52 protein-coding genes and 1 pseudogene (2 of these 53 only partly in view) are annotated in these 55,423 nt (G+C 67.7%); 17 read left to right on the plus strand and 36 right to left on the minus strand.

Translation table 11 applies throughout. The annotated features are described in order from the left end of the window. The 7 genes from ACTIEY_RS15880 to ACTIEY_RS15910 form a co-directional block, all read right to left on the minus strand. Positions 1-137: the beginning of a K+/H+ antiporter subunit F gene (locus ACTIEY_RS15880; RefSeq protein WP_439520094.1), read on the minus strand. Its footprint begins 142 nt before the window's first position; only the first 137 of its 279 coding nucleotides appear in the window; the start codon lies at positions 135-137; the stop codon falls past the left edge of the window. Further along, positions 134-625, minus strand: coding sequence for a Na+/H+ antiporter subunit E (locus ACTIEY_RS15885; RefSeq protein ID WP_439520095.1), 492 nt, complete (start codon positions 623-625; stop codon positions 134-136). Before ACTIEY_RS15885 ends, ACTIEY_RS15880 begins: the two co-directional genes overlap by 4 nt. After that, the gene (locus ACTIEY_RS15890; RefSeq protein ID WP_439520096.1) at positions 622-2,322 is read right to left on the minus strand and encodes a monovalent cation/H+ antiporter subunit D; all 1,701 of its coding nucleotides are present in this window, start codon (positions 2,320-2,322) and stop codon (positions 622-624) included. The genes ACTIEY_RS15885 and ACTIEY_RS15890 overlap by 4 nt, the downstream gene beginning before the upstream one ends. Then, positions 2,319-2,675, minus strand: a complete 357-nt coding sequence (locus ACTIEY_RS15895; protein WP_439520097.1) for a Na+/H+ antiporter subunit C — start codon at positions 2,673-2,675, stop codon at positions 2,319-2,321. The genes ACTIEY_RS15890 and ACTIEY_RS15895 overlap by 4 nt, the downstream gene beginning before the upstream one ends. Next, positions 2,675-5,623 carry a monovalent cation/H+ antiporter subunit A gene (locus tag ACTIEY_RS15900; RefSeq protein ID WP_439520309.1) on the minus strand — a complete coding sequence of 983 codons (2,949 nt, stop codon included), beginning with the start codon at positions 5,621-5,623 and terminating at the stop codon, positions 2,675-2,677. Before ACTIEY_RS15900 ends, ACTIEY_RS15895 begins: the two co-directional genes overlap by 1 nt. A 73-nt stretch (positions 5,624-5,696) precedes the next feature. Continuing rightward, positions 5,697-6,107: a lactoylglutathione lyase gene (gene gloA / locus ACTIEY_RS15905; RefSeq protein ID WP_439520098.1), complete on the minus strand. Its 411-nt coding sequence runs from the start codon at positions 6,105-6,107 to the stop codon at positions 5,697-5,699. 5 nt (positions 6,108-6,112) lie between these two features. Then, positions 6,113-6,655: a PaaI family thioesterase gene (locus ACTIEY_RS15910; protein ID WP_439520099.1), complete on the minus strand. Its 543-nt coding sequence runs from the start codon at positions 6,653-6,655 to the stop codon at positions 6,113-6,115. Between the two features lie 51 nt (positions 6,656-6,706). Between ACTIEY_RS15910 and ACTIEY_RS15915 the strand changes: the two genes are divergently transcribed. Together ACTIEY_RS15915 and ACTIEY_RS15920 are read left to right on the plus strand one after the other, a co-directional pair. Further along, positions 6,707-7,171 carry a MarR family winged helix-turn-helix transcriptional regulator gene (locus ACTIEY_RS15915; protein ID WP_439520100.1) on the plus strand — a complete coding sequence of 155 codons (465 nt, stop codon included), beginning with the start codon at positions 6,707-6,709 and terminating at the stop codon, positions 7,169-7,171. After that, positions 7,161-8,394 (plus strand): annotated as a pseudogene (locus ACTIEY_RS15920) (MFS transporter). Before ACTIEY_RS15915 ends, ACTIEY_RS15920 begins: the two are co-directional and overlap by 11 nt. Before the next feature lie 7 nt (positions 8,395-8,401). Here the strand turns inward: ACTIEY_RS15920 and ACTIEY_RS15925 are convergent. Then, entirely contained in the window at positions 8,402-9,196 is a 795-nt protein-coding gene (locus ACTIEY_RS15925) for a hypothetical protein (protein ID WP_439520101.1), read from the minus strand. 1 nt (position 9,197) lies between these two features. Next, positions 9,198-9,698 carry an RNA polymerase sigma factor gene (locus tag ACTIEY_RS15930; protein ID WP_439520102.1) on the minus strand — a complete coding sequence of 167 codons (501 nt, stop codon included), beginning with the start codon at positions 9,696-9,698 and terminating at the stop codon, positions 9,198-9,200. Positions 9,699-9,814: 116 nt separating this feature from the next. Here ACTIEY_RS15930 and ACTIEY_RS15935 point away from each other — a divergent pair, with 116 nt between their 5' ends. Next, positions 9,815-11,170, plus strand: a complete 1,356-nt coding sequence (locus ACTIEY_RS15935) for a S8 family serine peptidase (RefSeq protein WP_439520103.1) — start codon at positions 9,815-9,817, stop codon at positions 11,168-11,170. A 5-nt stretch (positions 11,171-11,175) separates the two neighbouring features. Here the strand turns inward: ACTIEY_RS15935 and ACTIEY_RS15940 are convergent, their stop codons facing one another. Next, positions 11,176-11,913: a hypothetical protein gene (locus ACTIEY_RS15940; protein WP_439520104.1), complete on the minus strand. Its 738-nt coding sequence runs from the start codon at positions 11,911-11,913 to the stop codon at positions 11,176-11,178. 12 nt (positions 11,914-11,925) lie between these two features. Next, entirely contained in the window at positions 11,926-12,630 is a 705-nt protein-coding gene (locus ACTIEY_RS15945; protein WP_439520105.1) for a DUF6065 family protein, read from the minus strand. A 15-nt stretch (positions 12,631-12,645) separates the two neighbouring features. Here ACTIEY_RS15945 and ACTIEY_RS15950 point away from each other — a divergent pair, with 15 nt between their 5' ends. Then, positions 12,646-13,392: a hypothetical protein gene (locus ACTIEY_RS15950; RefSeq protein ID WP_439520106.1), complete on the plus strand. Its 747-nt coding sequence runs from the start codon at positions 12,646-12,648 to the stop codon at positions 13,390-13,392. Between the two features lie 20 nt (positions 13,393-13,412). Here ACTIEY_RS15950 and ACTIEY_RS15955 read toward each other — a convergent pair whose 3' ends face one another. The 5 genes from ACTIEY_RS15955 to ACTIEY_RS15975 all read right to left on the minus strand — a co-directional run bounded on the left by ACTIEY_RS15955 (position 13,413) and on the right by ACTIEY_RS15975 (position 17,450). Further along, entirely contained in the window at positions 13,413-14,198 is a 786-nt protein-coding gene (locus ACTIEY_RS15955) for an SDR family NAD(P)-dependent oxidoreductase (RefSeq protein ID WP_439520107.1), read from the minus strand. A gap of 21 nt (positions 14,199-14,219) precedes the next feature. Continuing rightward, positions 14,220-15,032, minus strand: coding sequence for a hypothetical protein (locus ACTIEY_RS15960; protein WP_439520108.1), 813 nt, complete (start codon positions 15,030-15,032; stop codon positions 14,220-14,222). Next, complete coding sequence (locus ACTIEY_RS15965) at positions 15,029-15,595, minus strand: RNA polymerase sigma factor (protein ID WP_439520109.1); 567 nt, start codon at positions 15,593-15,595, stop codon at positions 15,029-15,031. Before ACTIEY_RS15965 ends, ACTIEY_RS15960 begins: the two co-directional genes overlap by 4 nt. A 27-nt stretch (positions 15,596-15,622) precedes the next feature. Next, positions 15,623-16,414, minus strand: a complete 792-nt coding sequence (locus ACTIEY_RS15970; RefSeq protein ID WP_439520110.1) for a hypothetical protein — start codon at positions 16,412-16,414, stop codon at positions 15,623-15,625. Between the two features lie 103 nt (positions 16,415-16,517). Next, entirely contained in the window at positions 16,518-17,450 is a 933-nt protein-coding gene (locus tag ACTIEY_RS15975; protein ID WP_439520111.1) for a LysR family transcriptional regulator, read from the minus strand. Between the two features lie 202 nt (positions 17,451-17,652). On the opposite strand from ACTIEY_RS15975, the gene ACTIEY_RS15980 reads away from it, so the two are divergent. Beyond that, positions 17,653-18,084 carry a DUF4148 domain-containing protein gene (locus ACTIEY_RS15980; protein WP_439520112.1) on the plus strand — a complete coding sequence of 144 codons (432 nt, stop codon included), beginning with the start codon at positions 17,653-17,655 and terminating at the stop codon, positions 18,082-18,084. Here the strand turns inward: ACTIEY_RS15980 and ACTIEY_RS15985 are convergent. Both ACTIEY_RS15985 and ACTIEY_RS15990 read right to left on the minus strand, forming a co-directional pair. After that, positions 18,069-19,418: an ATP-binding protein gene (locus tag ACTIEY_RS15985; protein ID WP_439520113.1), complete on the minus strand. Its 1,350-nt coding sequence runs from the start codon at positions 19,416-19,418 to the stop codon at positions 18,069-18,071. The genes ACTIEY_RS15980 and ACTIEY_RS15985 overlap by 16 nt on opposite strands. Then, positions 19,415-20,077 carry a response regulator transcription factor gene (locus ACTIEY_RS15990; protein ID WP_439520114.1) on the minus strand — a complete coding sequence of 221 codons (663 nt, stop codon included), beginning with the start codon at positions 20,075-20,077 and terminating at the stop codon, positions 19,415-19,417. Before ACTIEY_RS15990 ends, ACTIEY_RS15985 begins: the two co-directional genes overlap by 4 nt. Before the next feature lie 66 nt (positions 20,078-20,143). Here ACTIEY_RS15990 and ACTIEY_RS15995 point away from each other — a divergent pair, with 66 nt between their 5' ends. Then, positions 20,144-20,527, plus strand: a complete 384-nt coding sequence (locus ACTIEY_RS15995) for a hypothetical protein (protein WP_439520115.1) — start codon at positions 20,144-20,146, stop codon at positions 20,525-20,527. Between the two features lie 6 nt (positions 20,528-20,533). On the opposite strand, the gene ACTIEY_RS16000 is transcribed toward ACTIEY_RS15995, so the two are convergent. Together ACTIEY_RS16000 and ACTIEY_RS16005 are read right to left on the minus strand one after the other, a co-directional pair. Beyond that, entirely contained in the window at positions 20,534-21,016 is a 483-nt protein-coding gene (locus tag ACTIEY_RS16000) for a cyanophycin metabolism-associated DUF1854 family protein (RefSeq protein ID WP_439520116.1), read from the minus strand. Then, positions 21,013-23,292: a cyanophycin metabolism-associated ABC transporter gene (locus ACTIEY_RS16005; protein WP_439520117.1), complete on the minus strand. Its 2,280-nt coding sequence runs from the start codon at positions 23,290-23,292 to the stop codon at positions 21,013-21,015. The genes ACTIEY_RS16000 and ACTIEY_RS16005 overlap by 4 nt, the downstream gene beginning before the upstream one ends. Positions 23,293-23,456: 164 nt before the next feature. On the opposite strand from ACTIEY_RS16005, the gene ACTIEY_RS16010 reads away from it, so the two are divergent. Continuing rightward, the gene (locus ACTIEY_RS16010; protein WP_439520118.1) at positions 23,457-25,682 is read left to right on the plus strand and encodes a cyanophycin synthetase; all 2,226 of its coding nucleotides are present in this window, start codon (positions 23,457-23,459) and stop codon (positions 25,680-25,682) included. Between the two features lie 33 nt (positions 25,683-25,715). Further along, entirely contained in the window at positions 25,716-28,316 is a 2,601-nt protein-coding gene (cphA, locus tag ACTIEY_RS16015; RefSeq protein WP_439520119.1) for a cyanophycin synthetase, read from the plus strand. A gap of 34 nt (positions 28,317-28,350) precedes the next feature. Here the strand turns inward: cphA and ACTIEY_RS16020 are convergent, their stop codons facing one another. After that, the gene (locus ACTIEY_RS16020; RefSeq protein ID WP_439520120.1) at positions 28,351-30,129 is read right to left on the minus strand and encodes a DEAD/DEAH box helicase; all 1,779 of its coding nucleotides are present in this window, start codon (positions 30,127-30,129) and stop codon (positions 28,351-28,353) included. 256 nt (positions 30,130-30,385) lie between these two features. Between ACTIEY_RS16020 and ettA the strand changes: the two genes are divergently transcribed. From ettA to ACTIEY_RS16035, 3 genes are all read left to right on the plus strand, one after another. Then, complete coding sequence (gene ettA, locus ACTIEY_RS16025) at positions 30,386-32,047, plus strand: energy-dependent translational throttle protein EttA (protein ID WP_439520121.1); 1,662 nt, start codon at positions 30,386-30,388, stop codon at positions 32,045-32,047. Next, entirely contained in the window at positions 32,047-32,586 is a 540-nt protein-coding gene (locus ACTIEY_RS16030) for a DUF1415 domain-containing protein (RefSeq protein ID WP_439520122.1), read from the plus strand. Before ettA ends, ACTIEY_RS16030 begins: the two co-directional genes overlap by 1 nt. 101 nt (positions 32,587-32,687) lie before the next feature. Continuing rightward, the gene (locus tag ACTIEY_RS16035; RefSeq protein ID WP_439520123.1) at positions 32,688-34,817 is read left to right on the plus strand and encodes a DUF1631 family protein; all 2,130 of its coding nucleotides are present in this window, start codon (positions 32,688-32,690) and stop codon (positions 34,815-34,817) included. 102 nt (positions 34,818-34,919) lie between these two features. On the opposite strand, the gene ACTIEY_RS16040 is transcribed toward ACTIEY_RS16035, so the two are convergent. The 12 genes from ACTIEY_RS16040 to ACTIEY_RS16095 form a co-directional block, all read right to left on the minus strand. Further along, complete coding sequence (locus tag ACTIEY_RS16040) at positions 34,920-36,245, minus strand: TAXI family TRAP transporter solute-binding subunit (RefSeq protein WP_439520124.1); 1,326 nt, start codon at positions 36,243-36,245, stop codon at positions 34,920-34,922. An 86-nt stretch (positions 36,246-36,331) separates the two neighbouring features. Then, entirely contained in the window at positions 36,332-37,060 is a 729-nt protein-coding gene (locus ACTIEY_RS16045) for a copper-binding protein (RefSeq protein WP_439520125.1), read from the minus strand. A gap of 19 nt (positions 37,061-37,079) precedes the next feature. Then, positions 37,080-37,595 (minus strand): cupredoxin domain-containing protein, encoded by a 516-nt coding sequence (locus ACTIEY_RS16050; protein ID WP_439520126.1) that lies wholly within the window; start codon positions 37,593-37,595, stop codon positions 37,080-37,082. Positions 37,596-37,608: 13 nt separating this feature from the next. Beyond that, a complete protein-coding gene (locus ACTIEY_RS16055) occupies positions 37,609-38,991 on the minus strand; it encodes a multicopper oxidase family protein (protein WP_439520310.1) in 1,383 nt (460 codons plus the stop codon). A gap of 13 nt (positions 38,992-39,004) precedes the next feature. Further along, positions 39,005-40,372: a TolC family protein gene (locus tag ACTIEY_RS16060; protein ID WP_439520127.1), complete on the minus strand. Its 1,368-nt coding sequence runs from the start codon at positions 40,370-40,372 to the stop codon at positions 39,005-39,007. Between the two features lie 80 nt (positions 40,373-40,452). Beyond that, a complete protein-coding gene (locus tag ACTIEY_RS16065) occupies positions 40,453-40,791 on the minus strand; it encodes a hypothetical protein (RefSeq protein WP_439520128.1) in 339 nt (112 codons plus the stop codon). Positions 40,792-40,840: 49 nt separating this feature from the next. Further along, on the minus strand, positions 40,841-41,584 hold the full coding sequence (locus tag ACTIEY_RS16070; RefSeq protein WP_439520129.1) for a DUF1223 domain-containing protein: 744 nt from the start codon (positions 41,582-41,584) through the stop codon (positions 40,841-40,843). A 96-nt stretch (positions 41,585-41,680) separates the two neighbouring features. Then, positions 41,681-42,769: a glycerophosphodiester phosphodiesterase gene (locus tag ACTIEY_RS16075; protein WP_439520130.1), complete on the minus strand. Its 1,089-nt coding sequence runs from the start codon at positions 42,767-42,769 to the stop codon at positions 41,681-41,683. Between the two features lie 42 nt (positions 42,770-42,811). After that, positions 42,812-43,555 carry an amino acid ABC transporter ATP-binding protein gene (locus ACTIEY_RS16080; protein WP_439520131.1) on the minus strand — a complete coding sequence of 248 codons (744 nt, stop codon included), beginning with the start codon at positions 43,553-43,555 and terminating at the stop codon, positions 42,812-42,814. Between the two features lie 11 nt (positions 43,556-43,566). Further along, positions 43,567-44,670 carry an amino acid ABC transporter permease gene (locus ACTIEY_RS16085; RefSeq protein WP_439520132.1) on the minus strand — a complete coding sequence of 368 codons (1,104 nt, stop codon included), beginning with the start codon at positions 44,668-44,670 and terminating at the stop codon, positions 43,567-43,569. Positions 44,671-44,672: 2 nt separating this feature from the next. Beyond that, positions 44,673-45,845: an amino acid ABC transporter permease gene (locus ACTIEY_RS16090; protein ID WP_439520133.1), complete on the minus strand. Its 1,173-nt coding sequence runs from the start codon at positions 45,843-45,845 to the stop codon at positions 44,673-44,675. Positions 45,846-45,978: 133 nt separating this feature from the next. Beyond that, complete coding sequence (locus ACTIEY_RS16095; RefSeq protein WP_439520134.1) at positions 45,979-47,016, minus strand: amino acid ABC transporter substrate-binding protein; 1,038 nt, start codon at positions 47,014-47,016, stop codon at positions 45,979-45,981. A 304-nt stretch (positions 47,017-47,320) separates the two neighbouring features. Between ACTIEY_RS16095 and ACTIEY_RS16100 the strand changes: the two genes are divergently transcribed. From ACTIEY_RS16100 to acuI, 3 genes are read left to right on the plus strand one after another with little or no spacing between them, the layout of a single operon-like run. Continuing rightward, positions 47,321-49,063: a long-chain fatty acid--CoA ligase gene (locus ACTIEY_RS16100; protein WP_439520135.1), complete on the plus strand. Its 1,743-nt coding sequence runs from the start codon at positions 47,321-47,323 to the stop codon at positions 49,061-49,063. Between the two features lie 4 nt (positions 49,064-49,067). Next, a complete protein-coding gene (locus ACTIEY_RS16105) occupies positions 49,068-49,301 on the plus strand; it encodes a hypothetical protein (RefSeq protein ID WP_439520136.1) in 234 nt (77 codons plus the stop codon). 10 nt (positions 49,302-49,311) lie between these two features. Continuing rightward, positions 49,312-50,310, plus strand: coding sequence for an acrylyl-CoA reductase (NADPH) (acuI, locus tag ACTIEY_RS16110; RefSeq protein ID WP_439520137.1), 999 nt, complete (start codon positions 49,312-49,314; stop codon positions 50,308-50,310). Positions 50,311-50,314: 4 nt separating this feature from the next. On the opposite strand, the gene ACTIEY_RS16115 is transcribed toward acuI, so the two are convergent. Beyond that, complete coding sequence (locus tag ACTIEY_RS16115; RefSeq protein ID WP_439520138.1) at positions 50,315-51,049, minus strand: DUF2189 domain-containing protein; 735 nt, start codon at positions 51,047-51,049, stop codon at positions 50,315-50,317. Continuing rightward, positions 51,046-51,471 carry a bacteriohemerythrin gene (locus tag ACTIEY_RS16120; protein ID WP_439520139.1) on the minus strand — a complete coding sequence of 142 codons (426 nt, stop codon included), beginning with the start codon at positions 51,469-51,471 and terminating at the stop codon, positions 51,046-51,048. The genes ACTIEY_RS16115 and ACTIEY_RS16120 overlap by 4 nt, the downstream gene beginning before the upstream one ends. A gap of 113 nt (positions 51,472-51,584) precedes the next feature. Here ACTIEY_RS16120 and ACTIEY_RS16125 point away from each other — a divergent pair, with 113 nt between their 5' ends. Then, the gene (locus ACTIEY_RS16125; protein ID WP_439520140.1) at positions 51,585-52,325 is read left to right on the plus strand and encodes a 2OG-Fe dioxygenase family protein; all 741 of its coding nucleotides are present in this window, start codon (positions 51,585-51,587) and stop codon (positions 52,323-52,325) included. Here the strand turns inward: ACTIEY_RS16125 and ACTIEY_RS16130 are convergent. Beyond that, positions 52,313-53,290 (minus strand): LysR family transcriptional regulator, encoded by a 978-nt coding sequence (locus ACTIEY_RS16130; protein ID WP_439520141.1) that lies wholly within the window; start codon positions 53,288-53,290, stop codon positions 52,313-52,315. The two genes, ACTIEY_RS16125 and ACTIEY_RS16130, sit on opposite strands and share 13 nt — an antisense overlap. 108 nt (positions 53,291-53,398) lie before the next feature. On the opposite strand from ACTIEY_RS16130, the gene ACTIEY_RS16135 reads away from it, so the two are divergent. Both ACTIEY_RS16135 and ACTIEY_RS16140 read left to right on the plus strand, forming a co-directional pair. After that, positions 53,399-54,610 (plus strand): CaiB/BaiF CoA transferase family protein, encoded by a 1,212-nt coding sequence (locus ACTIEY_RS16135; RefSeq protein ID WP_439520142.1) that lies wholly within the window; start codon positions 53,399-53,401, stop codon positions 54,608-54,610. A 2-nt stretch (positions 54,611-54,612) separates the two neighbouring features. Next, a protein-coding gene (locus ACTIEY_RS16140; protein ID WP_439520143.1) for a DUF1254 domain-containing protein crosses the window boundary here: on the plus strand, positions 54,613-55,423 show its 5' portion. The gene runs 440 nt beyond the window's last position; 811 of the gene's 1,251 nt are visible here — the first part of the coding sequence; the start codon lies at positions 54,613-54,615; the stop codon falls past the right edge of the window.

Here is a 55,423-nt window from a genome sequence, read left to right on the forward strand (position 1 = left end):
ATGGTGCAGATGAGGTCCATGGCCAGCACGCGGTCTTGCGCCGACGGACCGCGAAACAGTCGCACCAGCGTGAGCCCCATGGCCAGCGAGTAACACGTCAGCGTGAAGACGATGGCGGAGAACAGCACCGTGCTCATTCGAAGATCTCCATCAAGGGTCGCTCGTAGCGCTGCTTGATCAACTCGATCTCTGCCTCGCCGTTCTGCAGGTCGAACAGGTGAACCATCAGCGCGCTGCGGTCCAGCGCCAGTTCGGACCAGATGGTTCCTGGGATTACGCACATGATGGCCGCTAGCACGGCCAGGCCATTGGGATCGCGCATGTCCAGCGGGATCACGATGAATCCGCCCTCAGGCACCCGGCTGGTGGGGGCCAGGGTGCCGCGCAGCACGCGCAGGTTCGAGGCAATCACGTCCGAGCCCACGTGCATCAGCAGGCGCAGCGCGGTCATGGGGTGGCTGAAGCGCACGGGTGTGGGGCGCAGCGAATGCGTGAGGTAGGGCACCAGCCAGGCCAGCAGGATGCCCATGAGCCACTGGCCTGGCCCGAAGCTGCCGTTGAGCAACATCCACATCGCCAGCAGCGCGAGCGAGAGGATGGGTGAAGGAAAGATGCGTCGGATCATCGGCTGATTCCCGGTGGCGGCACGCCCAGGCGCTCGGCGTTCGTGGGCGTGACCAGGGGGCGCGCGGCGAACACGGCGTCAATGTAGCCGCGCGGGTGGTAGAGCGCAGCGGCGGTGGCGCTGGTGTAGCGCATCACGGCTTCGGCGCGCACGGTGAAGATCACGCACAGCGCCACGAGCAGGGCGATCGGCAGGAATTCGACCACGCGCAGCACGGGTGCGGGCCGGTCTACCGGCGTCCAGAAGAACCGGATGCCGGCGCGCGAGAGCGCCACCAGCGCGAGCAGGCCCGAGAGGATCAGCAGCCCCATGAAGATCCAGCTCGCGGTGGTCACCGTGCTCGCCGGAGACGCCAGCAGCGTGGAGAGCATGGCGAACTTGCCGACGAAGCCCGAGAGCGGCGGCAGGCCGGCGAGCAGCAGGGTGCACACCACGAACGCCATGCCGAGCAGGGCGGTGGACGCCGGAATGGCTCGGCCCACCAGAGGTTCCTCGTCCTCGTCCAGGTTGGCGCCGTGCAGTTCGAGTTCGGCCATCGAAAACGGCAGGTTGTCTTCCTCGTCCTCGGGCGCGCGTTCCCGCTCGGGATCACTCTGGCGCGAGCGGTCCAGCAGTTCGATCAGCAGGAAGAACGCGGCCACGGCAAACGTGGACACCGGCAGGTAGTAGAGCGCGGTGGCGGTGACCTCCGGCCGGGCGAGTCCCAGCACGGCCATGATCGTGCCGGACGACACGATGACAGCGAAGCCGCCGAGGCGGGCCGGGCGCTGGGTGGCCATCATGCCGATGGCACCGAAGGCGAGCGTGGCCATGCCGCCCCAGAGCAGCCATTCGCTGCCGAAGCCGGCTGAGTCACCGGCGTCTTCCGAGAAGAGCAGGGTGGAGAGCCGCAGCAGCACATAGATGCCCACCTTGGTCAGCAGGGCGAACACGGCCGCCGATGGCGCGCTCGCGCTGGCGTAGGCGGGCACCAGCCAGAAGTTGAGCGGCCACATGGCCGCCTTGGCGAGGAAGGCCACGGCCAGGATGGCGCAGCCGGCGTGCAGCAGCACGCGGTCGCTCGCGGCCACTTCCGGAATGCGGGTGGCGAGGTCGGCCATGTTGAGCGTGCCGGTGACGCCGTAGAGGAGGGCAGCGCCCACGAGAAACAGCGAGGACGCGGCGAGGTTGATCGTGATGTAGTGGAGCCCGGCCTTGACGCGAGCCGGCCCCGAACCGTGCAGCAGCAGGCCGTAGGACGCGGCCAGCATGACCTCGAAGAACACGAACAGGTTGAACAGGTCGCCGGTCAGGAAGGCGCCGTTCAGGCCCATGATCTGGATCTGGAACAGCGGATGAAACTGCGCACCGGCCTTGTGCCAGCGTGCCAGCGCAAACAGGAACGCCATCAGCACCACCAGGGCGGCCACGAAGATCATCAGCGCCGAAAGGCGGTCGAGCACCAGCACGATGCCGAAGGGCACATCCCAGTTGCCGGGCAGGTAGACCCCATAGTCGCTGGTCTGCACATCGTCCTTGGCCCAGAACAGCAGGAGCACCGCCACCACCAGGTTGGCGATGGTCGCGAGCAGCCCGAACGTGGCCTTGATGCGGTGCCGTCGTTCGCTCAGCAGCATGAGCACGCAGGCGGCCACCAGCGGCAGCAGGATGGGCACCGCGATCAGGTGCGGCATGAGGGCGTCGGCCAGATCGATCATGGGCGGCCGTCCTCATCGTCGTCACGACCGTCCACATGGTCGTTGCCCGAGAAGCCCCGCTGCGCCAGCATCACCACCAGGAACAGCGCGGTCATGGCAAAGCCGATGACGATGGCGGTGAGCACCAGCGCCTGCGGCATGGGGTCGGCGTAGTTCAGCAGATTGGGGGCGATGCCCGGCAGCAGCACGGGTTCGCTGTCCACGGCCAGGCGGCCCATGCTGAAGATGAACAGGTTGACCCCGTACCCCAGCAGGCACAGGCCGATGATCACCTGGTAGGTGCGGGGCCGCAGCATGAGCCACACGCCGCAGGTGGTGAGCACGCCGATGGCGAGCGCCAGAACGATTTCCATCAGCGCTCTCCTGGAATCTGACCGCCGGCGCCGCGCACGTCGGAACTGACGCGGCGGTGTCCGCGCACCGACTGGTGCCCGAGCGCCGTGAGGATGAGCAGGGTGGCGCCCACCACCAGGGTGAAGACGCCGATGTCGTAGAAAAGGGCGCTGGCCACGTGGATTTCTCCCAGCACGGGCAGGTGCAGGTGGGCGGTGTGCGTCGTGAGGAAGGGATAGCCGAGCCCGATGGCTCCCAGGCCGGTGGCGGTGGCGATCAGCAGGCCGGCGGAGATCCAGCGCACCGGCAGCAGGCGCATGTTGGCTTCGACCCACTGCGTGCCCGAGACGATGTACTGCAGGATGAACGCGGTGGACACCACCAGGCCGGCCACGAAACCGCCGCCGGGTTCGTTGTGGCCGCGCATGAACAGGTAGACGCCGATCACGCCGGCAATCGGCAGGATCAGGCGGACCAGCACGGCGGGCACCAGCAGGTAGCCACGCGCCGTGTCGGCCACGGTCTGTGCGTTCACCAGGTCGGTGGCCAGGTCGGCCGGCAGGGCGCGCTGCTGGGCCGGCAAGTCCATGCTTTCAGGCGCTGGGCGGAATCGCCGCAGCAAGGCATAGACCGTGAGCGCGACGATGCCCAGCACCGCGATCTCGCCCAAGGTGTCGAAGCCCCGGAAGTCCACCAGCATGACGTTGACGACGTTGGTGCCGCCGCCCTCGGGAACGGCCCGATCGAGGAAGAACGGCGAGATGCTTTGCGGGAAGCTGCGCGTCATGACCGCATACGAGAGGGCCGCCATGCCGCAGCCCGCGGTGAGCGCGAGCAGCAGGTCGCGGCTGCGCCGCAGGCGGGTGCGCACGCGCGTGCGCAGCGGCAACAGGCGGTCCACCGCTTCCGAGCGCTTGGGCAGCCAGCGCAGGCCCAGCAGGATCAGCACCGTGGTCACGGCTTCCACCGACAGTTGCGTGAGCGCGAGATCGGGCGCAGAGAACCAGGCGAACGTGACCACGGTGACAAGGCCCGCCACGCTCATGAGCGCCAGTGCGGTGAGCCGGTGGTACTTGGCCTGCCACGAGGCGCCCACCGCCGCGCCGATGCCGACCATCCACAACAGCGCGAACATGGGTGAGAACGGCAGCGAGGGCCGGTCGCCGACCGCCAGCCATTCGGTGACATGCACCACCCGCACGCTGACGAACGCTGCGATCACCGTGACGCCCATCAGCAGCAGCACCTGCATCTGCAGGCGGCGCGTGCCCAGAAGGCGCAGGGCCTTGCGGCTGGTGGCGGTGAGGAGGGCCAGCAGGCCTTCGAAGACGCGCTGGCCACTGACCAGGCTGAGCAGCGGCGTGCGGGTGATGCGCCCGTCGGCCAGGCGCGCGCGCAACAGCAGGTAGAGCGCGATGCCGCCCGCCATGGCCAGCAGGCTCATCCACAGCGGAAGGTTGAAGCCGTGCCAGACCGCCAGATCGAACTCCGGCAGCATGCCGCCCACCACGGGTGTGGCCGCGGTCGTGAGGATGGACTGGATGGACCACTGCGGCAGCACGCCCACCACCAGGCACACCAGCACCAGCAGTTCGATGGGCACGCGCATCCAGTGCGGCGGTTCGTGCGGCATGCGCGGCAGTTGCGCGCAGGTGTCGGGGCCGAAGAACACGTCGACGATGAAGCGCAGCGAGTAAGCCACGCTGAGCGCGCCCGCGATCACAGCGGCCACGGGCATGAGTTGCTGGAACCACGGCGCGGCGTTCACGAACACGGCTTCGGTGAAGAACATTTCCTTGGAGATGAAGCCATTGAGCAGCGGCACGCCCGCCATGGCCGCGCCGGCCACCATGGTGAGCGTGGCGGTGATGGGCATGTACCGCCGCAGGCCGCTGAGGCGGCGGATGTCGCGGGTGCCGGTCTCGTGGTCGATGATGCCCACCGCCATGAACAGCGAGGCCTTGAAGGTGGCGTGGTTGATGATGTGGAACACGGCGGCCACGGCGGCCAGCGGGCTGTTGAGCCCGAGCAGCGTGGTGATGAGTCCCAGGTGGGAGATCGTGGAATACGCGAGCAGGCTCTTGAGGTCACGCTGGAACGTGGCCGCGAAGCCGCCGATGAGCAGCGTGATGAGCCCCGAGCACGTGACGATCCAGAACCATTCGTCCGTGCCCGCGAGCGCAGGCCACAGGCGGGCGAGCAGGAACACACCCGCCTTGACCATGGTGGCCGAATGCAGGTAGGCCGACACGGGGGTGGGCGCGGCCATGGCGTTGGGCAGCCAGAAGTGAAACGGGAACTGCGCGCTCTTGGTGAGCGCGCCCAGCAGCACCAGCACCAGCGCCGTGCTGTAGAGCGGGTGGTCGCGAATCACTGCACCCGCACCGAGCACGACGTCCAGGTCGTAGCTGCCCACGATGTGCCCGAGCACCAGCACCCCGGCTAGCAGGCACAGCCCGCCGGTGCCGGTCACCGTGAGTGCCATGCGCGCGCCGCGCCGCGCGTCCTTGCGGTGGTGCCAGTAGCCGATGAGCAGGAAAGAGAACACGCTGGTAAGTTCCCAGAACACCACCAGCTGGATGAGGTTGCCCGAGAGCACCACGCCGCTCATGGCGCCCATGAAGGCCAGCAGCAGCGAGAAGAAACGCGGCACCGGATCGGCCGGCGACATGTAGTAGCGCGCGTACAGCACCACCAGCGCGCCGATGCCCAGCACCAGCATGGAGAACATCCACGCGAAGCCGTCCATGCGCAGCACGAGGTTGAGTCCCAGCGAGGGCAGCCAGGTGATCTCCTGCCGGATCACCACACCCGTGGACACCTCGGGAAACAGCATGGCGGCCTGCACCGCGCAGAACAGCGCAATGGCGCCGGCCAGCGTGGACTCGGTGTTGCGCGCGTTTGAAGGCAGCAGGGCAGCGATCAGGCTGCCCAGGAATGGGAGAAGAACGAGGGTGAACAGGGGCAGGGTCATCGCCGCCCGAGTTTACGGTGTGGAGGATGCAACTCCGCAGCGCGTGGCGCTGCCGGTTTCTCCTGCATCAACGCAGGCCTGCGCCGCCGGCGTTCTCCGTGCGCTGGATCAACTCGATCTTGTAGCCATCGGGATCGGTCACGAAGGCGATCACGGTGCTGCCGCCCTTTACAGGGCCGGCCTCTCGCGTCACGTTGCCACCGGCGGCCTTGATCTTCTCGCAGGCCGCGTAGGCATCGGGCACACCCAGTGCAATGTGGCCATACGCCGTGCCCATGTCGTAGCTTTCGGTGCCCCAGTTGAAGGTGAGTTCGATCTCGGCCTGCGCCGGGTTGCCTTCGTAGCCCACGAACGCCAGCGAGTATTTGTACTCGGGATTCTCGGACGTGCGCAGCAATTGCATGCCCAGCACCTGGGTGTAGAAGTCGATGGAGCGCTGGAGGTTGCCCACGCGCAGCATGGTGTGGAGGATTCGCATGCGCGCTATTGTGCGGGCATCTCGAAAACCAGGCATGTCGTCGTGGCATGCGCGTAGAGCTTGCCGTCCGCCCCGACAATGCGGCCCTCTGCAGTGGCCAGCTGCCGTCCGGCGTGCACCACGGTGCCGATGGCCCGCAGCGGTCCACTCTTCAACGAGGCCGCGCGCACGATGTTCACGCTCAGCTCGGCCGTGGTGTAGCCGCGACCCGCCGGCATCACCGTGTGCACCGCGCAGCCCACGGCGGAGTCCAGCAGCGTGGCGTACCAGCCGCCGTGCACCGAGCCCAGCGGGTTGTAGTGCTTGAGCTGGGGTGTGCCCTGGAACACCGCGCGACCCTCGCCAATCTCCACCAGCGAGAAGTCCATGGTGTCGGCGATGTGCGGATAGGGCGCCTTGCCCTCGAGCATCGCCTGCATCTGTTGCATCCCGGTCAGGCCGGCAAAGGCCTCCCGGCTCGCCAGGCCGGGGCCGGCCCCAGCCTTCATGCGCTGCACGGTGGCGTCGTACTCGCGGTTCCAGAGCGCCAGGGTTTCTTCGGTCGTCATGGTGCTTGTCCTTCTGTTTGCAGGTGCAATCATTGTAGATACAATCATGAAATGACATCCGACACCCAGGCGACAACCACCAAGCCCTCGGGCTGTACCAATTTCAAGTTGCGCCAGCTCACGCGGCGCGTGACACAGCACTACGACCAGCACCTCTCGGCAGCAGGCCTGAAGATCACGCAGTACTCGCTGCTCACCCATGTGGACCGGCTCGGTCCGCTGGCGCCTGGCGAGCTGGCCCGGCGCATGGACATGGGTGCCTCCACGCTCACCCGCAACCTGCAACCGATGGTGGCCGCCGGGTGGCTGGAAATGGGCGCGGGCCATGACGCGCGCAGCCGCCTCGTGCACATCACCGAAGCCGGGCTCGAGATGCGCCGGCAGGCGCAGCGCCGCTGGAAGGCCGCGCAACTCTCGCTCAACGACAAGCTGGGCCCGGCCACGGTGGCCGCCCTTCACGATCTGCTGGACCAGGGCCTGGCGGCTTTCCACGAAGAGGACACGCATGAAGACTGACACCCACTCCCCGGTCCGGCCCATGGTCTGGTGGCTCGTGCTGCTGGCGGCTGCGGGTGCCTTTGCGCTCACCATGGGCACGCGCCAGACCATGGGCTTCTTCCTCTCGCCGCTGAACACGTCCACAGGCCTGGGCGTGGGCAGCATCAGCCTGGCGTTCGCGTTCGGGGCAGCTCTGGTGGGGGCTCACGCAACCGTTCGCAGGTGCCGTGGCCGATCGCGTGGGCGCCGGACGCGTGCTGCTGGTGGGCATCGCGCTGGTGGCGCTGGGCACGTTCATCACCCCGTTCATGACGACCACCTGGGGCTTGATTCTGGCCATCGGCGTGCTCGCAGCGGGCGGCGCCGGCATGGCCGGGCCCTCGGTGCTGATGGCGGCCACCGCGCGGCTGATACCAGCCGAGCGCCGGGGCATGGCCACCGGCATCGTCAACGCGGGAGGTTCGTTCGGGCAGTTCGTCATGGCCCCCGTGGCTGCTGCACTGACGCTCGGTCTGGGCTGGGCCAGCGCCCTGCAGGTGCTCGGGCTCATCGTGCTGCTGGCGCTGCCGGCGGCCTGGGTGCTGCGCGGGCCAGGCCCGGCCGCCAGAGCCGGCGCTGCCCCTGCGCCCGTGGCCCTGCCCGCGCGCCAGGCCATCGCCATGGCCCTGAAGAACCCCAGCTACCTGTTGCTGTCGGCCGGGTTCTTCGTCTGCGGCTTTCACGTCGCGTTTCTGGCCACGCACCTGCCCGGCGTGGTCGCGGCCTGCGGGCTGCCCGCGCCCGTGGGTGCGTGGGCGCTGGGCATCATCGGCCTTTTCAACATCATCGGCAGCCTGGCCATGGGCTGGGCCGTGGGGCGCTGGCGCATGAAGTCGTTGCTCTCGCTGGTGTACGCCACGCGCGCCATTGCTGTGCTGGTGTTCCTGCTCGCCCCCAAGACCGAGGCGGTCATGCTGATCTTTGCCGCCGTGATGGGCCTGACGTTCCTGTCCACCGTGCCACCCACCGTCGGCCTCGTGGCCAAGTTCTTCGGCACCGGCAACATGGCCATGCTGTTCGGCATCGTGATGCTGTCGCATCAGGTGGGCGGTTTCCTGGGTGCCTGGCTGGGTGGCCAGGTGTTCGAGGCCACCGGCAGCTACGACTGGGTCTGGTACATCGACATCGTGCTCGCCGTGGGCGCGGCGCTCATCCACCTGCCCATCCGGGAGGCGCGCGTGGTGCGGGCGCAACCGGCGTGATCGCGGCTCATGGCTGCCAGCCGCGCGCGATCAACGCATTTTCTTCACCGTCGTCCAGCGCCGGGCCGCTCACGCGCTTGCGCAAGAAGGCATCGGCGGCTTCGTGCTGCCGCTCGCTGGCGGTCTGGTAGGTCGAGGGCCCTCCATCGGCCTGGCGATCTTCGGCGAGCAGGAATTCCAGCTGCCAGTCGCCCCCTGGAGTGCGGCAGGCGATGCCCAGTTCATCGCGCGTGCCGCGCGGCGTGCTGCGGTTGAACTCGCGACAGTGGCCGCCCCCACTCCGCTCGAAGCTGGCCAGCACCTCCACCGCGCCACTGGCCGTGCGCAACACGCGCCCGCTGGGCGAAACCTCGAGCGCCAGGGCGAGCGAGGGGTCTTCCACCCGCTGGCCCTCGCGCAGGCTCCAGCGCACCTCTTCCGAAGGTTGAAGCAGCTGCCAGCCGAGCACACCGCCGACCAACAGCAGCATCACCGAGGCCAGCGCGGTCCAGCTGCGCCGCCCGGGTGCCATGCCAAAGAATCGCCACAGCCACGGCGTGCCGGGGTGCCCCGCGCCGCCCGTGGGGGGCCGCTGCACCCGCGGGTCGGGCGCGCGCCAGATCGAAGCGATCAGCGACGGCGGCACCGGCTCCAGCAGCACCGCATCGAAGCTGCGTCGCGCCAGTTCACCGCTGTCCACCAGCGCCTGCAGGCGCTCACGCAGCGCTTCGCTGTCGGCCAGCGCCTGCTCCACCTTGGCGTAGTCCGACTCGGGGAGTTGTCCGTCGAGGTAGGCCATCAGGATGTCGTCATCGATGTGCATGTCAGTCTCCTTTCCCGGAGAGTGCGTCGGCCAGCTTGATGCGCGCACGGGCCAGCCGGCTCATGACCGTGCCCGCCGGGATGCCGAGCGCCTGCGCGGCTTCCTGGTAGGTGAGGCCGTCCACGGTGACCAGCATGAGCACCTCGCGCTGGTCCTGCGGCAGGCGAAGCAGCGCACCGCGCACGGCGCGCAGTTCGCTGCGCCGTTCCACCACCTGCCGGCCGTCCTCGCCCATCTGCTCCGGGATCGCGTCGCTGTCGGCATCGGTCTTGTGCCGCTGGCGCGCGCGGTAGTCGTCCAGCCAGTTCGTCTGCACGATCCGGAACATCCAGCTCGCCAGACTGGTGTCGGCCTGGTACTGGTGCCAGCGCTCCAGCGCCTTCAGGCAGGCCGACTGCACCAGGTCGTCGGCCTGCTGGCCGTCGCGCGTGAGCCCGTGGGCAAAGCGGCGCAGGCGTGGCAGCAGGCTGATGATCTGGGCGCGTGGATCTTCTTCAGGCATGGTGTTTCGGCAGACAACGTTTCGCGCACGGGTTTATTCCGCGGGCTGCGGAATACCCGACACCCAGGCCGCGTTGTACGCTATGCCGATGTTGCCCTAAAGGTCCGATCACTCGCATGCCTTCTCCCTCTGCCTGGCGCCGCGCGCTGATCCTGCTGGTGTTCCTGCACGCGTTCGCGCTGGGGACCTTGCCGTGGACGGACCATGGCTCGGGGGTGGCCTGGGCGCAATCGGATGGCGGTGACGATGGGGATGACGGCGACGACGGCGACGACGGGGATGACGGAGGCGGCTCCAGTGGGGGTGCCAGCGCCGACGGCGGCGGCGTAGACGCCGGCGGCCAGGAACTCGACCCCGGACCGCGCGCGCCAGCGCTGCCGGTGATGGCCGGTCAGTTTGTGGTGGACGAACTGATCGCGCTCAACCCGAGCGCGGCCGCGCTGCAGCGTGTGCGGCAGTGGGGCGCCCGCGTGGTGCAGAGCAGCGAGCAGAGCAGCCTGGGCCTGCGGGTGGTGCGCCTGAAGTTGCCACCGGGCATCGACGCACGCACCGCGCGCGACATCGCCAGCGAACGCGACCCCGGGGTGTTCGACCTGCACCACCAGTACCGGCTCGCGCAGTCTGCCCAGGATGCCGGGAAGGCTTGCGAAGGACCCAGCTGCGCCGCCATGGCCGGTCTGGACTGGCCACCGGATGCGGCGCGATGCGGCCGCGAACAGGTCATCGGCATGGTCGACGCCGAGGTGGCGATCGACTTGCCCGCCTTGCGCGGCGCCGACCTGCGCACGCGCCACTTCGTCGAACCCGGGCGGGCGGCTGCAGACGCGGCCCATGGCACGGCGGTGGCCACGCTGCTGGTGGGTCAGCCCGGTGGGGGCCTGCCTGGGCTCGTGCCGCGCGCACGCCTGCTGGCGGCCGTGCCGTTCTTCCGGCGGCCATCGGGTGATGTCGCTGCCGATGCGCTGGGCCTGGTGCGCAGTCTCGACTGGCTGGTGGCGGAGCGCGCGCAAGTGATCGGCATGAGCCTGACAGGCCCGCCCAACCTCGTGCTGGCCGGCGCGATCGCGCGGGCCCAGGCGCGCGGCGTGGTGGTGGTGGCGGCCGTGGGCAACGGAGGGCGCAACGCGGAACCTGCCCACCCCGCTGCGTTGTCGGGGGTGCTGGGCGCCACGGCGGTGTCCGCCGACCGCCGCATCTACTGGCGCGCCCAGCAAGGCGACACCGTGGACTTCGCGCTGCCGGGGGTTGACCTGCCCACGGCCGACGCCGAGGGTGGCGTGCGCCCCCGCAGCGGCACTTCCTTCGCCGTGCCTTTCCTGGTGGCCAAGTTGTCGCAGTCCATGCACGAAGGCCGGCTCTCGCGCGCGGACTGGTTGTCAGGCGGCGCGGTGCCGGTGGCGGACCTGGGCACGCCCGGTCGCGACGCGGTGTTTGGCTGGGGCCTTCCGCTGGTGCCGCTGCGCTGCGGCTGAGGGATTCAGGGCGTGGCCGACGCCGCCAGCCGCTGCAGCGTGGCGGCGATGCGCGGCGGCGTGGCCAACGATGCGGGCAGCGCGGCGGCCAGGGTGGCTTCCCGCGCGCGCCCCCCTTCGAACCAGGTGCGGCGCACGTAGTGCCCGAGCGAAGGCGCGTAGTCCCAGGTCACGGTCTGCAGCGGCAGGAAGAAGCCCGGCCGGTAGGCCTTGCAGACCACATGAAAGGTGTCGAAATCGCCTGCTGGCACCGAACTCAGGCGGGCGTCCTGCACTTCGCAGTCCCAGCGCAAGCGGGTGGTGATCTCGCGGTCCACGGTGGCCAGCCACGTCACGCGCGTTTCCTCGAAGCTCACCTTCCTGCCCACACTCAGGGGCCAGAGCGCGCCTGGCTGGCCGCTGAGCGTGCTGCGGTGGCGCTGCTGGGGGCGTGCCTGTTCGAGCAGCGGCGCGAAGAACTCGCGACTGGAGCGGTAGCGTTCACCATCGGTGGTGGTCCAGGTCAACGCGGTGGGCGTGATCGCCGCCACGCGGCGCACCGATGAAGCACCGAACACGTAGGTGTCGCCCGTTCGCGCCGCAGGACGCGGCGCGGGTGGCAGATCGATGGGGACCGTCTGCGCGCGCGGCGTGGGCGTGATCGCATCCAGCGCGTCCTGCAGGCCGCCAGCCGGCAGTTGCGCGCATCCGCTCATGACCAGGGCCAGTGAAGCCAGCAGCAAGCGCAGGGAAGGCAGACACATGTCGTTCAGGCCTCAGCGCTTCTCGCGCGCCTGCTGCCGGTACCAGCCGTCACCGGCACCCGTGGCGCGCTGGATGCGGATGCGTTCCAGGGCCTCCGCCTCGGTTTCGGCACGCACCTCGCCGGAAAGCTGAAGGTCGGCGCGGCGAAACGGAATCACCTGCACCAACGGCGTTCCCTTCTCCAGTGAATACAGGCCATCGGCCGCGATGGCGAAGAACGGAAAGTGGATGAGCGAGGTGTACTCGTCGGTGTCGACCACGCCGGCGGCGATCTCCACCACGCCGTTGGGCTGGTTCATCGGCGGAATGAACAGGCAGCTCCAGCCTTTGGGCGTGCGGATGGTCCAGTGGTTGTGGAACTTGCAGGGCGGACGAGGCTGCATGGGGTGACCAGCCACCTGGTAGGGGTGGTGGTTGCTCACCATGGGGCGATCGAAATCCCAACCGGTGTTCACGGTCTGGCCGTTGTCGGTGATCTCGATGCGCACCGTGGCCGCGAGCGGCAGGATCCAGCCGGTCATCAGCGCATCGAGGAACGGCATGCAACGCTTGACGGTGAGTGCGTTGTCGGTGGTGGACAGGTGCTGCTTGTCCACCGGCGCCAGCCGCTTGAACCAATCGGGCAGCGCCTCGCGCGCCGGCACCGGGGCAGCGATCACGCCCAGGTCTTCCGGGGCGCAGAGGAATTCGATCTTCGGCTCGGGTTCGCCAGTCATGCGGTGCGGAACTGAATGCAGATGGCGCAGGATAGCGCGCCTCAGCGGCTGCTGTTGTTGCTGCTGTTCGAACTGGAGTTGGACGAACTGTTGCTGCTGCTGTTGGAGGCACGGCGCGCTGGCTGGCTGGGCGCGATGCCGATGGCGCGCGCTGCGCTGTTCACGCCGTTTTCCCAGCCTCGAAAGAAGCCATGCACGGCGGAGTCGGCGCGTGCGCCGTTGCGGCTGCTGTTCGAGCTGCTGTTGTTCGACGAGTTGGAGCTGCTGTTGCTCGACGAATTGTTGGACGAGATGCTGGATGAATTCGAGGAGGAATTGGAAGAGGAGTTGGAGGACGAATTGCTGGAGGAATTTGAGGACGAGTTCGACGAGGAATTGCTCGACGAATTCGAACTGCGCCCCATGCTGCCGCTGCCGCGCGAGCCGGCGGACGAAGCGCCGTTGCCGCGCGATCCCCCCGAGCTGCCGTTGGAGCTGCTGTTCGAACTGCTGTTGCCGGCCGTGACCTGCAGCGGGTTCACACTTTCGAGCACCTCCTGTGCCAGAGCCGCGAAATCTTTGGCCGAGCCCAGGCCTTGCGCCTGCGCAGCGCCACTGCCGACGAGGCCGGCCACGGCCGTCACGATCACACCCAGTTGTTGTTTCATGGGAATCCTCTTTGCAGGTTGGTTAGGAACATTCCGGCGCACGCCGTTGGGGCGGGCACCAGAGCCTGACCCGACAACGCGGCAGACGTGCCGCGCATTCCCGTGGGCAAGGTAAGCAGGTGTAAAGCCGCCGCTTCAGACCGGCACGGTGTAGTTCAGCGTCATGCGCCCGCCGTCCACCGTGACGATCTCGCCGGTCACGTAACTGGCGGCGTCGCTGGCGAGCCAGGCCACCACGTCGGCGATCTCGGCCGGTTCACCCAGGCGCTTCATGGGCGTGCGGCTGAGGATGCGGTGCTTCGCCTCATCGCTGGTGAGCACCGCCCTGGCGGCCAGTTCGGTGGCGATGGTGCCCGGGGCCACCGCGTTGACCCGGATGCCCTGGTCGGCCAGCGCCAGCGCCATCACGCGAGTGAGCTGGTTGATGCCGCCCTTGCTCACGTTGTAGCTGGCGATGCTGGGGATAGCGAGCACGCCGTTGACCGAACTCATGTTCACGATGCTGCCGCCCCCGGTGGCCACCATCGCGCGCGCCACCGCCTGGCCCATGAGGAAGGCGCCCTTGAGGTTCACGCGCAGCACCGCATCGAAGTCCGCCTCGGTGATGTCGAGGAAATCCGCCGCCTTGAAGATGCCGGCGTTGTTGACCAGCACGTCGATGCGGCCATGGGTCTGGAGCGCCATGGCCACGGCAGCGTCCACGTCCGACTTGTGCCCCACGTCGCCATGCACGTAGAGCGCCTGCAGTTCGGCCGCCAGCGCCTGTCCGGGCCGGTCCGCCAGGTCCACCAGCACCACCTTCGCGCCTTCACGCGCAAAGCGGCGCGCACAGGCTTCCCCGATGCCTTGCGCGCCACCGGTGACAAGAACCACCCGGCCGTGGTGGCCGAAGTGCACGGGGGAAACGGGAGAGGCGTTCATGTGCCGCATGGTAGCGGTGGTTCATCTCGGCGGCGCGCTGGCTGCTTCCAGGATGGCCTGCACCTCGGCATGACCGGCCTCGCGCGCCAGCTCGGCGGCGTTGCGACCCGCCGCGTCGCGGCGCGCGGGGTCGGCACCCGCTTCCAGCAGGCGGCGCACCCGGGCAGCGTCGCCCCGCAGGGCGGCGCGCATGAGCGCCGTGCGCCCTTGGGCGTCGATCGCGTTGACATCGACCTCGCGCGCCAACGTGCCTTGGGCTTCGGATCGGGCCTGCGCCCTGGGGAGCGGCGCGCGTTCCGCCATGGCGTCGGCGTTGTGGTCCTGAACCGCTGCCGGGGCAGGGGCACCGGGCGCGCGCAGGGCGGGTGAGGCTGGAGCTGGAGGGGGTGAGGGCTTCACCGGTTCGGCAGACCGGGTGCGTGCCTCTGGGGCCGCTGGTGTGACAGCCTTGGCGGCGGGTGGCGCAGGCCGGGTTGGCTGGATGGGCTGGATGGGCCGAGTGGAGGACGCCGGTGGAGCGACGGGTGCAGGCGTGCTGGATGGTGCGCTGGCGCGGGGTGGAGCCGGTGACATCACCGCGTCGCGTTCCTCGGGTGTGCCGCGATCGAACTGTAGAACCACCAGTGTGGCCAGGCCGATCACCGCCAGGCCGCCGAACGCGCGCCAGCGCCAGAAGGCATCGTTGGCCGCCACAGGGCGGGGCTCGGTGGGGGGCGCTTTCGCTGCGGCACGGGCGCGCGCCAGGACGTTTTCCCGCACGTCGATCGAGGGCCGCGCCGGGTCCAGCGCGCTGGCTTCGCGGTAGCGTTCAAGAAGGGGATCTTCGCGTGTCATGCCAGGTTCTCCAGCGTTTGGCGCAGGCGCTCGCGCGCATAACGCAGGCGGCTCTTGGCCGTCTCGTGGGCCACACCGGTGGCCTGGGCAATCTCGGCGACGCTCAGACCGCCTTCCGCCTGCAACAGGAAGGCCTCGCGCTGTGCGGCAGGCAACGCGCCCAGTGCATCGAGCAGGGCCTGCGCCTGCTCGCGCGATTGCAGTTGGCGCACCGGCCCGAAGCCCGAATCCGCAGCCAGCGTGTCCACCAGGGCCGCCCCTTCCACGGTGTCGGCGTCCAGGCTGCTGTGGCGCTTGTGCGTGCGCCAGTGGTCCACCACTCGGTGGTGCGCCAGCGTGAAGAGCCAGGTTCTGAACTTCGCGCGCGGCTCGTACTGCGGTGCGTGGCGCAGCAATGAAAACCACACGTCCTGCACCAGATCGTCCGCCAGCGCGCTGTCGCGCACGCTGCGCTGTACGAAGCGCCACACCGGCAGGGCGTGGCGGTCGTAAAGCGCTTCGAACGCGAGCGCGTCGCCGCTGGCATAGGCCAGCATCAGCGCTTCGTCGGCGGGCTCGGTCATGCCCAAGATTATGGTTGCCGGGTCCTTTCAGTTCGGGTCCGGCGTGTAGCCAGGCGACACGCTTCCCGGGAATGGATTCGGCCTCGACGGCATGGCTTGCGTTGGAATCACACCCATCGCCACCAGGTTCTCCCGGCTGTCGTAGCGGATGCGAATGAGTTCGTCGGGTCGCTGGCTGCGGCGCTCGAAGGTGGTGTGGCCGACCAGCGAGGTCTCGCGCTCACCGTGGCCCGTGCCCAGTCTGGGCCGGGCGGCCGCGTCGGCGGCACTGGCCGGTGCGGACGAGCGACTCTCCTGCGCCGCCCCCTGTTCGCGCAACATCGGCGAAGGCGCCATGGCTGGCGGGGGCGGTGGCACCGGCTTTTCACGGAACACAGCCACGCCGATCACACCCACGTGCGCCGGCCGGCCTGTGCGCTCGGCGTAGGACTCGCTGGAGGCGGTGAAGTGAAACGCCGCCACCTCGGTGTCGCTCTTGCGCCAGCCATTGATGGCGTGCTGCTGCCAGGCCGATAGCACGTAGCCGGTCTGCCGCCAGTTCGCGGTCTCGCCCGAGACCACGTTCACCCCATCGACCGACACCACGCTCAGCACACGGCCGGGCGTGGCGTTGCGCACCGAGACCGCATAGCGCGCACCCGGGCGCCCGGCAACCCAGTGCTCGCCCTGGTGACGGTAGACGCTCAGTGTCTCGCCGCTGTCGCGGTCGATCAGCTGCACATCGGTGAGGCCGCCCACGGCGTGGGCGGGCAGGGCGCTCATGAAGACGAGCGCGACCACCAGTGAGAAGGTGGCGCTAACGGCGGGACGGGATGGCATGCGGGCTCCGTGTGAAGTGGATGGAGCCTGTTGAAACGAACCAGGGCGCGCCGCGGGGTTGACCGCGCGGGGCCAGGTTGTAACGACCTGTGCCTGGCCGCGTTCAGCAGCTCTCGCAGGTGGCCAGCGCGCTGCCGACCCGCATGCGGGTCTGCTCGGTGAGGTAGTCCAGGAACACCTGGGTGCGCCGTGGCATGAACTTGCGGCTGGGCAGGGCGGCGTACATCGTGAGCCGGCCCGTGATCCAGGGATTGAGCACGCGCACGAGGTCGCCGTTCTGCAGCAGCGGGGCCGCCAGTTCGACCGTCGAGGAGGTGATGCCTGCGCCATCCAGCGCTGCGTGCATCAGGGTGTCGTTGTGGTTCGCCCAGAGCACGGGCTGCACATCGATGTCGATGTGCCGGTCCACGTCCAGGGCGTGCAGCAGGCGCCAGCTGCGGCTGCGGCCGGTGGCGGGCTTGAGGCGCAGGCAGTCGTGCTGGCCCAGTTCCTCGGGTGAGTGCGGCACGCCCCTGCGCTTGAGGTAGTCGGGTGAGGCCAGCAGGATGGCCTCGGTGGAGATCACCTTGCGCGCAATCACGTTGGCGTCGAAGCTGTCGCTCGCTCCCATGAGGGTGATGTCGTAGTCCTCGATGGGAGGCTCGCGGTGGGACTCGACATCGATGTCGAGCAGGATCTTGGGGTAGGCCTGCCGGAAGCCGCTGACCAGCGGCGCGAGCACGTGCGTGGCGAGCACCGGCGGCGCCAGCAGGTGAAGCACACCAGCCAGTTCGCTGGTGTGGGAACTCACGAGCGCGTGGGCCTCGTCCAGTTCCAGCAGGATCAGGCGCACGCGGTCCAGGTACGCGTCGCCCGCTTCGGTGAGCGAGACGCGCCGCGTGGTGCGATGGAGCAGGCGCGTGCCCAGGTGCTCCTCCAGATCGGCCACCAGGCGCGTGACCACCGCCGGTGACATGTCCAGCGCCCGGGCTGCGGCCGCAAAGCCGCCCTCGTCGATCACTTTCTGAAAGGCGCGCATTGAGGCAAGGCGGTCCATGGAGGCTTTCTGGTAGGGGGCAACGCGCCATTGTTGCTGAAACAGAAACGTAGTAATAGCAATAGGGTTGTTTTTCTCCGGAATCAGAAACTTTAAAGTCCATCCATCGATGCAAAGCCAACCCGGTTCAGTGGCATCGAAGCCAGGCGGTTCACCAGAAGTGAGCGCCTCGCAGGTTCCAACCAACTCAAGGAAAAATGTCATGAAAAGCACCCGTCTCTCCGTTGTGGCCCTCGCTCTTTCCACCCTGGTTGCAGGCCATGCCCTGGCTGCCGATCCCGCCGCAGGCAAGACCCGCGAGCAGGTGCGCGCCGAACTGGCCCAGGCCCAGCGCGCTGGCGACCTGATCGCCAACGGCGAATCCGGCCTGCGCTTCAACCAGCTCTACCCGCAGCAATACGCATCGCCGGTGGTGGTTTCCAAGAGCCGCTCGCAAGTGCAGGGCGAGCTGGACGAGGCCCGCGACAACGGCACCCTGATTGCCGATGGCCAGACCGGCGCGACGGCACGTGAACTCGCGCCCCAGCGCTATGTGGCGCAGCGCAAGACGCGCGAGGAAGTGCGTGCCGAAGTGCGCGAAGCCCTGCGCAATGGCAGCCTGCACCCGATCGGCAACGACTACCCGGTGAACTGACCGTCCCCGGCGCTCGCACCGCGGTGCGCCGGCAGGTGCACCGACACCGACAGCCCGCCGCACGGGCTGTCGGCCAGTTCAATGCCGCCGCCGTTGCGTTCGGCGATGCGCCTGGCGATCGCCAGTCCCAGCCCGCTGCCGGAGGTGTCCTGCGGGTTGAGTCGCACAAAGCGCTGGAGCACGCGTTCTCTCTCGGCCTGGGCGATGCCCGGGCCGTTGTCGTTGACGGTGACCGTGACGCGTTCGCCGGCCAGGCGCACCCGGATGTCGACGCGGCTGCCCACGGGCGTGTGCCGCAGTGCGTTGTCCACCAGGTTGTCGAGCAGCACGCGAAAGTCCTCCGCGTCCATCCACACGGTGGCCGCATCGCTCGATTCCAGTCCCAGATCGATCTGGCGCGCATCGGCCCGTGCGGAAAACGCGCCCACCACATCGGCCGCCATCTGGTCGCAGCGCAGCGGCCGGGGGTGTCGCTGTTGCACATCGGGTTCCAGCCGGGCCATCTGCAGCAGTTGCGCCACCAGGTGGGTGCTGCGTTCAATCCCCTTGTCGAGGTCGTCCAGCGCGGCGTCGCGTTGGCCATCTTCGGACCGTCGCGCCAGCTGGGCCTGCAGCTTGACGGCGGCCAGCGGGGTGTTGAGTTCGTGCGCGGCGTCGGCCAGCACCTGCCGCTGGCGCGTGAGCAGCTCACCGACGCGCCCCAGCAACTGGTTGAGCGCCATCGCCAGGGGCGCCAGTTCCCGTGGCAGGCGTTGTACGGGCAGCGGATGCAGGTCGTTGCCGTCGCGCCGCTGGATGTCCCGCCCGAGCGAGTCCAGCGGCCTGAGGGCACGGCTCACAGCGGCGTGGATCAGGGTGCTGAGGACCAGCACCAGCAGCACGCTGGGCACCAGCACCCAGGGCGCGAGCCGGGCAAAGCTGCTGGCGCGGTCGCTGGAGGTCTTGGCCACCTGCACGATCTGCTGTGGATCCACGAGGGTGTACACATGCCAGGACTCGCCCGACCACGCCACTTCATGAAAGCCGGCCTGCTGCAAGGGAGGTCCGGTGCCATTGACCGAGCTGTACAGGATCTCGCCGTCGGGGGACCAGATCTGGCTGATGAAGCGGCCGAGGTCGTCGGCCGTGGCCGGTGCCGCCGGTGGATTCGAGGCCCACGAACCGGGTCGCACGCCATGGCGCACCACCGAGTGCGCGATCTGCTCCATGGCGAAATCCCGCTCGCGGTTGAACGCCTGCCAGGCCAGCTGGTAGGTGAGGGCGCTGACGAGGACGCAGGTGATGACCAGCGCGGTGATCTGCCAGAACAGCAGGCGCTGGCGGATCGAGTTCATCCCGCCTCGACCAGCTTGTAGCCCACCCCGCGCACGTTCCGGATCCAGGCGCTGCCCAGTTTGCGGCGCAGGTGGTGCACATGCACTTCGATGGCATTGCTCGAGAGTTCCTCGTGCTCGCCATAGAGCCGGTTCTCCAGCTGTTCACGCGAGAACACATGGCCCGGGCGCTCCATCAGCGCGTGCAGCAGGTCGAATTCGCGCGTGGCAAGGGCGACGGGCTGGTTGTCGAGCAGGGTCTCGCGGCGCATGGGGCGGATGACCAGCCGCCCGAGTTGCAGTTCCGATGGCGCGCGGCCGGCCACACGCCGCGCCAGCGCGTGCATGCGCGCCACCAGTTCGTCGAGGTCGAACGGCTTGGTGAGGTAGTCGTCGGCGCCCAGGTTCAGGCCGGCCACCCGATCGCCCACCGCGTCGCGCGCCGACACCACCAGCACGGGGAGCGACAGGTGCTCGGCGCGCAGCCAGTGCAGGAGCTGCAGACCATCCTGGCCCGGCAGCCCGATGTCGAGCAGCAGCAGGTCGTAGGTCTGCGCTTGCAGCGCCGCCTGCGCCCGAAGGCCGTCCTTCACCCACGCCACGGAAAACCCGGCCATGCGCAGGCCCCGTTCCATGCTGGCGCCCAGCATGGTGTCGTCCTCGGCAAGCAAAACGTTCATGGGGCGTAGTGTGAGCGAAAACCCGCGATGCTCTGGTACAACGGCGGACCGATTCCGGAGATTTCCTTGAACACATTCACCCAGGTGATTCTCTACACCGACACCGATGGGCTGGCGCGTTTTCGCGAGGCGCCGATCCCGCTCTCTGAGGGCTCGGCTGCGGCGCGGCTCTCGAGCGTGTTGCCCGCGACCGGCTGCCAGCTGCGCCAGAGTCCGGTGGGCTTTCGCAGCGATTTCCATTGCACCGAAGCGCAGCAATGGCTGTTCGTGCTGCAGGGCTGCATGGAAATCGGCCTGCAGGACGGCAGCTGGCGCGCCTTCGGCCCCGGCCAGCATTTCTATTCCGCCGACACCCTGCCTGAAGGCGCCACCTTCGACCCCACCGTGCACGGCCACCGCAGCCGCCAGGCGGGGAGCGAGCCGCTGGTCACCGTCTTTGTGCGCGGCTGATCCGGGTCAGAGAAACCGGTCGAGAAGCCGCCGGGAGTGCGCATCCAGCGCAAGCCGGTCGCGCACCGCGAAGCTCACGCCGTGGCTCGCCTGGATCAGCAGGGCCTGGCCGTCCAGTCGCCGGATGTCGTCTTCACTGCGCAGCACGAAGCTCGTGGCGCCCCGATCGGTCTTCACCTGCCAGGTGCTGGGCGTGGAGAACGTCGACACCGACTCCAGCCGCTGGATCACGGGTGTGAACTCGCGCTGCGCCAGTTCTTCCTGGATCAGTTCACGCGCTGGCGGTGGCATCGCAGAGAAGTGGTCCACCCAGAGCAATTCATGGCCATCGCTGCCCAGAAGGGACAGGCCTTCGTCTGGAGCGCCGATGGGAAAGGCACGCACGGGCACCACGCCGGTGTGCGTCTCACCGCTGCCGAGCGTGAGCACCAGCCGCCCGAAGGCGTTGCGGTGCAGTTGCCAGGCCGCGGGGGGGGTGTTCTCGTTCATGGGTTGTCCTCGGCCGTTTCCCCGTCCAGCAGCGCGGCGGCCTCCTGCTCCTTGCGAGCCTGTGCTTCGTAGAGCCGCCAGTAGTGCCCCCGCAAGGCCATGAGCTCGTCGTGTGGCCCGATCTCCACCACCTGGCCGCGGTCCATCACCACCAGGCGGTCGGCCTTGCGCAGCGTGGAGAGGCGGTGCGCGATGGCAATCGTGGTGCGCCCCTGCACCAGGTTGTCCAGCGCTTTCTGGATTTCCTTCTCGGTCTCGGTGTCGACCGATGAGGTGGCCTCGTCCAGGATCAGGATGCGCGGGTCGATCAGCAAGGCCCGCGCAATGCTGATGCGCTGGCGCTCGCCACCCGAGAGGCCCTGGCCGCGCTCGCCCACCAGCGAGTCGTACCCCTGCGGCAGGCGCAGGATGAACTCGTGCGCGTGCGCAGCGCGTGCCGCGGCCACGATCTCGGCGCGCGTGGCGCCCGGTTTGCCGTAGGCGATGTTCTCGGCGATGGTGCCGAAGAACAGGAAAGGCTCCTGCAGCACCAGGCCGATGTGGCGACGGAAATCGGCCACCGCGACACGGCGGATGTCCACGCCGTCGATGCGGATGGCGCCCTCGCTGACGTCGTAGAAGCGGCAAAGCAGGTTCACCAGCGTGCTCTTGCCCGAGCCGCTGTGACCGACCAGCCCGATCATTTCGCCGGGGTGGATCTCCAGGCTCAGGTTGCGGATCACGGTGCGGCTGCCGTAGCGAAAGCTCACGTCCTGCATTTCCAGCCCGCCCTTGACCTGCGCCAGCGGCACTGGCTGGACAGGGTCGGGCACATTGGAGACGTGATCGAGGATGTCGAAGATGCGCTTGGCACCCGAGGCCGCCTTCTGCGTGACGGAGACGATGCGGCTCATGGAATCGAGCCTGCCGTAGAAGCGCCCGATGTAGGCGATGAAGGCGGTGAGGACACCGACCGTGATCTCGCTCTGGCTGACCAGCCAGATGCCGAATGCCCACACCACGAGCAGGCCGATTTCGGTGAGCAGCGTGACGGTGGGCGTGAACAGCGACCAGGTCTTGTTGATGCGGTCGTTGACGGCCAGGTTGTGCTCGTTCGCGCGCTTGAAGCGGCGTGCTTCGCGGGCTTCCTGCGCGAAAGCCTTGACCACGCGGATGCCGGGAATGGTGTCGGCCAGCACGTTGGTCACCTCGCCCCACACACGGTCGATCTTCTCGAAGCCGGTGCGCAGGCGGTCGCGAACCAGATGGATCATCCAGCCGATGAAGGGCAGCGGCAGCAGGGTGACCAGCGCCAGCCAGGGGTTGATGGAGAACAGGATCACGGCGGTCATGCTGATCATCAGCACGTCGGTGACGAAGTCGAGCGCGTGCAGCGAGAGGAACACGCTGATGCGGTCGGTCTCGCTGCCGATGCGGGCCATGAGATCGCCGGTGCGCTTGCTGCCGAAGTAGTCCAGCGAGAGTTCGAGCAGGTGGTCGAACGTGGTGGTGCGCAGGTCGGAGCTGATGCGCTCGGACACCACGGCCAGCAACCACGTGCGCGCCCAGCCCAGGCCCCAGGCCAGCAACGCCGAGCCAAGCAGGCCCGACAGCAGCAGCAGCACCAGGGCGGTGTCGATGTCCTGTCCGTTCTGGAACGGAATCAACACCCGGTCCATCAAGGGGATGGTGAGATAGGGTGGCACCAGCGTGGCTGCGGTGGACGCCAGCGTCAGTGCGAAACCGGAGAACAGGGTCCAGCGGTAGGGGCGGGCGAAGCGCCACAGGCGCAGCAATACCCATGTCGACGGCGGGGCCTGCGGCGCCTCCTGAGCGCAGTCGGGGCATTCGTCGCTGTCCGTTGGCAGGCTGGCCTGGCACTGCGGGCAGGTTCGCACGTCGTGGTCGAGCGCCGTGTCTGCGGTCTGGTCGAGCTGGGCGATCACGCGCTGGAACTGATCGACCAGCCGCGCCGCCCTGGGTTGTGCGGCCAGCGTGAAACGCCACACGGCCAGGCGGCCCTCGGCGCCCATGAGCTCCAGCACGCCGACGCCTGCGTGGTCACCCAGACGCAATTCCATGTCCGGCGTCAGCACCCACGACTCGTCTTCCAGCACGAGGCGTTGGCGGCTTAACAACAGGGTGCGTGTGCGGAAATGTAAATGCTCGTCCAGGTCCAGCGCCAAAGAGGCGACGGCGCTATCATCGCCCCCCAGCCGGGTCATCGCGGGCCGCTGGGCATTTCGCACAGATTCGGCGCCTCGAGCTGAGGATTCAGCTGGATTTTGTGAAAGCATGGTGAAGATGGCTGCGTGGCGTCGACCGCGAGAACGGGCATGCTCCCACTTGGGAACATGGCATTTTCACCGATGTCGGCACCACCAGCCTTGAAGCACCGAACTTCCCTGTCCTCAGGCCGGTGCCCCAACCGGTTGCCGAAAACAAGAGTCCCGCTGGAGACATGAGCTCTCGACACGACATCACGCTGCTGCGCATCAACTACCTGCGCGGCCCCAACATCTGGACGTACCGATCGGTGCTCGAGGTCTGGCTGGACCTCGGCGATCTGGAGGACCTGCCGTCCAACAAGCTGCCGGGTCTTACCGATCGCCTGCTCGCATGGCTGCCGGCGCTGGAGGAGCACCACTGTGGCGTGGGCGAGCGCGGTGGTTTCATTGAACGTCTGCGCGAAGGCACCTGGGCAGGCCACATCCTTGAACACGTGGTCATTGAGCTGCTCAACCTGGCGGGCATGCCCACGGGGTTCGGCCAGACCCGCGAGACAACCCAACGCGGCGTGTACCGCATGGTGTTCCGGGCGCGGGACGAAGCGGTGGCGCGCACGGCGCTGGCCGAGGCCCATGCCCTGCTGCTGGCCGCCATCCACCCGCAAGACGGCGCGACCGCTTTCGACGTACCGGGCGCCGTGGCGCGCATCGTCGAGCAGATCGACCGCAGCTACCTCGGGCCCAGCACCGCTGCCATCGTCGCCGCTGCCACCGACCGCGGCATCCCGCACCTGCGCCTGAACGACGGCAACCTGGTGCAACTCGGCCACGGCAAACGCCAGCGCCGCATCTGGACCGCCGAGACCGACCGCACGAGCGCGATTGCCGGGAACATCGCCCATGACAAGGACCTCACCAAGAGCTTGCTGGCGTCGTGCGGCGTGCCGGTGCCCGAGGGCCAGGTGGTGGACAGCCCGGCCGCCGCCTGGGAAGCTGCACAGGACATTGGCCTGCCAGTGGTCGTCAAACCTTCGGACGCCAACCATGGCCGCGGCGTGAGCCTGGACCTCTCCGAACGCGCCGACGTGGAGAAGGCTTTTTCCGTCGCCGACGCCGAAGGCAGCGAGGTGATGGTGGAGCGTTATGTGCGCGGCGACGAACACCGTCTGCTGGTGGTGGGCGGGCGCGTCGTTGCGGCTGCGCGTGGCGAGAGCCTGTCGGTGGTGGGCGATGGTCGTTCCACCGTGGCGCAGCTCATCGACAGCCAGCTCAACAACGATCCGCGCCGCGGCGAGGCCGAGGAATTCCCGCTCGAGACCATTCGCCTGGAGCGCGAGCCCGTGATGCGCCTGCTGCTGGAGCGCCAGGGCCTGGCGGGCGAAGCGGTCCCGGTGGCCGGGCGCCGGGTGCTGGTGCAGCGCAACGGCAATGTGGCGATCGACTGCACCGACGACGTGCACCCGGAGGTGGCGCACGCCGTGTCGCTGGCCGCGCGCGTGGTGGGGCTGGACGTCGCGGGTGTCGACGTGGTGGCGCAGGACATCGGGCGTCCCCTGCAGGCGCAAGGCGGCGCGGTGGTGGAAGTGAACGCCGGCCCCGGTTTGCTGATGCACCTCAAGCCCGCCACCGGCATGTCGCGCCCCGTGGGTCGTGCCATCGTGGATCACCTGTTCGACGAGGGCGGCAACGGCCGGGTGCCGATTGTGGGTGTGGCCGGCTCCCGGCACGGCGGTGCCATCGCCCGCCTGGTGGCCTGGCTGCTGCACCTGAGCGGGCACCAGGTGGGCCTGGCCTGCCGCGACGGCCTCTTCCTCGGCACGCGCAAGGTCGATCCCCGGCCCAGCGCCCACTGGGACGCAGGCCAGCGCCTGCTCATGAACCGGGATGTGGACGCCGTGGTGCTGGAGAACGATGCCGCCGCCATCCTGGAGGATGGCCTCGCTTACGACCGCTGCGCGGTGGGCGTGGTTACCGATCTCGACGACGTGCAGGGGCTGGAGCGCTACGACGTCCGCGATGTCGACCAGCTCTACCGCGTGCTTCGCACGCAGGTCGATGTGGTCCTGCCCGATGGCGTGGCCGTGCTCAATGCCGACGACGCCCGTGTGGCGCAGATGGCCAGCCTGTGCGATGGCGACGTGATGTTCTACGGCCTCGACGGGGACTCCTCGCTGCTGGAGAAGCACCGGGCCCTGGGCCTGCGCACGGTGTCGGTGTCCGACGGCACGCTGGTGCTGTCCGAAGGTACGCGCAGGACTCATCGGGTGAAGCTGGACGCGCCCGTCGTCCAGCGCCTGGCCGAAGAACTCGGGCTGCACACGCTGCTGGCCGTGGCCGCTGCCGCCTGGGCGCTGGCGGTGTCGCCCGAATTGATCGCCGCCGGCATGGAGACCTGTGGCTATGGCGCGGCGGCGGCCCCTGAACCTGCCGATGCCGCGGTGCCCGTCCTGGTGTCCTGAACCGACCCTGTTTCAACCCACCCATCAGCCTTCATGGACGTTTCCCGCATCCGGACCCTGCGCGGCCCCAACCTCTGGAGCCGCCACACCTGCATCGAGGCCATCGTGGCCTGCGAAGCGCGCGAACTCGATCTGAACGGCCTGCCCGGTTTCGAACGGCGCCTGCGCGAGCTGTTCCCCGCCGTGGGCGCGCTGCAGCCCAGCAATCCGCAGGAGCACCTCTCGCTGGCGCATGTGCTGGCCGATGTGGCGCTGGCGTTGCAGGCCCAGGCGGGCTGCCCGGTGACCTTTCGCCGCGTGGCGAGCACGATCGAACCCGGGGTCTTCCAGGTGGTGGCGCAGTACAGCGAGGAAGTGGTGGGGCGGCTGGCCTTCGACCTGGCGCAGGAACTGCTCGCGGCCGTGGGCGCTGGTGAGCCGCACGGCTTCGATGTGGACGCCGCCATCATCCGCTTGCGCGTGCTCGACGAAGACGTGCGCCTGGGCCCGAGCACGGGCTGCATCGTGGACGCGGCCGTGGCCCGCAACATTCCCTACCGGCGCCTCACGTCGGGCAGCCTGGTGCAACTGGGCTGGGGCTCGCGCCAGCGGCGCATCTGGGCGGCCGAGGTCGACAGCACCAGCGCGGTGTCGGAATCGATCGCGCAGGACAAGGACCTGACCAAGAAACTGCTGGCCGCCGCCGGCGTGCCCGTGCCCGAAGGTCGACCGGTGAACGACGTGAACGACGCGTGGGCGGCGGCGCAGGAGATCGGCCTGCCGGTGGTCGTCAAGCCGCAGGACGGCAACCAGGGCAAGGGTGTCACGGTCAACATCGTCTCGCGCGATCACCTGGAAGTGGCCTTCCGCGCCGCCGCCGAGTTCGGCGAAGTGATGGTGGAGAAGTACCTGCCCGGCAGCGATTTCCGCATGCTGGTGGTGGGCGACCGTGTCGTCGCTGCTTCCCGCCGCGATCCGCCGCATGTCATTGGCGACGGCGAACACACGGTGAGCGAGCTCGTTGACATCGTCAACGCCGACCCCCGGCGCGGCGAAGGCCATGCCACGTCGCTGACGAAGATCCGGTTCGATGACATTGCGCGAGCGCGCCTGGGCGTGCAGGGCCTCACGCCCGACTCGGTGCCTGCCATGGGGCGGCGCGTCGTGCTGCGCAACAACGCCAACCTCAGCACCGGCGGCACCGCCACCGACGTCACCGACGATCTGCACCCGGATGTGGCCGCGCGATCGGTGGCGGCTGCGCAGACGGTCGGGCTCGACATCTGTGGTGTCGATGTGGTGTGCGAGAGCGTGCACGTGCCGCTGGAGAAGCAGAGCGGCGGCGTGGTCGAGGTGAATGCAGCGCCGGGTCTTCGCATGCACCTCTCACCGTCCTATGGCAAGGGTCGGCCCGTGGGAGAGGCCGTGGTGTCGCACATGTTCGAACCGGGCGACGACGGCCGCATTCCGGTGATTGCGGTCACCGGCACCAACGGCAAGACCACCACCACGCGACTGATCGCGCACCTGATGGCCACCAGCGGCAAGCGTGTGGGCATGACCAACACCGATGGCGTGTACGTCGATGGCCGCCAGATCGACAGCGGAGACTGCTCCGGCCCCAAGAGCGCACGCAACGTGCTGCTGCACCCTGACGTGGACGCCGCGGTGCTGGAGACCGCGCGCGGCGGCATGCTGCGAGAAGGTCTGGGCTTCGACCAGTGCAGCGTGGCGGTGGTGACCAACGTGGGCGCGGGCGACCACCTTGGCCTGAACTACATCACCACCGTGGAAGACCTGGCGGTGCTCAAGCGCGTCATCGTCATGAACGTGGCGCCCACGGGCTATGCGGTGCTCAACGCGGCCGACCCCATCGTCGCCGCCATGGCCGCCAAGTGCACCGGCGGCGTGGTGTTCTTCGCGCAGGACCACGACCACCCTGTCCTGGCCGCGCACCGCGTGCAGGGCCGCCGCACGATCTGCATTGAAGGCGACCGGATCGTGGTGAGCGAAGGCAGCTGGCGCGTGCAGATTCCGCTGCAGGGCGTGCCGATCACGCGCGGCGGCTCCATCGGTTTCCAGAAAGACAACGTCATGGCCGCCATCGGCGCGGCCTGGTGCACGGGGCTCGACTGGGACACCATCGCCCGGGGGCTGGCGACCTTCTCCAACGACGCCGACAACGCGCCCGGCCGTTTCAACGTCATGGACTACAAGGGCGCCACCGTGATCGCCGACTACGGCCACAACCCCGACGCCATGCGGGCGCTGGTGGATGCCGTCAAGGCCATGCCGGCGCGCCGGCGCAGTGTGGTCATCAGCGGTGCCGGCGACCGCCGCGACGAGGACATTCGCGAGCAGACCGCGATCCTGGGCACCGCCTTCGATGACGTGCTGCTGTTCCAGGATGCCTGCCAGCGCGGGCGCGAAGACGGCGAGGTGCTCACCCTGCTGCGGCAGGGCCTGCAGGGAGCGAGTCGAACCAGCGAGGTGCTGGAGATCCGCGGCGAGTTCGTTGCCATCGACACGGCGCTGGAGCGCCTGGGCCCGGGCGACCTGTGCCTGATCCTCGTCGATCAGGTGGAGGAAGCGCTGGCCCACCTGGCTTCGCGCATCCGAGAAGGCGAGGCGCAGCCGGTCGCCTCAGAGCACTGAGTTCACCGCGCCGGTCCCCCGCAGCGCCGCAGGGTCAGCGAATCCTGCCGTAGTTCGTGCGCAGCGGATCGGCCGGGCCACCGGCATTGCCGCGTTGTCCGCCGCCACCGCCGCCTTTGCCCTTGCCGCCGCGGTTGCCGGTGCGCATGGCATCGATGCTGGTGCGCAGCGGATCGGGCTGACCGCCCGGGTTGGCGGCGCGTGGGCGCGGCTCCTTGATGCGCAGGCTGCCCAGGTGGGCGTTGGGACCGGGCTGGCGCTCGGCACCGGGCTCGCGGTCCTCGCGTGGGCCGCGGTCTTCACGCGGTCCGCGGTCTTCGCGGGGGGGACGGTCGGCATGCTGGCGCGGCGGGCGCTGGCCCTGCGCGCCGTTGCGGTTGCCGCCATGGCGTGGCTGCCCATTGCCATTGCCGCCGCCGTTGCCACGCCGGCCTTCACCGCGCGGGCCATCGGCCTGGGGGCCGTCACCTGCCGGGCGCTGCCGTTGCTGCCCACCGCCGTTGCCACGGCCCTGGCCGGGCTCGCCGGCCTTCTTCTCGCGAACGCGTTGCAGCATTTCGGTGCGCGCAGCCTTGGCGGCAGCGGCCATCACCTCGCGGCTCGGCGGCTTGCCGGCGCCGCCCCAGATGGTCTGGCGGCCCATGGCGATGGGCTCGGCCTTCTCGCCGGGTTCGGGCATGAATTCAGGGAACATCTGCACCGGAATCTGCTGCTTGGTGAAGCGCTCGATGTCCATCATGAAACCTTCCTCGTCCAGGCTCACGAGGTTGACGGCTTCGCCGCTGTTGCCGGCGCGGCCGGTGCGACCGATGCGGTGCACGTAGTCTTCGCAGACGTTGGGAATCTCGTAGTTCACCACGTGCGGCAGTTCGTCGATGTCGATGCCGCGCGCGGCGATGTCGGTGGCCACCAGCGCACGGATCTCGCCGCTCTTGAAGCCGGCCAGGGCCTGGGTGCGGGCACCCTGGCTCTTGTTCCCGTGCAGCGCCATGGCGTGGATGCCGTTCTTGGTGAGGTACTCGGCGACGTTGTTGGCGCCGAACTTGGTTCGCGTGAACACCAGCACCTGGCTCCAGTTGTGCTGGTTGATGATGTGGGCGAGCAGGGCCTTCTTCTTGCCGCGACCCACGGGGTGGATCACCTGGGTGATGCGCTGCACCGTCGTGTTGCGTGGGGTCACCTGGATGTGCAGCGGGTCCTTGAGCAGGGCGCTGGCGAGGTCACGGATCTCGTCGCTGAAGGTGGCCGAGAACAGCAGGCTCTGCTTGTCACGCGGCACCAGCGCCAGGATCTTCTTCACGTCGTGGATGAAGCCCATGTCGAGCATGCGGTCGGCTTCGTCAAGCACCAGCATCTGCACGGTGGACAGGTCCAGGAAACCTTGCTGCTGCAGGTCGAGCAATCGGCCCGGCGTGGCCACCAGGATGTCGATGCCACGCTTCATGGCATTGATCTGCGGGTTCATGCCGACCCCCCCGAAGACCACGGTGGAAGTCAGCGAGAGGTGCTTGCCATAGACGCGCACCGACTCTTCCACCTGGGCAGCGAGTTCGCGAGTCGGGGTGAGCACCAGGGCGCGGATGCCGACGCCGCCAAAGCGGCTCTTGGCGCGCTCGGTGCTGGAGAGGCGCTGCAGCATGGGCAGCGTGAAGGCGGCGGTCTTGCCGGTGCCGGTCTGGGCGCCGCCGAGGAGGTCGCGTCCGGCCAGGACCGCCGGAATGGCTTCGACCTGGATGGGGGTGGGGGTTTCGTAACCGTGTTCGCGCACTGCTTGCACGATGGCCGGGGCCAGGTTCAGATCGTCAAAGGTCATGTTGTGATGAGGCGCCCGTCCAGGGCGCTGGGGGCATCGGCCACTCCGGTTGCCGTCGCCGGTCTGGCAACAGCGCCCGGTCAGTCTGGGGCAGATGGATTCAGGAAGTTGGTGGCCGCAAGCGTTTTGCGCACACCCCAGCCAAGCGCTGGTGCCGGACCAACTGAAGTGCCCGACAGGCCGTATTGTCGCATGCGCCGATAATCGGTCGTTTGGCGCCGCCTTCAGGCGCGAATTTCCGCAGGTAAAGCATCACATGGCTCAATACGTCTTTTCCATGAACCGGGTTGGCAAGATCGTGCCGCCCAAGCGCCAGATCCTCAAGGACATCTCGCTTTCCTTTTTCCCAGGCGCCAAGATCGGCGTGCTCGGCACCAACGGTTCGGGCAAGTCCACGCTGCTCAAGATCATGGCCGGCATCGACAAGGAGATCGAGGGCGAAGCGATCCCCATGCCGGGCATCCGCATCGGCTACCTGCCGCAGGAACCTCAGCTCGACGCGGAGCAGACCGTTCGTGAAGCGGTCGAAAACAGCATGAGCGGCGTGCGCGCCGCGCAAAAGCGTCTCGAAGAGGTCTACGCGGCCTATGCCGAGGAAGACGCCGACTTCGATGCGCTGGCGGCCGAGCAGGCGCAACTGGAGGCCGTGATTTCGACTTCGGGCACCGACGGTGAACACCAGCTGGAGATCGCTGCCGACGCGCTGCGTCTACCGCCGTGGGACGCCAAGGTCGGGGTGCTCTCCGGTGGCGAGAAGCGCCGTGTGGCGCTCTGCTGCATGTTGCTGTCCAAACCCGACATGCTGTTGCTCGACGAACCCACCAACCACCTGGATGCCGAATCCGTGGACTGGCTGGAGCAGTTCCTCAAACGATTCCCGGGCACCGTGGTGGCCATTACCCACGACCGCTACTTCCTGGACAACGCTGCCGAGTGGATCCTCGAACTGGACCGCGGCCACGGCATCCCGTACAAGGGCAATTACTCCACTTGGCTGGAACAGAAGGAAGCCCGGCTGGAGCAGGAGCAGCGCACGGAAGACGCGCGCACCAAGGCCATGAAGAAGGAACTGGAGTGGGTGCGCCAGAACCCCAAGGGCCGCCAGGCCAAGAGCAAGGCGCGTCTGGCGAGGTTCGAAGAGCTGAGCGACGTCGACTACCAGAAGCGCAACGAGACCAACGAAATCTTCATTCCCGTGGCCGAGCGCCTGGGCAACGAGGTGTTCGAATTCAAGAACGTCAGCAAAAGTTTCGGCGACCGTCTCCTGATCGACAACCTGAGCTTCCAGATTCCGGCGGGGGCCATCGTCGGCATCATCGGCCCCAACGGTGCCGGCAAATCGACGTTGTTCAAGCTGATCTCCGGCAAGGAGCAGCCCGACAGTGGCGAAGTGAAGATCGGGCAGACGGTGCGCATGGCTGTGGTGGACCAGAGCCGCGACGATCTGCAGAACGAAAAGACCGTGTGGGAAGACATCTCCGGCGGGCTGGACATGATCACCGTGGGCAAGTTCCAGATGCCCAGCCGCGCGTATTGCGGCCGCTTCAATTTCTCGGGTGGCGACCAGCAAAAGCGCGTGGGCAGCCTCTCCGGCGGTGAGCGAGGCCGTCTGCACCTGGCCAAGACGCTGGCCGAGGGCGGCAACGTGCTGCTGCTGGACGAACCGTCGAACGATCTGGACGTGGAGACCCTGCGTGCACTGGAAGACGCGCTGCTCGAGTTCGCCGGTTGCGCGCTCGTCATCAGCCACGACCGATGGTTCCTTGATCGGATCGCCACCCACATCCTCGCGGCCGAGGGCGATAGCCAGTGGGTGTTCTTCAACGGCAACTACCAGGAGTACGAGGCCGACAAGAAGAAGCGCCTGGGTGAGGAAGGTGCCAAACCCAAGCGCATGCGCTTCAAAGCCTTGAAGTGATGACGGACGTCGAGACCGCCACGCGAGCGTGGATCGAAAAGGCCGTGATCGGCCTGAACCTGTGTCCTTTCGCGCGGGCGGTCTACGTGAAGAACCAGGTGCGCGTCGTGGTCAGTCAGGCGCGGCACCTCGATGCCTTCCTGGACGACCTGGATCGGGAGCTCGACCTGCTGGTCCGCACGCCGGCCGAGGAGGTGGACACCACGCTGCTGGTCCACCCCACGCTATTTCCCGATTTCGAGGTGTTCAACGACTTCCTCAACGTCGTCGACGATGTGGTGGCCGAGCACGAACTGGAAGGGGTGATGCAGGTCGCGCCGTTCCATCCCCGGTTCCAGTTCGAGGGCACCGAGCCCGACGATGTGACCAACTGCACCAACCGATCGCCTTATCCCACCTTGCATCTGTTGCGCGAAGCGAGTGTGGAGCGTGCCGTGGCCACAGAGGGCGGCGATGCCGAGGCCATCGTGGAGCGCAACCTGGTCACCTTGCGTCAGCTCGGTCTGGCCGGCTGGCAGGCGTTGTGGGCAAAAGCCTGAACTGTCAGGGTTTACCGGTTTCTTTTCCGGGTTTGCCGTTGTACCCTGTTGGGCACAATGACGTGCAAGACCCGTTCCCTTGACTGAAAGACACCGTCTGCATGGACGCCCGCGACACACAGGCCTTTGACAGTTGCCTGAAAGAAGCCCTGACACTCACCCGTGAGTGGATGCCGCGTTGGCTCACGCAATTGCAGACCGCGCTCAAGGACAAGGAGTCCACGACCACCCAGATGGGCGAGAAGCAGGGTCTCATCCAGGCGCGAAATGCGCTGGAGGTCCACCGCGACGCCATTGCCACCGGCTTTCTGGCCTCGATGGCCGAATCGGTCGAGCAGGCCCTGCCGCGATCGGGCAGCGGTCCGCGCCGCCCGCGCTCGGTGAGTTTCGATGAACTTGAACTCATGGGCGATGACCAGGTCCAGGAGACGGTGGAACTGGCTCGGGTCCAGCAGGTCGTGCAGATGTCGGTGGACGAGGAACAGCTGGCGCTCACCGCCCTGCTGTCCACCGCGCAGGGCCACGAGGTGGTCAACGCCGACGCCAATCCGTTGCGCGCCGAGGTGATCGTCTCCGCCCTCATGAAAACGCTCAAGGGTCTTCCGGTGGAGCCCACGGTGCGCGCCCGCTGGCTGCAGGTGGGAGCCCTGTCGCTGGGCAGCGAACTGAGGGACATGTACCTCCAGCTCGGCATGATGCTCAGCCAGTCGGGCTTCGAACCGGCCGCCTACGCGGTGATCCAGGCGCCCGAGAGCCGGCCCATGCCGAATGCCGGGGCGGGAGCGGCCGCCAGCACCAGCGTGGCACCCGGGCGCGGCGAAGGCCAGCCCGCCCAGGAGGTGCTCGGCAGCGACGCACTGCTCACGCTCGATCACCTTCACCAGTTGCTGGTGGGCAACCTCGACCAGAGTGGTGATGCGCCCAGCGACCAGGGGGCTTCGGGCTCAGGCAACGCCATGGTGCGCACGCTGGCCAGCGAGGTGGTTTCGCTCATGCTCAAGCGCATTGCCGCCGATGAACGCCTGTTGCCACCGGTTCGCGAGATGCTTCAGGAGATGAAGCCCGCACTGTTGCAACTGGCGCGCACCGAACCCCGGTTCTTTGCCGACCGTCACAACCCTGCGCGTCGAATGCTGGACGCGATCACCGAGCGCAGCCTCGCTTTCACCAGCGAGCAGGATCGGGGCTACGGCCCGTTCTCCGGCCAGGTGCGCAACATCCTCAAGGCGTTGAAGACGCCCGGGCCGGACATCTCCGAGCGCCTCGAGCAGTTGCTGGAAGACCTGAACCGGTCCCAGGCGGAAGCGGTGCCGCCCGCTCAGGTGCAGGCGCGCGGTCTTGCGGTGCAGACGCTGGTGCGCGTGGAGCAGCGCAACCTGCTGGCCGAGCGGGTGGCCGCCGAGATCCGCAGCCGCAACGATTTCGAGAAATCGCCTGGCGTGGTGCGCCGCTTCCTCACCAGCGCATGGTCCCAGGTGATAGCGCAGGCGCGGCTTGAGGTGTCGGAGACACCCTCGATCAAGCCCGCGGATTCGCCCGCCTTTCGCTACACCGAGCTGTTGGGCGATCTGCTGTGGTCGAGCCAGTTGGCTCTGGCCAGCCTGAACCGGCCGCGCCTGGTGAAGATCATCCCCAAGGTGTTGCGCACGCTTCGCGAGGGACTGGATTCCATCGAGTACCCACGCGAGCAGACCGAGTCGTTCTTTCAGGCCCTCATGGGGTTGCACGAGGCAGCCTACAAGACGCAGCGCAACGAGCCGCCTGTGTTGGACGATCCGCCCAGCGTGCCACCCGAGATGGACGATGAACCCTGGATGCAGCGCACCGAGGCAAAGAACTCCTGTCTGATGGACGATGTCTTCCTGGATTCACCGCTGACGTCCACCCAGCCCGCGTTTCTCGACACGCGACCCTTGCAACGCGACTGGGCCGACCTCAAGGCCGAGCTGGCGGGTCAACACGCCGCCAATCTGCCGGTCGGTACGTGGGTCGACATTTCGCAGGACGGCCAGGCGGTGCGTTGGCAGATCACCTGGGCCAGCCCGCACGGCACGCTGTTCCTGTTCACCGGCGCCAACGGTCGTTCGCTGTCGATGACCAAGCGAGGTCTGGACCGGCTGCAGGAGCAGAACCGGCTTCGCGTGGTGGCCGACCATGGGGTGGTCGACGAGGCACTGGACGAAGTCGCTCGCCAGGCCTGGCTGAACTCCGCCAAGGCCGACGGACTCTAGGCCTTCCGTAGCCCCCGCGCTCCGCCGCTGCGCGGGTCGCTGCCCCCCAGGGGGGTTGTTTTGCCTTGGGGCGGCCCGGCGGCAAAACGTCTACCGCCTGGTTCAGGCCTTCCGCAAAAGTTTCTTGCGCACCAGGTGGATGTTGTTGCGCAGCGCATAGAGCTCATCGGTGTACGACAGCGGCACCACGATCTTTTCCACCTTGGCCTCCATGGCGTCGAGTTGCTCGAGCAACTCGGCCGGGCTCGCGCCGGCGGTTTCTGCTCGCTGCTCCACGTCCCGCAACTCGGCGTACCAGCGGAACACGCGCGAACGGATGCGAAAGGCGTAGAGCGGAGGCACGATGCGCGAAAGGGGCAGGGCCAGCACGATGATCAGGCCCATCGCCAGCCACACGCGCTCGATCAGGTTGGCCAGCCAGAAGGGCAGGTAGCGTTGCAGGAATGGCGGGCCGTTGCGGATGGCGCGTTGCGCCTCTGACGAGATCGGCACTTCGCTGTGTTCCAGGCTGGGGTACTCCCGCGCGCGGCTGAACCAGCTGGCGCCGCCGTGCAGCTGCGTGGCCGTCTGCGCGAAGAGCTGCAGGATGGCCGGGTGCGTGTTGCTGTGCGCGAGCAGGCTGGTGGTGGACGCCACCAGACGCACGTTGCGCGCCGGGATGTTCTTGGCAAGGTCCACCACGCCCTGCGGCATCAGCACCGGCGTGAGGTAGCCGAAACGGCGTGAATAGGCTTCGCTCTGGGCAAAGTCCAGCAGCTTGATGCCGGGCGTCTGCAGCAGCATCTGCACCATCAGCGATTCGGGCGCCGAGGCGAACACCACCGCGTCCAGCTCACCGTCGAGGAATGCCACGGTGGCGGGAGTCTGCTCCAGCCGGCTCAACTGCATCTGGCCCGGCTCGATGCGGTTGACATCGAGCAAGGTGTTGAACAGGCGCGGCACGCCGCTGCCGGGAGTGCCCACGTTCACGCGCCAGCCCTTGAGTTCCGACAGGCTGCGCACCACCGGTTCCTTGCGCAGGCGACGCGCTGCGTCCTCGCGGTAGAACAGCCAGAGCGGTTCCACGAACAGGCTGCCCAGCGACGTGAGCGTGTCTTCCTCGTCGTAGCCGATGTCGGCCGTGCCGCCCTGCACGAAGCCCAGGTCGGCCTGTCCGGTGCGCAGTTTCTCCAGGTTGTCCGAGGAACCTTCGGTCGACAGCAGCTGCACTTCGATGCCGTAGCGCGCGAGCGATTCCTTGTAACGTTTGCCGAACTCCTCGTACGCGCTTTGCGCCGGGCCGGTGGCCAGAATCACGCGTTTGGGCGGGTTGGGATCCAGCCACCAGTAGGTGAGCGCCAGCAGGGCGATGGTGAGCAGCGCGAAAGGCCCGGCGGACAACAGCATTTCGCGCAGGGACAGCAGGGTGTAGCGCAGTGTCTTGGGCATGGCGCGACATTAGCATGCCGTCCTGCGCCAACCGGCCGCCACGGCGGCCGCTGGCAGTGGCCGGTTGTTTCAGACTGTGTCGCTTTTCAGGGTGCCGGTGCGATGCTCATCACGGTGTAGGCGCCCTTGATCTTGTCGGCGGTGAAGCGCACCTTGTCGCCTGCTTTCACCTGACCCAGCAGCGCCGGATCACTGACCTGGAACACCATGGTCATCGGCGGCATGTCCAGGTTCGGGATCTCGCCATGCTTGAGGGTGATCTTGCCGGCACGTGCATCCACCTTGCGGACTTCGGCCTCGGCGCTGGGCAGTGCACCCGGCGTCTCGCTCGAGGTGGGTTTGAGTCGGCCGGCCGAGCCTCCGGCATGGTGCTGAAAAACGCGCGACCCGCCATTGCGTTGGACGAGCAGCACATCGTAGGCGTCGCGGCGATCGCCGTAGACAGGACCGTCCATGCCCGGGCTGCCCACTGGCATGCCGGGCACTGCAAGGCCTATGGCGTCCGGCTTCTCGGCCAGGAGCCGCCGTATTTCGCTGGCCGCCACGTGGCCTTCCACCACGTATCCGCCCACGAGCGCGGTGTGGCAGGAGCCGAAACGGGCCGGCATGCCCAGGCGCTGGCGCACGGCGGTGTTGCCGGTGTCGAAGACCTGCACCCGGAAACCGTCCGCCCGCAACAGCTCGACCCAGTCGTTGCAGCAACCGCAGTTGGGGTCTTTCCAGACCTGAAGGGGAGGCAGCGCAGGTTCTGCGAACGCGGCAGGCGCCCACAGGGAGAGGCCGAGAGCCGCCTGAAGAAGATGTCGTCTTTGCATGATGGTGCTCCTGAGGGGATCAGACCTTGGGTTTGACGCGGATGGTGCCGCGCATGCCGGCCTCGAAATGACCTGCGATCAGGCAGGCGAACTCGAAATCGCCGGCGCGGTTGAAAGTCCAGACGATGTCGCCGCGGCGGCCCGGTGGCACGTGCGCCATGTAGGGTTCGTCGTGCTCCATGCCGGGGTGCTTCTTCATCATCTCCGCGTGGGCTTTCAGCTCGTCGGTCGTGCCGATGACGATCTCGTGCATGAGCCGGCCCTGGTTGATCGCGCGCAGGCGCAGCGTCTCGCCTTCGCGCACCTCGAGGTGGTTGGGAGAGAGCTTCATGTCATCGGTCATGCGGATCTGCACGGTTCGCGATGCTTGGCGTGGTTCACCGGCGATGCCCCATGGCTTCTGCTCTTTCACCACGGGGGCGTTGGGCTGGCCGTGCTGTTCGCCGTGGGCACCCGCGCTGGAGATGGCGAAGGTCCATGGCAGGGCCAGCAGGCTGAACTGGAAATGGCGACGTGTGGTTGTCGGGTAGGTCATGAGAGGTTCCTGGTCAGTGGGCGTGGCCCGAAGGTTTGCGAACGCTGCCCGTGGCGGGCTGCGAGGGAGCGGTGGATCGGGTGGGCTCTGGCGCGGTCGCGTTTTCCACCAGACGTGCTTGCGTGCCCGCGGGCATGTCGTACCAGCCGGGATCACCGTAGTCGCCCGGCTTCTGGCCTGCGCGCACCTTGAGCAGCGTGAACATGCCGCCCATCTCGATCGGACCGTAAGGACCGGTGCCGGTCATCATGGGGAAGGTGTTGGCGGGCAGCTCCATCTGCATCTCGCCCATGTCGGCCATGCCGCGTTCCCCCATCACCATGTAGTCGGGCGCGACGCGTTGCAGGGGCTTCACCAGGCCGCGGTGATCGACGCCGATCATGGTCGGCACACCATGACCCATGGCGCCCATGGTGTGGTGGCTCTTGTGGCAGTGCATGGCCCAGTCGCCCGGTTCGTCGGCCAGGAATTCAAGCTGACGCATCTGCCCCACGGCGATGTCCGTGGTGACCTCGGGCCATCGGGAGCCCTTGGGCGTGGGACCGCCGTCGGTGCCGGTCACCTCGAACTCGATACCGTGGATGTGCACCGGGTGGTTGGTCATGGTGAGGTTGCCCACGCGCACGCGCACGCGCTCGCCCAGCCGTGCTACCAGGGGCGAGATGGCCGGGAACACGCGGCTGTTGAAGGTCCAGATGTTCTGCTCCAGCATGGTGTTCACCTGGGGCGTCATGCTGCCGGGCTCGACATCGAATGCGGCGAGAAGGAAGGCGTAATCGCGCTGCACATCCTCGATGAGTGGGTGCCGGTTCCGCGGGTGCGTGATCCACAGCCCCATCATGCCCATGGCCATCTGCACCATCTCGTCGGCGTGAGGGTGGTACATGAACGTGCCGGGTCGGCGTGCGACGAATTCGTAGACAAAGGTCTTGCCCGGGGGAATCTGCGGCTGGTTCAGGCCGCCCACGCCGTCCATGCCGTTGGGCAGGCGCTGCCCGTGCCAGTGGATGGTGGTGTGTTCGGGCAGCCGGTTGGTCACGAAGATGCGCACGCGGTCGCCTTCCACCACCTCGATCGTGGGCCCCGGACTCTGACCGTTGTAGCCCCACATGTTCACCAGGAAGCCCGGCGCCACCTCGCGCACCACGGGCTCGGCCACCAGGTGGAATTCCTTCGCGCCGTCTTTCATGCGCCACGGCGCGGTCCAGCCGTTGAGGGTCACCACCGGGTTGTAGGGGCGCCCGGCCCCGGTCACGCCCGGCGGCGTCCAGGGCCCTGCGGTGTCGGCCGAGTTCTGCTGCGCGGGTTCGGGAATGGCGGCGAGCACCACGCGGTTCACGCTGGCGGCGGCCATGGCAGAAGCGGCGGCGCCGGCGAAGAAGTGTCTGCGGTTCAAGGGGTGTGTCATGTCAGTGTCCTGCGGGAGCGGCCGTGGCGGCACCGGTGGAAGAGGGCGCTTCGGTGCCGAGGTAGTCGGCACCTGCCAGCAGGGCCTGCCAGTCGGCCTGGGCACGCCAGAAATCGCGTCGCGCCTGCACGGCCTCGTCCAGGGCAGCCAGGCGGTCGCGTGCGCTGGCCAGCAGCTCCCAGGTGCTTTGCAGCATGCCGTTGTAGCGGAGCAGGCTGTCCTGCGCCTGGGCGCTCTGGAGTTCAACCACCACGTCCTGCGCGTGGAGCGCCATGGCGTGGCTCACTTGCAGCCGGGCTCTGGCTTCGCGGGTGCTGGATCGGCGTTCGGCCACGCGTTTCAGCAGGGCGGACTCGGTCCTGGTCGCTCGCTCCAGCCCGTGATCGCGAAGCAGGCTGAGGTCATCGATGCGGGGTGGCTCGAGCGCGCCGGCCAGATCGGGTTCGGGCATGGCGGCGAGCGCGGCGTCCAGGGCCTGATGCCAGGCTTGCCGCCGTTCCTGGTTCAGTGCGCTGGACTCGCGCTGGGCCTCCAGCCGCTCCCGGGCGATCGTCGGGTGGCTGCGCAGCACGGCGGCTTCGAGCGCACCGGCGTCCAGGCCTGCGTCGGGCGAGAGGCGGGGAGGCGTCGCAGGCAGGCTGTCCGGCAGTCGGGCCGCGAGCTGCACCACCGCGTCTGCCTGCCAGACCCCGAGCAGGCGCGCCAGTTGTTCCTGGGCGTTCATCGCAGCGGCCTGCGCCTGGACGGCGTTTTGCCAGGCACTGGCTTGCAGCAGGCGCTCGCGGTTCAGGCGCGCCTGGCTCCAGTTGCCGGCGGTCACCATGCGCAGGCCCAGTTCGCTGCCAGCGCGCGTGGCCTCCAGCAGTTCACTCCGAAGGCGCAAGCGCTGGCGCGCCGACACCGCATCGATCCACGCGCCTTGCAACGCGCGAACGTGCATGGCGAAGTCCACCCGGACCTTGGCGATTTCGGGTGCGTTCATGCCCGCGCGAACGAAGAGCTCCGGCCGGTGCCGCAGCGATTCGCGCAACGCCTCAGCCAGCGTCATGGATGTGCTGCGGGGGCTGGCGGGCGTGCCGGCGTCAGCGGGCGCAGGTTGGCGCGCTTCCCACTGCAGCAGATCGATGTGCCCGCGCGGGAACTCTGCCACCCGCTGGTTGGCACGTTGCCAGATCGCGCGCGCCTGCTCGATATCGGCCGGCAGCTCCGCCGGGGCGATGGGGCCCATCGGCGGCAACGCCAGTGGCTGCGCGGATGAGGGTTGATCGGGGTCGGCGGCGCGAAGCCCCGACGGGGCGGGCTCCACTGCCTGGGCGGCGCTCATGACCATCCAGGCCAGTCCGGCCGCAATCCATTGAAAAGAAGGCATGAAATTCTCCTGAGAACACGGCAACGCGGCCGGCTAGCGACCCCCAAGGGTCGACGCCGGACGCACCTGTGGCGTGGTTCTCAGGAAATGGGTGGTTTGCTGCCCGGGGGCGGCACCGAACTGACGAAACGCTCGGTTGAGGACGGCACCACGCCGTGGGCCATGGAGGCCTTTGGCGAGAGTGGCGCGGACAGGGCCATGGCCGGACCGTTGCACACATCGCAAGTCCGGTGCTCGTGATCGGCGGTCCCGGAGGACGTGTCCATCGCGTGGTCGGGGCAGGGTGCAGACGCCGTAGAGGTCATCACCATGGATCCGTGATCCGATGAAGGCGCCACCATGGTGATGGCCATGGCGTCGCCCACCCACGCCCGCAAGGGCAGCAAGGCGATGATCAGGGCGAGCAACAGATGGCGCATGGTCTGGAATGATACGGCGCGCCGGGCTGGTGTCCGCTTGTCCCACGCCTCAGGATGGACATTGCAGCACCAGCGCCTGCAAGGGCCGCATGTGGTCGGGCGTGGTCACGACGAAGGCCACACGTGGGTTGCGTGCGCCCGCCAGGTTCAGTTGCGTGCGGTGAGGCGCGTTGCCCGCCCAGGGCTCGACCGGCTGGTAGAGGCCCACCACATGATCGTGCCGCAGCGCTTCGCCGGCGTTTTCACCGCGCGTGACCTGGCTGACGATGCCGTCCTGCAGAACGGCCCAGTAGCCCGCCAGCTTCGGATGGGCGGCGCTGGCGCTCAAATGCGCGCTGATCTGGTTGCCCTCGCGCCTCAGGCGCAGGCCGGGCGCGCCTTCCGCGCTCAACCGCGTGAGCTGCCCTGGCGACTGCCCTGGCCAGGACCGGTGGTCGCGGCCGTTCAGCACCACTTGCGGCGTGTACACGTATTTGCCACCCAGTGCTTCCTTCAAGCGGTATTGCCGCGAGGTGGTCTCCGAGGTGGCAAAAGGATCGCGCCAGCCCAGATGGTTCCAGTAGGTCACATGGAACGACAGGGCGAGCACGCCGTCGCCAGGTTTCAGGGTGGAGAGCCATCGGTCGGCCGGTGGGCAGGAACTGCAGCCTTCGGAGGTGTAGAGCTCGATCACGGCGGGCGGGTGGGGTCCCGAGGTGGCTTCACAGGTCTGCGCCAGCGCGGCGGCTGGCAGAGCCAGAAAGACGCAGCCGCCCCAGAAGGCGCGGCTCGTTGGGCGAAGGGTCAGGCGCATGCTGGCTCCAGGCAACGGTGGAGTGGGTCAGTCGCTGTGCCGAGGCGGTTCTTACAGAGGCCCGCCAATGATCGCTGCGCCAGGCGCCGGTGCTCCTCAGCGCAGGTCAGGTGCGACGCCGAAAGGCACCGGCTCGGACGCGGGAGCCAACGCACGCGGTCGAGCCGGAACAACCGACACTTGCAGCGCAATGCGCGGTGGCAGCGCCATCCCGCGCCGTTCCATGGCGGTGCGCAAGCGATCCGGGTAGTCGGTGATGATGCCGTCCACCCCCCAGTCGATCAGGCGCGCCATGTCCTGGAGCTCGTTCACGGTCCACGGCACCACGCGCAGCCCGAGTTCGCGTGCGCGCTGCAGTTGCCGCTGGTCCAGATCGCCGAAATGGGGCGACCACAGCTTGCCGCCTGTTGCCGCCACCATGGCGGGCGCATCCTCGAAATCAGCCAGTCGCAGGCCGGCGGTCCATTCGCCGCTCTCCAGGGTGTTGAAGCGCGGCAACTGGGCCGAGAGGTACGACAGCGGCATCTCGGGTGCGAGCTGCCGCGCCACTTTCTGGATGCGCCAGTCAAAGCTCTGAAGGCCGACCCGGTGGGTCATGCCGTGGGCGGCCACCACGTCGAGCACGGCTCGCACAAAGGCCTTGGGGTCGGGCGACTCCGCAGCACGCCCGGGGTGGATCTTGAGCTCGATGTTGAACCGCACATGCCGCGCGCCGAGCCCGCGCACCCGGTCGAACAGCGCGGCCAGCGTGGGAATGCCCTGGCCGTCCTGCGCCACCTGCTGGGGAAAGTCACGCGCGTAGCGGCTGGCGGGATTGATGCGCCCCACGTCCCAGGTGGCGATTTCTGCCAGCGGCACGCGGTTGAACGGCTGGCCGCGGGCTTGCAGCCAGAGCCCTCGAGCATCGCGCGTGAGGTCGGGGTTGGCGGTCGTGTCGTGCGAGATCACCGGCACGCCGTCGGCGCTGAGGACCACGTCGAGCTCCAGCGTGGAGACACCCACGGCGAGTGCGCGTTCGAAACCGGCGATGGTGTTCTCGGGGGCCAGGCCGCGCGCGCCGCGGTGACCCTGTGCGTCAAAGGCCAGTGCGGCGCCGGCACACCACAGCGAGAGGCCGAGCGCGGTGGTACAGCTCCAGCGGATCCAGGTCAGGCGCTGAACGCCCGGCGGTGAGGTATCGGTCATGGGGCGCAGTGTGACAGCGCCCCATGACCGATGCAAGACAGGTCAATGTCCCAGGATCTTGGACAGGAAATCCTTGCTGCGTTCGTTCTGCGGATTGTTGAAGAATGCTTCCGGGGTGTTCTGCTCGACGATCTGACCCTGGTCCATGAAGATCACGCGGTCGGCCACCGCCTTGGCAAACCCCATCTCGTGCGTCACGCAGATCATGGTGATGCCCTGGTTGGCCAGTTCGATCATCACGTCGAGCACCTCCTTGATCATCTCGGGATCGAGGGCCGAGGTGGGCTCATCGAACAGCATGATCTTGGGTGTGAGGCACAGCGCGCGCGCGATGGCCACGCGCTGCTGCTGTCCCCCCGAGAGCTGCAGCGGGTACTTGCCGGCCTGCTCGGCGATGCGCACCCGATTGAGCTGGATCATGGCCTTTTCCTCAGCCTCCTTCTTGGGCAGCTTGCCCACCCACATGGGCGATAGCGTGAGGTTCTCCAGCACCGTGAGGTGCGGGAACAGGTTGAACTGCTGGAACACCATGCCCACTTCCTTGCGGACGCGGTCGATCGCCTTGATGTCGTCGGTCAGCTCGATGCCGTCGACGATCAGGTGGCCCTGCTGGTGCTCTTCGAGCCGGTTGATGCAGCGGATGAGCGTGGACTTGCCGGAACCCGAAGGGCCGCAGACCACGATGCGTTCGCCCTTGGCCACGTCCAGGTCGATGTCGCGCAGGACATGGAAGTCGTTGCCATACCACTTGTTGACTTTGTCGAATCGGATGATGGGTTCGGTCATGTTCTTTTCCTTCAACGCGCCTTGCTGGCGCTCAGTTGTTTTTCGACCCACAGGCTGTAGCGCGACATCGAGAAACAGAAAGTGAAATACACGAGGGTGATGAAGATGTAGGCCTCGATCTTGAACGGGCGCCAGTCGACGTCGGAGTTCAGTGCGAGCGCGAGCGCACCGGTGAGCTCGTAGAGCGAGACGATGGTGACGAGCGAGGTGTCCTTGAACACGGAGATGAAGTTGTTCATCATGCTCGGCACCACCATGGCCAGGGCCTGTGGCAGAACGATCTTGCGCTGGGTCTGCCAGTAGGAAAGGCCCAGTGTGTCGGCCGCTTCCAGCTGTCCCTTCGGAATCGCCTGCAGGCCCCCGCGGATGATCTCGGCCATGTAGGCCGCGGCGAACAGCGTGATGCCGACGATGACCCGGACCAGCACATCGAGCGTGACACCCTGCGGCATGAACAGCGGGAACATGAACGAGGCCATGAACAGCACCGAGATCAGTGGCACGCCGCGGATGAGTTCGATGTAGACGATGCACGCCGAACGGATCGCCGGCAGGTGACTTCGACGCCCCAGCGCCACCACGATGGCGAGCGGGAACGCCATGAAGATGGACAACGTGGCGAGCATCACCGTGAGCGGCAGACCGCCCCAGAGGTCCGTGCGCACTTCGCTCAGGCCGAGCACGCCGCCGCCCATGAGCGTGAAGAACACCGCCAGCACGCCGATCCACATGAGCACCAGCCAGGGCTTCCAGAAGAAGCGGATGCAGCTGAGCACCAGGCCGAGCAGCATGACCGAGGTGGCAATGAGTGGGCGCCACTGCTCTTCATACGGATAGCGGCCAAACAGGATGATGCGGTACTTCTCGGTGACCACTCCCCAGCAGGCGCCCACTCCGCGCGCGGCCTGGCAGGCGTCTGCATCGGCGCGGAAGACGGACTGAAAGAACGCCCAGTTGAGCAGGCCGGGGATCGCGTAGACCAGCAGCCCGCCCACAAACACGGTCGTGATCGTGCTGCGCCAGTCGGCAAACAGGTTCTGCCGCGCCCACGGCACGAAACCGGTGGTCTTCACGGGAGAGGAGCGCGGCGGGATCGGAACGAAGGTGTCGGACATGGTCATCGCTCCTTGATGGCCATGCGCTGGTTGTACCAGTTCATGAAGGCCGACGTGGACAGGGACGTGGTGAGGTACACCAGCATGATGATGGCGATGCACTCCACCGCGCGCCCGCTCTGGTTGATGGTGGTGTTGGCGATCGAGACCACGTCCGGGTAGCCCACGGCCACGGCCAGGGAAGAGTTCTTGGTGAGGTTGAGGTACTGGTTGGTCAGCGGCGGAATGATGACGCGCATGGCCTGCGGCAGAATCACCTGGTTCATCTTCTGCTTGGGATTCAGGCCCAGCGCCGCAGCGGCCTCGTCCTGACCCCGGCTCACCGACTGGATGCCGCCGCGAACCACTTCAGCGATGAACGCTGCGGTGTAGATGACCAGGCCGATGAGGATGGCCATGAACTCGGGCGTGGCGGACACGCCGCCATCGACCATGAAGGCCAGTTGCTCGGGAATGTTCCATTGCGTGGGCATGCCGGCCACGACCCAGCCGACGAGCGCGAACACGACAATCAGCGCAATGGGCCCCCAGATGCGGTCGCCGTCCTGGCCGGTCAGCTCGAACTTCTTCTGCGCGCGGCGACGCCAGAGCCAGGCGCCGATGAGACCCACGCCCATGCCGGCCAGCACCTGGCCCACGCCCACGGAAGGGAAGGGGAAAGAGAAACCGCCCTTGCTCAGGTAGAACAGGTCGGCCACGTTCCAGGCTTCGTTCGATGGTGGGAGCACTTCGATGAAGATCAGGTACCACATCAGCAACTGAAGGAGGATGGGCACGTTGCGGAAGGTCTCCACATAGCCGTAGCACAGGCCGCGCACCAGCGCGTTGCGCGAGAAGCGGCCCACGCCGATGAGCACACCCAGGATGGTGGTGAGCACGATGCCGATGACGGCGACCTTGAGCGTGTTGAGCACGCCGACCCAGATGGCCTTGCCGTAGCTCTCGCTCGGGTTGTAGGGGATCAGCGTCTCGCCGATGTCGAAGCCTGCGGCGGCGCCGAGGAAGTCAAAGCCGCTCTGGATGCCCCGGATGCGCATGTTTTCCTGCGTGTTGTGCGCGAGGAACCAGATGCCGGCGGCGATGAGCACGAGGGCGATGGCTTGAAAGATGAGCCCGCGCGTGGCGCGGCTGTTGAGCGACCAGTTTCGTTTTTTCGGGGGGAGTTGCGGTTTCAATGCGGCCTCGCAATCCTGTCAGGGAGAAGCTTTTGCGCCACAGGCCCTGGGTTTTCTGGACCCAGGGCCTGTGGAACGGTGAAGTCAGGGCCGTCATCCCCCCGAGGGGAACGACGGCGGGACAGGTCGGAGATCAGCGAACCGGCGGGGCGTACATCAGGCCGCCCTTGGTCCACAGGTTGTTGGTGCCGCGCGGCAGGCCGATGGAGGTCTTGGGACCGACATGGCGTTCGAACTGCTCACCGTAGTTGCCCACGGCCTTGATGGCGCGCAGGGCCCATTCCTTGTCCAGGCCGATCAGCTTGCCGGTGTCTTCCGTGCCCGCACCCACCAGACGCATGATGTTCGGGTTGGTGCTGCTCTTCATGGAGTCGGCATTGGCCTGCGTGATGCCGTATTCCTCGGCTTCGATGATGGCGTAGCCGACCCACTTCACGATGCCGAAGAACTCGTCGTCGCCGCGGCGCACGGCCGGGCCGAGGGGCTCCTTGGAAATCAGCTCGGGCAGGATCACGTGGTCGTCCGGATTCGGCGTTTCCTTGGCGCGGATCGAGGCCAGGCCGGAAGCGTCGGTGGTGTAAGCCTGGCAACGGCCGGCCACGTAGGCGGCGGTGGCGGCTTCCACCTTTTCGAACACCACGGGCTTCAAGGCCAGGTTGTTGGTGCGGGAGAAATCGGTGAGGTTCAGTTCGGTGGTGGTGCCGGACTGCACGCACACCGTGGCGCCCTTGAGGGATTTGGCGCTCTTCACATTGAGCTTCTTCGGCACCATGAAGGCCTGGCCGTCGTAGAAGTTCACGCCCACAAAGTGCAGGCCCAGCGAGGTGTCGCGGGTCAGCGTCCAGGTGGTGTTGCGGGCCAGCATGTCGATCTCGCCGGACTGCAGGGCGGTGAAGCGCTGCTGGGCGGTCAGGGGGACATAGCGGACCTTGTCGGGGTTGGAAAGGATCGCGGCGGCCACTGCGCGGCACACATCCACGTCCATGCCGCTCCACTTGCCCTGGCTGTCGGCGGCAGAGAATCCCGCCAGGCCGGTATTGACGCCACAGATCAGCTCGCCGCGCTTCTTGATCGCATCGAGGTCCTTGCCGGCATGGGCGGGCAGGGCCACCAGGGTGGCAGCCGCCGCGCTCAGGCCCAGGGCCGCCAGTTTCAGGGAAGTCATCTTCATCGGTTTACTCCGTGTTTGTGGTTGGAAAGAAATCCGCCGGGCTGGACCCGCACCGTTTGGGTGCAGGACCGTGACCGCAACTGAATGTATCGCCGCCCTTTTGCACGGGGGATCGGGGTTTACGTGGGAAAGCCATGCAATATTCTTATGACGCCATCGTGAAAGCCCCCGGCAGGGCATCGAGTCCGACAACTCGCAGGTTCCGTGCCATCAAGGAAAACGCGGAGGTCCCTCGCGCGACAAAGTGGGTTCCCCTGTCGGGATGCGGCCCGTATGCTGTGCCGGACAACACCGGAGACAAGCGATGAGCAGCAGCACCCATGCCGTGGACGCACCGATCGCGCCCGCCGTTTTCCCCCACCACCGCTTCTGGCCGACCCGGCTGCCCCACCGGATCACGCCGCCGGCCACCTCGCTCTGGCACAACCTCGCCGTGAGCGCGCTGCGCTACCCGGACAAGGCCGCCCTCGTCTTCTTCGACCGCAGCGTCACCTACCGCGAGCTGAACGAACAGGTGGAGCGCCTCGCTGCCCACTTGCGCGAACAGGGCGTGCAGGACGGTGACCGCGTGATCCTGCTGATGCAGAACTGCCCGCAATGGGTGGTGGCGCACTTCGCGATCCTTCGGGCCAATGCCGTGGTGGTGCCCGTCAATCCCATGAACCGCGCCGATGAGCTGACGCACTACATCACCGACCCGGATGCGCGCGTGGCGGTCTGCGCGGCAGACCTGGCCGGCGAACTGCACAAGGCCGACCAGGCGGTCGCCGAAGGCTCGCGCCTGCGCCATGTGGTGGTCTCCCACTACAGCGATGGCTACGGCCCGGCGGCTGAAATTCCGCCAGCGTGGTCTCAGTGGCTGGGCGCGCGTCACGCCGCGCCCGCGTTCAGCCACGCCACGGTGAGCGACTGGACCGCCGCGCTGTCCTGCACCGGCACTGCCCCGGCCCACAACCGGGGCCCGGATGACCTGGCCGTGCTGCCCTACACGAGCGGCACCACCGGCCTGCCCAAGGGCTGCATCCACCCGCACCGCACGATCATGCACAACGCGGTGGCCGTGGGCCTGTGGACCAACAGCACCCCGGAAAACATCGGCCTGCTCGTGGTGCCGATGTTCCACATCACCGGCCTGGCGGCCGGACTGAACGCAGGTGTCTACATGGGCGCGACCATGGTGCTCATGCCGCGCTGGGACCGCGAACTGGCGGGCCGGCTCATCTCGCGCTGGCGCGTGACGCACTGGACCAACATCCCCACCATGGTCATCGACCTGCTGGCCAGCCCCAGTTTCGAGCAGTACGACCTCTCCAGCCTGGTGCTGGTGGGCGGTGGCGGCGCGGCGATGCCGCAGGCGGTGGCGCAGCGGCTGCTGGACCAGTTCGGCCTGCGGTATTCGGAAGGCTACGGCCTCACCGAAACCGCCGCGCCTTCGCACAACAACCCGCCGGACCACCCCAAGCAGCAGTGCCTGGGCATTCCGTTCCTGAGCACCGAGGCGCGCGTGGTCGACCCCCTCACGCTGCAGGAGATGCCGCAGGGCGAGGCGGGTGAAATCGTCATCCACGGTCCCGAGGTGTTCGACGGCTACTGGAAACGGCCCGAGGCCACCGAAGCGGCGTTCATCACCCTGGAGGGCAAACGCTTCTTCCGCTCTGGCGACCTGGGGCGCGTCGATGAAGACGGCTATTTCTTCATCACCGATCGGCTCAAGCGCATGATCAACGCGAGCGGCTTCAAGGTCTGGCCGGCCGAGGTGGAGGTGCTGATGTTCAAGCACCCGGCGATTGCCGAAGCCTGCGTGATCGCCACGCGCGATGCCTACCGGGGCGAGAGCGTGAAGGCCGTGGTGGTGCTGCGCGAATCGGCCCGGGGCACCACGACCGAGCAGGACATCGTGGACTGGTGCCGCGAGCACATGGCCGTCTACAAGTGCCCGCGCACGGTCGAGTTCGTGACCGCCTTGCCCAAGAGCGGCAGCGGCAAGGTGATGTGGCGGCTGCTGCAGGAGCAGGAAGAGGCGCGCGCAGGCACGGCGTCACAATGACGCCATGCCATCCCTTCAAGAAGCCGTCCGCCGCCTCTGGCAACCGCGCAAGGGCCTGTTCTGGCTCGCGCTCGGGTTCAATGCCCTCTCGTCCTTCATGGTCGGGTTCATCCACCTCAACGATCCGCCCGACGGCATTCGCCTGGTGGTGAGCCTGTTTGCTCTGACCAACTCCCTCATCGGCTGGTGGTTGACCGTGCGCCTCTGGCGCGACGGCGACCCCAGACCCCTGCCTTAGGAAACGTCCCATGTTCAACGCCCTCGTCATCACGAAGCCCGAGTCCGGCTACCGCTGCGAGCTCTCCGGCATCGACGAAGCCCAGTTGCCCGCAGCGGGCGACGTCACCGTGCGCGTGGCCTGGTCCACCCTCAATTACAAGGATGGCCTGGCCATCACCGGCAAGTCGCCTGTGGTGCGCAGTTTTCCGATGGTGCCCGGCATTGATTTCGCGGGCACCGTGGTGCAAAGCGACCACCCGCGCTGGAAAACCGGTGACCGCGTGCTGCTCAATGGCTACGGCGTGGGTGAATCGCATTGGGGTGGCCTGGCGCAGATGGCCCGCGTCAAGGGCGACTGGCTGGTGGCACTGCCCGAATCCCTGAGCGAGCGCGAGGCCATGGCGCTCGGCACCGCAGGCTACACCGCCATGCTGTGCGTGCAGGCCCTGCAGCGCCACTGGGCGGATGCTGGCGTGCAGCCGGGCAGCGGCGAGGTGCTGGTGACCGGTGCCAACGGCGGCGTGGGCAGCGTCGCCATTTCGCTGCTGGCCGGGCTGGGGCACACGGTGGTGGCCTCTACCGGTCGGTTGCAGGAAGCCGACTACCTCAAGTCGCTCGGCGCAGCGGGCGTGATCGACCGCAGCGAACTGGGGGCGCCCGGCAAGCCATTGCAGAAGGAACGCTGGATCGGCGTGGTCGATTCCGTGGGCAGCCACACGCTGGCCAATGCCTGCGCCAGCGTGCGCTACGGCGGCGCCGTGGCCGCCTGTGGCCTCGCGCAAGGCATGGACCTGCCGGCCAGCGTGGCCCCGTTCATCCTGCGCGGCGTCACCCTGTATGGCATCGACAGCGTGGTGGCGCCGATGCCGCGCCGCGTGGCGGCGTGGGAGGCGCTGGCCAGAACGCTCGATCGGCAGCAACTGGTCGCCATGACGAAGGAAATCGGACTGGGCGAAGCGATCGGGGCGGCCAGCGACATCCTGGCCGGACGGGTGCGAGGGCGGCTGGTGGTGAACGTGAACGCCTGACGGATCAGGCAGCAGGCGGCACGATCTGCCTGTACGCATGCCAGCTGGCGTGGCCCAGGACCGGGCCGATCACGAACAGGCCCACCAACAGGGGCAACATGGCCAGCACCACCAGCAGCGTGATCAACGCTCCCCACCAAAGCATCACGCCCGGGTTCTCCAGGCAGGCCCGGATGCTCGTGAGCCCCGCAGAGATCGCGTCGGTCTGGCGGTCCAGGATCATGGGGATGGAAATGGCGCTGGTGACAAAGATGAGCCCGGCGAAGAACCCGCCCACCACCGTGTAGGTGATGAGGAATTCGATGTTCTCCGGGTTGAACAGTTGCGCCAGCAGTTTCTCGGTGGAGGGCATGGTGTTGAAACTGACGGCAAACACCACCAGCGACGCGCGCCCCCAGAGCATCTCCAGGATCAGCAAGACGCCGGCAAAGATGGCCATGGTGCGCAGCGTGGGACGCCAAGCGACGAGTGAACTGCGCAGCGTGGGCCGCTGCCCCTGCTCAAGCGTGCGGCTGGCGTCGTACAGACCCAGGCAAAGGAACGGCCCCATCAGGAGGAAGCCTGCGCTCAGTGCCAGCACGTACGCCGGTGCGGCGCGAAACACCGCCAGCAGGGCGTGGCCCATCGCGAAGAAGCACAGGCCATAGAAGAGCCCGATGCGCGGACAGCGCACGAAATCGGCCCACCCCCTGCGCAACCATTGCAGGGGATCGCCGGCCTGCAGGGCGGCCAGCTTCATGGTTTTTCCGGCGCAGCCATCGGCTCGGCGCGGCGCATGTGCAGCGCCAGCGCCGCATCCAGCGACTGTGTGTGCCGCAGGAACCAGGCCCACAGCTCACTGGCCATCTGGCGCACCGGGGCGAGCTGCCCGTCCTGTGCCTGGCCCAGTCCCTCGCGCATCAGGTTGAGCACCACGCGGTGCTCCAGCGTGTGTTGCGTGGCCGACGGATACGCGGTCAACCGCATCCAGTCGTCTTCCTGGGTGAAGTGGCGTTCGGTGTGGGTCACCATCTCGCCCCATGCGTCGGTCAAGGTGCTGTCCGAAGCGGCCTGGGCCCTGGCCAGGAGCTCTGCAAATGCCTGGTGGGCGGCGTCCATCGGCTCGAAGCCCAACAGGAGCGCAGGGCTCCATGTCGCTGTGTCCAGTCTCGCTGTCTCCATGGTGGATCCTCCGTGTTCTGGTTTGCAGCTTCGCAGGGGTTGGTGCGCGTGCATTTGATCCAGCGCAGGAAAGCGGCGGAAAACGGTGGATCGTGTGGCTAAACTGCCCGTCCATGACCAGCGAATTCCAGCCACCCTACGTTTCGTTGCCCGCCCTGGGGGCATCCTTGAAGGCCGCCGGCTTCGCGCTGCTCAGTGCAGCGGATGTCGCCACCTGGCTGTCGGCCTCACCCGCCGACCTGCGGGCCCTGCACCAGGGCTGGGACGCGCTGCCGCCTGACGCCTACCTGAAGGACGGCGGGCGCTACCGCAGTCGCCGGCACAGTTGCTTCATGGTGGATGGAGCGCAGGTCCGGCAGGTGCCCCACCGTGCGCACTGGCAGCCCCTGGAATACAACGCCTTGCACGGCGGCATGCAGCGCTGGTTCGAACCCATGGCCACGGACACCGTGGCCCTGCCGGTCTGGAGCCGCCTGCTGCAGCGCCTGGGCGAAGCGGCCAGCGCCCTGCGAGGTCCCCAACCCTGGTACACCGAGGCGCACGTCTTCCGCATCGACACCACCGACGGCATCGGCCGGCCCACGCCCGAAGGCGCGCACCGCGACGGTGTCGACCTCGTGGCCGTGTTCATGGTGCAGCGCCATGGCATCAAGGGTGGCGAGAGCCGCGTTTTCGAAGCCAACGGCCCGGCCGGCCAGCGCTTCACGCTGCGCGAACCCTGGTCGCTGTTGCTGCTGGACGATTCGCGCGTGATCCACGAGAGCACGCCGATCCAGCCGATGGATGGCGAGGCACTGGGCTGGCGCGACACGCTGGTGGTGACGTGTCGACGGGGTGGTTTTCAGGGTGACTGAGCGCCGTCCAGCACCTGGATCCGCGAACGCGCGCTCACGCGCCTGATCGCGTCGGCGAACGCCGGTACCACCGGCGGCGGGCCCTCGGCGGCGCGTCGGGTGTAGAGGCCGAGCGAAGGCAGGGCGACGGAGGGTTCGATGCGCAGCCGCATCACACCACCGCGTGCGAGTTCGTCGCGCGCCTGCTCGAAACGCACCGCCCCGAGCAGGGTCTGGTCCAGGCGCAGCACGCTGCCCACCGTCACGGATGACAGCACCTCGATGGCGGGTTCCGGCGGCTCCAGGCCGGCGTTGAGGAACGCGGTCATCAGGGCCTGGCGCACCAGCGTGTCCTTCGGGGGAGCCACCCAGGGCTGCGCGCGCAGGTCGGCCCAGGCCAGTCGGCGGCTGCGGGACAGGGTGTGCCCTTCGGCGCAGAGCACACAGAGTTCATCCTTGAGCAGCACCTCGGGTTGCAGCAGCGAGAGCTGGTCGCTGGTCAGCAACTCGGGTGTGACGGCGCCGAACACGCCGTCGAGTTCACCGTCCAGCAGGCGCTGGATCATCTCCCGCACGCGACCTTCGTGCACCTGCACGCGGGCGCCTGGCAGGCGCATGCGCAGTTGCACGATCGCCTGCGGCACCGTGGCGGTGACCGACAGCGTGCCCAGCCGAAGCAGGCCAAAGGCGCCGGTGCGAAGCGCATCCACCTCGTCCTTGCCGCGCGAGAGCTCGCCCAGGATCACCCGGGCCCTGTACACCGCGGCAAGCCCCGCTGCATTGGCCCCCAGCCCCTGCGGCGTGCGCTCGAAAAGGCGCACATCGAAACCGGACTCGATCTCGCCCAGCATCTTGCTCAGGGCCGGCTGACTCAGATTGAGCCGGGTGGCGGCGGCGCGCATGGTGCCCGCGTCGGCCAGGGCGACCAGCAGCTCGAGATGGCGCAGGCGCAGTCGCCTGACGAGGTAGTCGGATGGGGGATGCATCGGGTGGTTCCAGGTCGACAGCGTGAGGCCGGGTGATCACCATGAGTGATCAGGACATCAGGATTATGGATTTTTCAGGAATCGATATCGCGCCTATCGTCGCGTCCCATGTCTTCATCTTCTTCGCACAGTCCACGGCCCGCGGCCACGCCGCTCGCCGGCGTCAGGGTCATCGATTTCGGCCAGTACATTGCGGGCCCGGGCGCGGCCATGACGCTGGCCGAACTGGGCGCCACGGTGATCAAGGTGGAACCCCTGGCGGGCGACCAGGCGCGCCATGTGGGGCGCTACGGCGAATCGATGGTGCGGGCCTACAACCGGGGCAAGCGGTCCATTGCGCTGGACCTCAAGAGTGAGGCCGGCCGCGAGATCGCCTGGCGCCTCATGGCGGGCAGCGACGTGGTGATCCAGAACCTGCGCCCTGGCGCGGTGGAGAAACTCGGCCTGGGCCCGGCCGAGGTGCGGGCACGGCATCCGCGCGTGATCTACCTGTCCATTTCGGGCTTCGGGGGAAACGGTCCTTCGAGCGAGCGCCCCGGTTACGACATTGCAGCGCAGGCCGAGAGCGGCCTGATGGCCGTCACGGGCGAAGCGGATCGACCGCCGCAGAAAGTGGGCGTGCCCATCGTCGATGCGGCCGCGGCCGACCTGGGCGCGCAAGCCGTGCTGGCGGCGCTGTACGGGCGCGAGCGCAGCGGCGTGGGCGAAACGCTGGAGGTGTCGCTGCTGGAGACTGCGCTGCACCTGCAGGCCGCGACCTGGTGCGAATACCTGGGCGGCGGGCCCGAGCCCACCCGCATCGGCCATGGTCAGCCTCACAACGCGCCCGCCGCCGAGGTGGTGGCCACGCTCGATGGGCACATCGTGCTCTCCGCCTATGCCGAAGACCACTGGAAGCGCTTCTGCGGTGCGATCGGTCGCGAAGAGCTGGTGGATGACCCCCGTTTCTCGAGCAACGAGCGGCGCGTCGCCCACCGCACCGAACTGCGCCAGGTGCTGGACCAGTGCCTCTCGGGCTACACCAGCGAGGCCTGCGTGGCCATGCTGAGCCGGCACCAGATCGTGGTGGGCGCGGTGCGCCGCTACCGCGATGTGCTGACCAGCGAAGACGTCATCGCCAGCGGGATCCTGGTGGAGGCTGCGTCCTCTGCGGGAGATCCATACCGTGCGCTCGGACTGCCCTACCGCATGGGCGATGGGCCGAGACCCGAGCCTGCTGCCGCCCCCGCCTGCGGCGCCGATGGCGCTCAACTGCTGGCCGAGTTCGGCTACTCGGCAGAAGACATCACCGCACTGCGCCATGCGCGCGTGCTGCTCTGACCATGAGCAACGCCCGCTGTGCCCGCGAGGCCGTGATCCAGACCTTGCCGCTGTTCGAGATGATGCGCATGCGCGCCGCCACCACGGCCCGGCGCCATCCCGTGTTGGGCTTTGCCAGCGAAGACCGCGCGTCCCGGCTGCGCTGGGTGAACCAGTTCACCCACACACATCGCCGGATCGGTCCGGACGACCGCGAGGTGGTCAGCCCCAACAACGACACGGTGTTCAGCAACGCCTGGCTGGACCTCTCCGCAGGTCCGGTGCTCATCGACACGCCCGACATGGGCGAGCGCTACTGGACCCTGGGCCTGCTCGACGCCTGGACCAACCCGTTTGCCTACGTGGGGCGACGAACCACCGGCAACCGCCGCCAGCGCACGCTGGTGCACGGTCCCGGGTGGGCTGGCGACGTGCCCGCGGGTGTGGACCACGTGATCGCAGCGCCGGGAGACGATGTCTGGGTCATCGGCCGCATCCTGGTGGACGAGCGTCCGGGCAACCTGGAAGAGGTCGCGGCGCTGCAACGCGGCATTTCCGCACACCGCCTGGATGGCAGCGACGCCGCGATGCGCGTGGACACGCGGCTGGACGGCCGCCTGGTGGACACGCCCACGGCAGCGCTGTACCGCGCGACGGTGGAAGACGCGCTGGCGCGCAACCCGGTGCCGCAGGGCGAGACCCTGCGCTGGCCCCCGGATGAAGAGGCTCTGGCGGCCGAACTGGCGGCCGTGTTCGACGAGCTGCGCCACAAGGCCCAACCGCACGAACTTGGCGGTGGGTGGGCGCTGCCGGTGGCCGTGCGCACCCACTGGG

It is taken from the genome of Hydrogenophaga sp., from assembly GCF_051858985.1.
In the GTDB taxonomy this organism is placed as follows: domain Bacteria; phylum Pseudomonadota; class Gammaproteobacteria; order Burkholderiales; family Burkholderiaceae_C; genus Hydrogenophaga.

Bases quoted from the DNA above. Each gene is read 5' to 3' on its own strand.
- ACTIEY_RS15885 (WP_439520095.1), bottom strand. From the start codon at position 625: ATGATCCGACGCATCTTTCCTTCACCCATCCTCTCGCTCGCGCTGCTG.
- ACTIEY_RS15890 (WP_439520096.1), bottom strand. From the start codon at position 2,322: ATGATCGATCTGGCCGACGCCCTCATGCCGCACCTGATCGCGGTGCCC.
- ACTIEY_RS15895 (WP_439520097.1), bottom strand. From the start codon at position 2,675: ATGGAAATCGTTCTGGCGCTCGCCATCGGCGTGCTCACCACCTGCGGC.
- gloA (WP_439520098.1), bottom strand. From the start codon at position 6,107: ATGCGAATCCTCCACACCATGCTGCGCGTGGGCAACCTCCAGCGCTCC.
- ACTIEY_RS15910 (WP_439520099.1), bottom strand. From the start codon at position 6,655: ATGACGACCGAAGAAACCCTGGCGCTCTGGAACCGCGAGTACGACGCC.
- ACTIEY_RS15915 (WP_439520100.1), top strand. From the start codon at position 6,707: ATGACATCCGACACCCAGGCGACAACCACCAAGCCCTCGGGCTGTACC.
- ACTIEY_RS15925 (WP_439520101.1), bottom strand. From the start codon at position 9,196: ATGCACATCGATGACGACATCCTGATGGCCTACCTCGACGGACAACTC.
- ACTIEY_RS15930 (WP_439520102.1), bottom strand. From the start codon at position 9,698: ATGCCTGAAGAAGATCCACGCGCCCAGATCATCAGCCTGCTGCCACGC.
- ACTIEY_RS15935 (WP_439520103.1), top strand. From the start codon at position 9,815: ATGCCTTCTCCCTCTGCCTGGCGCCGCGCGCTGATCCTGCTGGTGTTC.
- ACTIEY_RS15940 (WP_439520104.1), bottom strand. From the start codon at position 11,913: ATGTGTCTGCCTTCCCTGCGCTTGCTGCTGGCTTCACTGGCCCTGGTC.
- ACTIEY_RS15945 (WP_439520105.1), bottom strand. From the start codon at position 12,630: ATGACTGGCGAACCCGAGCCGAAGATCGAATTCCTCTGCGCCCCGGAA.
- ACTIEY_RS15950 (WP_439520106.1), top strand. From the start codon at position 12,646: ATGCAGATGGCGCAGGATAGCGCGCCTCAGCGGCTGCTGTTGTTGCTG.
- ACTIEY_RS15955 (WP_439520107.1), bottom strand. From the start codon at position 14,198: ATGAACGCCTCTCCCGTTTCCCCCGTGCACTTCGGCCACCACGGCCGG.
- ACTIEY_RS15960 (WP_439520108.1), bottom strand. From the start codon at position 15,032: ATGACACGCGAAGATCCCCTTCTTGAACGCTACCGCGAAGCCAGCGCG.
- ACTIEY_RS15965 (WP_439520109.1), bottom strand. From the start codon at position 15,595: ATGACCGAGCCCGCCGACGAAGCGCTGATGCTGGCCTATGCCAGCGGC.
- ACTIEY_RS15970 (WP_439520110.1), bottom strand. From the start codon at position 16,414: ATGCCATCCCGTCCCGCCGTTAGCGCCACCTTCTCACTGGTGGTCGCG.
- ACTIEY_RS15975 (WP_439520111.1), bottom strand. From the start codon at position 17,450: ATGGACCGCCTTGCCTCAATGCGCGCCTTTCAGAAAGTGATCGACGAG.
- ACTIEY_RS15980 (WP_439520112.1), top strand. From the start codon at position 17,653: ATGAAAAGCACCCGTCTCTCCGTTGTGGCCCTCGCTCTTTCCACCCTG.
- ACTIEY_RS15985 (WP_439520113.1), bottom strand. From the start codon at position 19,418: ATGAACTCGATCCGCCAGCGCCTGCTGTTCTGGCAGATCACCGCGCTG.
- ACTIEY_RS15990 (WP_439520114.1), bottom strand. From the start codon at position 20,077: ATGAACGTTTTGCTTGCCGAGGACGACACCATGCTGGGCGCCAGCATG.
- ACTIEY_RS16000 (WP_439520116.1), bottom strand. From the start codon at position 21,016: ATGAACGAGAACACCCCCCCCGCGGCCTGGCAACTGCACCGCAACGCC.
- ACTIEY_RS16005 (WP_439520117.1), bottom strand. From the start codon at position 23,292: ATGCTTTCACAAAATCCAGCTGAATCCTCAGCTCGAGGCGCCGAATCT.
- ACTIEY_RS16010 (WP_439520118.1), top strand. From the start codon at position 23,457: ATGAGCTCTCGACACGACATCACGCTGCTGCGCATCAACTACCTGCGC.
- cphA (WP_439520119.1), top strand. From the start codon at position 25,716: ATGGACGTTTCCCGCATCCGGACCCTGCGCGGCCCCAACCTCTGGAGC.
- ACTIEY_RS16020 (WP_439520120.1), bottom strand. From the start codon at position 30,129: ATGACCTTTGACGATCTGAACCTGGCCCCGGCCATCGTGCAAGCAGTG.
- ettA (WP_439520121.1), top strand. From the start codon at position 30,386: ATGGCTCAATACGTCTTTTCCATGAACCGGGTTGGCAAGATCGTGCCG.
- ACTIEY_RS16030 (WP_439520122.1), top strand. From the start codon at position 32,047: ATGACGGACGTCGAGACCGCCACGCGAGCGTGGATCGAAAAGGCCGTG.
- ACTIEY_RS16035 (WP_439520123.1), top strand. From the start codon at position 32,688: ATGGACGCCCGCGACACACAGGCCTTTGACAGTTGCCTGAAAGAAGCC.
- ACTIEY_RS16040 (WP_439520124.1), bottom strand. From the start codon at position 36,245: ATGCCCAAGACACTGCGCTACACCCTGCTGTCCCTGCGCGAAATGCTG.
- ACTIEY_RS16045 (WP_439520125.1), bottom strand. From the start codon at position 37,060: ATGCAAAGACGACATCTTCTTCAGGCGGCTCTCGGCCTCTCCCTGTGG.
- ACTIEY_RS16050 (WP_439520126.1), bottom strand. From the start codon at position 37,595: ATGACCTACCCGACAACCACACGTCGCCATTTCCAGTTCAGCCTGCTG.
- ACTIEY_RS16060 (WP_439520127.1), bottom strand. From the start codon at position 40,372: ATGCCTTCTTTTCAATGGATTGCGGCCGGACTGGCCTGGATGGTCATG.
- ACTIEY_RS16065 (WP_439520128.1), bottom strand. From the start codon at position 40,791: ATGCGCCATCTGTTGCTCGCCCTGATCATCGCCTTGCTGCCCTTGCGG.
- ACTIEY_RS16070 (WP_439520129.1), bottom strand. From the start codon at position 41,584: ATGCGCCTGACCCTTCGCCCAACGAGCCGCGCCTTCTGGGGCGGCTGC.
- ACTIEY_RS16075 (WP_439520130.1), bottom strand. From the start codon at position 42,769: ATGACCGATACCTCACCGCCGGGCGTTCAGCGCCTGACCTGGATCCGC.
- ACTIEY_RS16080 (WP_439520131.1), bottom strand. From the start codon at position 43,555: ATGACCGAACCCATCATCCGATTCGACAAAGTCAACAAGTGGTATGGC.
- ACTIEY_RS16085 (WP_439520132.1), bottom strand. From the start codon at position 44,670: ATGTCCGACACCTTCGTTCCGATCCCGCCGCGCTCCTCTCCCGTGAAG.
- ACTIEY_RS16095 (WP_439520134.1), bottom strand. From the start codon at position 47,016: ATGAAGATGACTTCCCTGAAACTGGCGGCCCTGGGCCTGAGCGCGGCG.
- ACTIEY_RS16100 (WP_439520135.1), top strand. From the start codon at position 47,321: ATGAGCAGCAGCACCCATGCCGTGGACGCACCGATCGCGCCCGCCGTT.
- ACTIEY_RS16105 (WP_439520136.1), top strand. From the start codon at position 49,068: ATGCCATCCCTTCAAGAAGCCGTCCGCCGCCTCTGGCAACCGCGCAAG.
- acuI (WP_439520137.1), top strand. From the start codon at position 49,312: ATGTTCAACGCCCTCGTCATCACGAAGCCCGAGTCCGGCTACCGCTGC.
- ACTIEY_RS16115 (WP_439520138.1), bottom strand. From the start codon at position 51,049: ATGAAGCTGGCCGCCCTGCAGGCCGGCGATCCCCTGCAATGGTTGCGC.
- ACTIEY_RS16120 (WP_439520139.1), bottom strand. From the start codon at position 51,471: ATGGAGACAGCGAGACTGGACACAGCGACATGGAGCCCTGCGCTCCTG.
- ACTIEY_RS16125 (WP_439520140.1), top strand. From the start codon at position 51,585: ATGACCAGCGAATTCCAGCCACCCTACGTTTCGTTGCCCGCCCTGGGG.
- ACTIEY_RS16130 (WP_439520141.1), bottom strand. From the start codon at position 53,290: ATGCATCCCCCATCCGACTACCTCGTCAGGCGACTGCGCCTGCGCCAT.
- ACTIEY_RS16135 (WP_439520142.1), top strand. From the start codon at position 53,399: ATGTCTTCATCTTCTTCGCACAGTCCACGGCCCGCGGCCACGCCGCTC.